Source organism: Caballeronia sp. LZ032 (assembly GCF_031451315.1).
Taxonomy (GTDB): domain Bacteria; phylum Pseudomonadota; class Gammaproteobacteria; order Burkholderiales; family Burkholderiaceae; genus Caballeronia.
This window is the reverse complement of record NZ_JARUXP010000002.1, coordinates 1-57,671: the sequence shown is the minus strand read 5'-3', so window position 1 is coordinate 57,671 and position 57,671 is coordinate 1. Positions and strand designations below refer to the sequence as shown.

At 64.6% G+C, this 57,671-nt stretch carries 43 protein-coding genes (1 of these 43 running past the window's edge); 15 read left to right on the top strand and 28 right to left on the bottom strand.

What is annotated here, in order from left to right; all coding sequences use genetic code 11:
- The 6 genes from xsc to QCE69_RS15835 form a co-directional block, all read left to right on the top strand.
- Nucleotides 1-527 carry the 3' portion of a sulfoacetaldehyde acetyltransferase gene (gene xsc, locus QCE69_RS15860; protein WP_309920112.1) on the top strand. Its footprint begins 1,315 nt before the window's first position, so the window shows 527 of its 1,842 coding nt (coding positions 1,316-1,842); its start codon lies beyond the left edge, outside the window; the stop codon is at nt 525-527.
- 67 nt (nt 528-594) lie between these two features.
- Nucleotides 595-1,608: a phosphate acetyltransferase gene (gene pta, locus QCE69_RS15855; RefSeq protein ID WP_309931762.1), complete on the top strand. Its 1,014-nt coding sequence runs from the start codon at nt 595-597 to the stop codon at nt 1,606-1,608.
- Between the two features lie 6 nt (nt 1,609-1,614).
- On the top strand, nt 1,615-2,445 hold the full coding sequence (locus QCE69_RS15850) for an IclR family transcriptional regulator (protein ID WP_309920107.1): 831 nt from the start codon (nt 1,615-1,617) through the stop codon (nt 2,443-2,445).
- Between the two features lie 219 nt (nt 2,446-2,664).
- On the top strand, nt 2,665-4,338 hold the full coding sequence (locus QCE69_RS15845) for a choline dehydrogenase (protein WP_309931760.1): 1,674 nt from the start codon (nt 2,665-2,667) through the stop codon (nt 4,336-4,338).
- 39 nt (nt 4,339-4,377) lie between these two features.
- Nucleotides 4,378-5,691 carry an MFS transporter gene (locus QCE69_RS15840; RefSeq protein WP_309931758.1) on the top strand — a complete coding sequence of 438 codons (1,314 nt, stop codon included), beginning with the start codon at nt 4,378-4,380 and terminating at the stop codon, nt 5,689-5,691.
- A gap of 130 nt (nt 5,692-5,821) precedes the next feature.
- On the top strand, nt 5,822-7,342 hold the full coding sequence (locus QCE69_RS15835; RefSeq protein ID WP_309920097.1) for a PLP-dependent aminotransferase family protein: 1,521 nt from the start codon (nt 5,822-5,824) through the stop codon (nt 7,340-7,342).
- Nucleotides 7,343-7,352: 10 nt separating this feature from the next.
- On the opposite strand, the gene QCE69_RS15830 is transcribed toward QCE69_RS15835, so the two are convergent.
- Together QCE69_RS15830 and QCE69_RS15825 are read right to left on the bottom strand one after the other, a co-directional pair.
- Nucleotides 7,353-7,886 carry a cytochrome b gene (locus QCE69_RS15830; RefSeq protein ID WP_309931756.1) on the bottom strand — a complete coding sequence of 178 codons (534 nt, stop codon included), beginning with the start codon at nt 7,884-7,886 and terminating at the stop codon, nt 7,353-7,355.
- Nucleotides 7,883-8,944 carry a catalase family peroxidase gene (locus QCE69_RS15825; protein WP_309931753.1) on the bottom strand — a complete coding sequence of 354 codons (1,062 nt, stop codon included), beginning with the start codon at nt 8,942-8,944 and terminating at the stop codon, nt 7,883-7,885. The genes QCE69_RS15830 and QCE69_RS15825 overlap by 4 nt, the downstream gene beginning before the upstream one ends.
- A gap of 615 nt (nt 8,945-9,559) precedes the next feature.
- Between QCE69_RS15825 and QCE69_RS15820 the strand changes: the two genes are divergently transcribed.
- The gene (locus QCE69_RS15820; RefSeq protein WP_309931751.1) at nt 9,560-10,747 is read left to right on the top strand and encodes a lipopolysaccharide biosynthesis protein; all 1,188 of its coding nucleotides are present in this window, start codon (nt 9,560-9,562) and stop codon (nt 10,745-10,747) included.
- A gap of 80 nt (nt 10,748-10,827) precedes the next feature.
- Nucleotides 10,828-12,081 (top strand): cation:proton antiporter, encoded by a 1,254-nt coding sequence (locus tag QCE69_RS15815; RefSeq protein WP_309931749.1) that lies wholly within the window; start codon nt 10,828-10,830, stop codon nt 12,079-12,081.
- Here QCE69_RS15815 and QCE69_RS15810 read toward each other — a convergent pair.
- From QCE69_RS15810 to QCE69_RS15775, 8 genes are all read right to left on the bottom strand, one after another.
- Nucleotides 12,078-12,995: a LysR family transcriptional regulator gene (locus QCE69_RS15810; RefSeq protein WP_309931747.1), complete on the bottom strand. Its 918-nt coding sequence runs from the start codon at nt 12,993-12,995 to the stop codon at nt 12,078-12,080. The two genes, QCE69_RS15815 and QCE69_RS15810, sit on opposite strands and share 4 nt — an antisense overlap.
- Before the next feature lie 36 nt (nt 12,996-13,031).
- Nucleotides 13,032-14,354, bottom strand: coding sequence for an MFS transporter (locus tag QCE69_RS15805; RefSeq protein ID WP_309931745.1), 1,323 nt, complete (start codon nt 14,352-14,354; stop codon nt 13,032-13,034).
- An 85-nt stretch (nt 14,355-14,439) separates the two neighbouring features.
- Complete coding sequence (locus QCE69_RS15800; protein ID WP_309903726.1) at nt 14,440-15,126, bottom strand: isochorismatase family protein; 687 nt, start codon at nt 15,124-15,126, stop codon at nt 14,440-14,442.
- 138 nt (nt 15,127-15,264) lie between these two features.
- A complete protein-coding gene (locus tag QCE69_RS15795; protein ID WP_309931742.1) occupies nt 15,265-16,545 on the bottom strand; it encodes a four-carbon acid sugar kinase family protein in 1,281 nt (426 codons plus the stop codon).
- Nucleotides 16,542-17,816, bottom strand: coding sequence for a ribulose-bisphosphate carboxylase large subunit family protein (locus QCE69_RS15790; protein WP_309931741.1), 1,275 nt, complete (start codon nt 17,814-17,816; stop codon nt 16,542-16,544). Before QCE69_RS15790 ends, QCE69_RS15795 begins: the two co-directional genes overlap by 4 nt.
- Nucleotides 17,813-18,352, bottom strand: coding sequence for a VOC family protein (locus QCE69_RS15785; RefSeq protein WP_309920074.1), 540 nt, complete (start codon nt 18,350-18,352; stop codon nt 17,813-17,815). Before QCE69_RS15785 ends, QCE69_RS15790 begins: the two co-directional genes overlap by 4 nt.
- A gap of 104 nt (nt 18,353-18,456) precedes the next feature.
- Nucleotides 18,457-20,334: a TRAP transporter large permease subunit gene (locus QCE69_RS15780; protein WP_309931739.1), complete on the bottom strand. Its 1,878-nt coding sequence runs from the start codon at nt 20,332-20,334 to the stop codon at nt 18,457-18,459.
- A gap of 40 nt (nt 20,335-20,374) precedes the next feature.
- Nucleotides 20,375-21,394 (bottom strand): TRAP transporter substrate-binding protein, encoded by a 1,020-nt coding sequence (locus tag QCE69_RS15775; protein ID WP_309931738.1) that lies wholly within the window; start codon nt 21,392-21,394, stop codon nt 20,375-20,377.
- Between the two features lie 203 nt (nt 21,395-21,597).
- Here QCE69_RS15775 and QCE69_RS15770 point away from each other — a divergent pair, with 203 nt between their 5' ends.
- Both QCE69_RS15770 and QCE69_RS15765 read left to right on the top strand, forming a co-directional pair.
- Complete coding sequence (locus tag QCE69_RS15770; RefSeq protein WP_309931736.1) at nt 21,598-22,647, top strand: LacI family DNA-binding transcriptional regulator; 1,050 nt, start codon at nt 21,598-21,600, stop codon at nt 22,645-22,647.
- Between the two features lie 31 nt (nt 22,648-22,678).
- Nucleotides 22,679-23,020 (top strand): YciI family protein, encoded by a 342-nt coding sequence (locus QCE69_RS15765; RefSeq protein WP_309931734.1) that lies wholly within the window; start codon nt 22,679-22,681, stop codon nt 23,018-23,020.
- Nucleotides 23,021-23,091: 71 nt separating this feature from the next.
- Here QCE69_RS15765 and QCE69_RS15760 read toward each other — a convergent pair whose 3' ends face one another.
- The 4 genes from QCE69_RS15760 to QCE69_RS15745 form a co-directional block, all read right to left on the bottom strand.
- Nucleotides 23,092-23,367, bottom strand: a complete 276-nt coding sequence (locus tag QCE69_RS15760) for a hypothetical protein (RefSeq protein ID WP_309920059.1) — start codon at nt 23,365-23,367, stop codon at nt 23,092-23,094.
- A gap of 333 nt (nt 23,368-23,700) precedes the next feature.
- On the bottom strand, nt 23,701-24,624 hold the full coding sequence (locus QCE69_RS15755; protein WP_309931733.1) for a hypothetical protein: 924 nt from the start codon (nt 24,622-24,624) through the stop codon (nt 23,701-23,703).
- Nucleotides 24,625-24,676: 52 nt separating this feature from the next.
- Complete coding sequence (locus QCE69_RS15750; protein WP_309931732.1) at nt 24,677-34,666, bottom strand: AIDA repeat-containing protein; 9,990 nt, start codon at nt 34,664-34,666, stop codon at nt 24,677-24,679.
- A 63-nt stretch (nt 34,667-34,729) separates the two neighbouring features.
- A complete protein-coding gene (locus QCE69_RS15745; RefSeq protein ID WP_309811868.1) occupies nt 34,730-36,052 on the bottom strand; it encodes an autotransporter strand-loop-strand O-heptosyltransferase in 1,323 nt (440 codons plus the stop codon).
- A 580-nt stretch (nt 36,053-36,632) separates the two neighbouring features.
- Here QCE69_RS15745 and QCE69_RS15740 point away from each other — a divergent pair.
- The 3 genes from QCE69_RS15740 to QCE69_RS15730 all read left to right on the top strand — a co-directional run bounded on the left by QCE69_RS15740 (nt 36,633) and on the right by QCE69_RS15730 (nt 40,212).
- Nucleotides 36,633-38,573, top strand: a complete 1,941-nt coding sequence (locus tag QCE69_RS15740) for a PAS domain-containing protein (RefSeq protein ID WP_309931731.1) — start codon at nt 36,633-36,635, stop codon at nt 38,571-38,573.
- A gap of 147 nt (nt 38,574-38,720) precedes the next feature.
- Nucleotides 38,721-39,137 carry a CopG family transcriptional regulator gene (locus QCE69_RS15735; protein WP_309931730.1) on the top strand — a complete coding sequence of 139 codons (417 nt, stop codon included), beginning with the start codon at nt 38,721-38,723 and terminating at the stop codon, nt 39,135-39,137.
- 31 nt (nt 39,138-39,168) lie between these two features.
- The gene (locus QCE69_RS15730) at nt 39,169-40,212 is read left to right on the top strand and encodes a PHB depolymerase family esterase (RefSeq protein WP_309932802.1); all 1,044 of its coding nucleotides are present in this window, start codon (nt 39,169-39,171) and stop codon (nt 40,210-40,212) included.
- A 45-nt stretch (nt 40,213-40,257) separates the two neighbouring features.
- Here the strand turns inward: QCE69_RS15730 and QCE69_RS15725 are convergent, their stop codons facing one another.
- From QCE69_RS15725 to dctP, 3 genes are all read right to left on the bottom strand, one after another.
- Complete coding sequence (locus tag QCE69_RS15725; protein ID WP_309931729.1) at nt 40,258-42,219, bottom strand: ATP-binding protein; 1,962 nt, start codon at nt 42,217-42,219, stop codon at nt 40,258-40,260.
- A 145-nt stretch (nt 42,220-42,364) separates the two neighbouring features.
- The gene (locus QCE69_RS15720; RefSeq protein ID WP_309931727.1) at nt 42,365-43,252 is read right to left on the bottom strand and encodes a TRAP transporter small permease subunit; all 888 of its coding nucleotides are present in this window, start codon (nt 43,250-43,252) and stop codon (nt 42,365-42,367) included.
- A 92-nt stretch (nt 43,253-43,344) separates the two neighbouring features.
- Complete coding sequence (dctP, locus tag QCE69_RS15715) at nt 43,345-43,770, bottom strand: TRAP transporter substrate-binding protein DctP (RefSeq protein WP_309922837.1); 426 nt, start codon at nt 43,768-43,770, stop codon at nt 43,345-43,347.
- Between the two features lie 247 nt (nt 43,771-44,017).
- On the opposite strand from dctP, the gene QCE69_RS15710 reads away from it, so the two are divergent.
- Nucleotides 44,018-44,512, top strand: coding sequence for a hypothetical protein (locus QCE69_RS15710; protein WP_309920029.1), 495 nt, complete (start codon nt 44,018-44,020; stop codon nt 44,510-44,512).
- Nucleotides 44,513-44,558: 46 nt separating this feature from the next.
- Here the strand turns inward: QCE69_RS15710 and QCE69_RS15705 are convergent, their stop codons facing one another.
- From QCE69_RS15705 to QCE69_RS15690, 4 genes are all read right to left on the bottom strand, one after another.
- Nucleotides 44,559-44,885, bottom strand: coding sequence for a ribbon-helix-helix domain-containing protein (locus QCE69_RS15705; RefSeq protein WP_309920026.1), 327 nt, complete (start codon nt 44,883-44,885; stop codon nt 44,559-44,561).
- Nucleotides 44,886-44,972: 87 nt separating this feature from the next.
- Nucleotides 44,973-46,556: a GMC family oxidoreductase gene (locus tag QCE69_RS15700; RefSeq protein ID WP_309920024.1), complete on the bottom strand. Its 1,584-nt coding sequence runs from the start codon at nt 46,554-46,556 to the stop codon at nt 44,973-44,975.
- A gap of 43 nt (nt 46,557-46,599) precedes the next feature.
- Entirely contained in the window at nt 46,600-47,244 is a 645-nt protein-coding gene (locus tag QCE69_RS15695) for a twin-arginine translocation signal domain-containing protein (protein WP_309811831.1), read from the bottom strand.
- Nucleotides 47,245-47,347: 103 nt separating this feature from the next.
- Nucleotides 47,348-47,746 (bottom strand): VOC family protein, encoded by a 399-nt coding sequence (locus QCE69_RS15690; protein ID WP_309931725.1) that lies wholly within the window; start codon nt 47,744-47,746, stop codon nt 47,348-47,350.
- A gap of 304 nt (nt 47,747-48,050) precedes the next feature.
- Here QCE69_RS15690 and QCE69_RS15685 point away from each other — a divergent pair, with 304 nt between their 5' ends.
- Nucleotides 48,051-49,841 carry an FUSC family protein gene (locus tag QCE69_RS15685; RefSeq protein WP_309931724.1) on the top strand — a complete coding sequence of 597 codons (1,791 nt, stop codon included), beginning with the start codon at nt 48,051-48,053 and terminating at the stop codon, nt 49,839-49,841.
- Between the two features lie 9 nt (nt 49,842-49,850).
- Here QCE69_RS15685 and QCE69_RS15680 read toward each other — a convergent pair whose 3' ends face one another.
- The 7 genes from QCE69_RS15680 to QCE69_RS15650 all read right to left on the bottom strand — a co-directional run bounded on the left by QCE69_RS15680 (nt 49,851) and on the right by QCE69_RS15650 (nt 57,540).
- Nucleotides 49,851-50,693, bottom strand: coding sequence for an IclR family transcriptional regulator (locus QCE69_RS15680; protein ID WP_309932801.1), 843 nt, complete (start codon nt 50,691-50,693; stop codon nt 49,851-49,853).
- Between the two features lie 81 nt (nt 50,694-50,774).
- Nucleotides 50,775-52,316: an AMP-binding protein gene (locus QCE69_RS15675; RefSeq protein ID WP_309931723.1), complete on the bottom strand. Its 1,542-nt coding sequence runs from the start codon at nt 52,314-52,316 to the stop codon at nt 50,775-50,777.
- Between the two features lie 28 nt (nt 52,317-52,344).
- Nucleotides 52,345-54,126, bottom strand: coding sequence for an ABC transporter permease subunit (locus QCE69_RS15670; RefSeq protein ID WP_309931722.1), 1,782 nt, complete (start codon nt 54,124-54,126; stop codon nt 52,345-52,347).
- 9 nt (nt 54,127-54,135) lie between these two features.
- Nucleotides 54,136-55,197, bottom strand: coding sequence for an ABC transporter ATP-binding protein (locus QCE69_RS15665; protein ID WP_309931721.1), 1,062 nt, complete (start codon nt 55,195-55,197; stop codon nt 54,136-54,138).
- 10 nt (nt 55,198-55,207) lie between these two features.
- The gene (locus QCE69_RS15660) at nt 55,208-56,269 is read right to left on the bottom strand and encodes an ABC transporter substrate-binding protein (protein WP_309931720.1); all 1,062 of its coding nucleotides are present in this window, start codon (nt 56,267-56,269) and stop codon (nt 55,208-55,210) included.
- 40 nt (nt 56,270-56,309) lie between these two features.
- A complete protein-coding gene (locus QCE69_RS15655) occupies nt 56,310-57,071 on the bottom strand; it encodes an enoyl-CoA hydratase/isomerase family protein (protein WP_309931719.1) in 762 nt (253 codons plus the stop codon).
- Nucleotides 57,072-57,276: 205 nt separating this feature from the next.
- Nucleotides 57,277-57,540: a hypothetical protein gene (locus tag QCE69_RS15650; protein ID WP_309931718.1), complete on the bottom strand. Its 264-nt coding sequence runs from the start codon at nt 57,538-57,540 to the stop codon at nt 57,277-57,279.
- Between the last annotated feature and the right edge of the window lie 131 nt (nt 57,541-57,671).

Here is a 57,671-nt window from a genome sequence, read left to right as displayed (position 1 = left end):
CGGTGGCCAACAGCTATCTGCGCTTCAATCAGCCGCGCAGCTTCTTCGCGGCGATGAGCTGGGGCAACTGCGGTTATGCGTTCCCCACGATCATCGGTGCGAAGGTTGCGGCGCCGCATCGTCCGGCCGTGTCGTATGCAGGCGATGGCGCATGGGGCATGAGCCTGATGGAAACCATGACCTGCGTGCGCCATAACATTCCGGTGACGGCCGTGGTGTTCCATAACCGCCAGTGGGGCGCGGAGAAGAAGAATCAGGTGGACTTCTACAACCGCCGCTTCGTCGCGGGCGAGCTCGACAACCAGAGCTTCGCCGAGATCGCGAAGGCGATGGGCGCGGAAGGCATCGTCGTCGACAAGCTGGAGGATGTGGGCCCGGCGCTCAAGAAGGCCATCGATCTGCAGATGAATCACGGCAAGACGACGATCATCGAGATCATGTGTACGCGCGAACTCGGCGACCCGTTCCGTCGCGACGCGCTCTCCAAGCCGGTGCGCATGCTCGACAAGTACAAGGACTACGTCTAAGTCCCGCGTCACGCCGCTCCGCGCCCACGGGGCGGCGTTTTTCCTTTGCATCTCACCGAGCGCCCCCATGAAAGCCATGCATCGCATCATCGATCAGGCTCGCGACCTGCCGATGCGCATCGTGCTCTCCGAAGCCGAGGACCCGCGCGTGTTGCAGGCCGCGCAGCGCGCGCATCGGGAAGGCATCGCGCGCATCGTGCTGGTCGGTGCGAGATCGCGTGCGCATCAGGTCGCCGATGAAGCGAACCTCGATCTCGACGGCATCGAGTTGATCGATCCGCGCGAATCGCCACTGACGCAGCGCTTTGCTGAAACGTTGTTCGCCTTGCGCGAAAAGAAAGGCATGACGGCCGATGCCGCGCGCGCCGCCGTGCTCGATCCGCTGTGCTTCGCCAACCTGATGGTACGGCTGGGCGAAGCGGACGGCTCCGTGGCGGGCGCGGTCAACACGACCGCCGACGTGGTGCGCAATGCCATCCAGATCATCGGCGTGCGGCCTTCCTTCAAGCTCGTGTCGAGCTTCTTCCTGATGATGCTGTGCGAGCCCTTCCATACGATGAAAGGCGGCCTGATCTTCTCGGACTGCGCGCTCGTCGTGCAGCCGGACGCCGGGCAGCTCGCCGAAATCGCCATGGCCGCCGCCGACAGCGCGCGCAGCCTGCTGATGGAAGACCCGCGCGTCGCGATGTTGTCGTTCTCCACCAGCGGCAGCGCGCATCATGCGGCCGTGGACAAGGTCATCGAGGCGACCCGGCGTGTGCAGGAAGCGCGCCCCGGCCTCGCCATCGACGGCGACGTGCAGCTCGATGCCGCGATCGTCGCCGAGATCGCCATGCGCAAGGTGCACCACTCGCGCGTCGAGGGACATGCGAACACGCTGATCTTCCCGAGCCTCGAAGCGGGCAACATCGGCTACAAGCTGGCTGAACGGATTGGCGGCGCGAAGGCCATCGGTCCGCTGCTGCAAGGGCTTGCGAAGCCCGCCAACGACCTCTCGCGCGGCTGCAGCGCCGACGACATCTATTACGTGATCGCGGTCACCTGCGTGCAGGCGCAGGCCGCGCGGCACGCGACGACGTGAGGCCGCATGGATATCCGAGTCGACACCGCCACGCCCGGCCTGACTGAAGCGGCGGAGAGCGCCGCGCTCAACGACACCCACCCCCACGCGCGCGCCGAGACGCCGACGCTGCGCGCCTTCAGCGTGCTCGAACATCTCGTCGCCGCACGCGGCGCGCTGTCGCTTGCGGACCTGGCGAATGCGCTCGACCAGCCCAAGGCTTCGCTGCACCGCATGTTGCAATCGCTGGAAGCGGGCGGCTTCGTTGCGCGCGAGCCGGGCCAGAAGAACGCGTATGTGGTCGGGCCGCGGCTCGAACAACTGGGCGTCGATGTGATGATGCACAGCGGCGCGCGCCGCCAGCGTCACGCCATCCTGCAACGTCTCGTCGCCGATCTCGGCGAGACCTGCAACCTGAGCATGCTGCACGACACCGAAGTGCTCTATCTCGACCGCTGCGAGTCCACCTGGGCGCTGCGGCTCGAACTCAAGCCCGGCTCACACGTGCCCGCGCATTGCAGCGCGAGCGGCAAGCTGCTGCTCGCCACGATGCCGCGTGAAGAACGCGCCGCGCTCATTCGCGCGATGCGGCTGGAACGCTTCACGCCCAACACCCTCGACGAACCCAATCTGCTCGAAGCCGAACTGGATCGCATCGCCCATAAAGGCATTGCCGTGGATAACGAGGAGTTCGTGCCGGGCATCGCCTGCGTGGCCGTGCCGGTGCTCGATTCGCGCGGCAAGAGCATCGCCGCGATCGCGGTGCATGGACCCGTGTCGCGCATGAGCCTGGCGCGCGCACTCACTTTCGTGCCGCGTCTGCGGGAAGCAGCAAGCGAGCTGTCCGCTACTTTCTGATGCGCCGCATCAGCGTTTTTTTTCGGAATTCCAGGCATTAAAAAGCGGCTCCGGGAGAACCCGAAGAACCTCATTTTTTTGAATCGGATTTGGCACTTTCCGTTTCACTTTCGCGTTCTCGCGCGCTTTTCTCTTGGCATCGCCCGCAGCTTCTTCCACATTGAACGTACAGGAAACGAAACGCTTCGTTCCAGAAGAAGACTCCAGGAGACAAGTCTCATGCAGCAGGAAGTCGATTACGTCATTGTCGGAGCGGGCTCGGCAGGCTGCGTCCTCGCCAATCGCCTGAGCGCCGATCCGTCCAACACCGTGCTGTTGCTCGAAGCCGGCGGACCCGATGCGAATCCGTGGATTCATATTCCCGTCGGCTACTTCAAGACGATGCACAACCCCGAACTGGACTGGTGCTACCGCACCGAGCCGGACCAGGCGGTTGCCGGGCGCAGCATCGACTGGCCGCGCGGCAAGGTGCTGGGCGGATGCAGTTCGCTGAACGGCCTGCTGTATGTGCGCGGCCAGCGCGAGGACTATGACCGCTGGGCGGAGCTCGGCAACGCAGGCTGGAGCTATCGCGACGTCCTGCCCTACTTCAGGAAATCGGAAGATCAGGAGCACGGCGCGAACGAATATCACGGCGTGGGCGGCCCGCTGAAGGTCTCGGACCTGCGCCTGCGCCGTCCTATCGCCGATCACTTCATCGCGGCGGCGCAAGAGACAGGCATCCCCTTCAACGACGACTACAACGGCGCCACTCAGGAAGGCGTCGGCTACTTCCAGCAGACGGCCTACAAGGGCTTGCGCTGGAGCACGGCGAAAGGCTTTCTCAAGCCCGTGCGCGACCGGCGGAACCTGATCGTCCAGACGCGGGCGCAAACCCGCAAGGTGCTCTTCAAAGGCCGCGAGGCGGTCGGCATCGAATATATGCATGAGGGCGCAGTGAAGACGGTACGCGCGCGCGTCGAGGTGATCCTCGCGGCCGGGGCCATCGGTACGCCGCAGATCCTGCAGAACTCGGGCGTCGGTCCCGCCGATGTCCTGGACCGCGCCGGCGTACAGGTACGTCATGCGCTGCCGGGCGTGGGCCGGAACCTGCAGGATCATCTGCAAGTGCGGCTCGTCTTCAAGACCCGCGAGCGCACCCTGAACGACGAAGTCAACAACCCGCTGAAGAAAGCGCTCATCGGTCTGCAATATGCGATCTCGCGCACCGGTCCGCTGACGCTCGCAGCCAGTCAGGTCGTGATCTTCACGCGCACGTCGCCCGATCTCACGCGTCCCGACATCCAGTTCCACATGCAGCCGCTTTCCGCCGACAAACCCGGCGAAGGCGCGCATCCGTTCTCGGCGTTCACGTCGTCGGTGTGTCAGTTGCGGCCTTTTAGCCGAGGCAGCGTCGAGATCCGTTCGAACGATCCGCTGCAATATCCGGCCATCCATGCCAACTACCTGTCCGACGAACGCGATCATCCGGTGGTCATCGGCGGCATCAAGGTGGCGCGCCGGATCGCCGCCGCGCCTGCGCTTGCCAAACATATCGTGTCGGAATTCATCCCCGGCGCGGCCTATCAGACCGATGCCGACCTGCTCGAAGTCGCGCGCAAGTTCAGCCAGTCCATCTATCACCCGGCGGGCACCTGCAAGATGGGCAGCGACGTGCAGGCGGTAGTGGACGAACGTCTGAAGGTGCGCGGCATGGGCCGGCTGCGCGTGGTGGATGCGTCGATCATGCCGGAGCTCGTATCAGGCAACACGAATGCGCCCGTCATCATGATCGCCGAGAAGGCAGCCGACATGATTCTCGAAGACCAGCGTTATCAGCGCGTCACGCACGTGGAGGAAGCACCCGGCGGCGTCATCGAGACGCCCATGGCCCATGCAGGACAGAGAGACTGAACACAAGTCTCGAACACACGCAGACATACGGAGACAACCATGAATGCACTGCCCCGAACCGATGGCAAGCAGATGAGGAAAGTCGTCGTCGCCAGTCTCATCGGCGCGACGATCGAGTGGTACGACTTCTTTCTATACGGTGTCGTTGCCGGCATCGTCTTCAACAAGCTGTACTTCCCGAGCGGCGATCCGCTCATCTCGACGATGCTCGCCTACGGCACCTTTGCGGTCGGCTTCCTGAGCCGTCCGCTGGGCGGCGTGATCTTCGGGCACTTCGGCGACCGCATCGGCAGAAAGAGCATGCTGGTGATGACGCTGACGATCATGGGCGTCGCGACCGTGCTGATCGGCATGGTGCCCACGTATGCGCAGATCGGCATCTGGGCGCCTACACTGCTTCTGCTTCTGCGCGTGCTGCAAGGCATCGGGCTCGGCGGCGAATGGGGCGGCGCGGTGCTGATGGCCTTCGAATATGCGCCCGAAAACAAGCGCGGCTTCTACGCGAGCATTCCGCAGATCGGTCTCGCGCTAGGCCTGTGCATTTCGTCCGGCGTGGTCGCGCTGCTCTCGCTCACGCTCACCGATGCGCAGTTCCTCGCATGGGGCTGGCGTCTTGCGTTCTTCCTGTCGTTCGCGCTCGTTCTGATCGGCATGTATATCCGCCTGAACGTCATGGAGACGCCGGAGTTCGCACGCATCCAGAAGACCGGTGGCGAAGCATGCATGCCGATTCTCGAAGTGCTCACGAAGTATCCGGGCAACACGCTTGCCGGCATGGGCGCACGTTTCATCGACGGTGTGTTCTTCAACGTGTTCGGTGTGTTCTCGATCTCCTATCTCACCGGCACGCTGCATCTTGCGCGGACGGATGCGCTGCTCGGCGTGATGGTCGCCGCCTTCGTGATGATCTTCACAATACCGCTTTTCGGACGGCTTTCGGATCGCGTGGGCCGAGCGCGCATCTACTTCTGGGGCTCGCTTGCCACCGGGTTGTCCGCCTTCCTCGGCTTCTGGCTGATGAAGAACAGCGGCGGCAATACGATGATCGCGTGGCTGGCCGTGGTGATCCCGCTCGGGGTCGTCTATGCCTCGATCTACGGGCCCGAGGCCGCGCTCTTCTCTGAACTGTTCGACGCCAACGTGCGCTACTCGGGCATCTCCTTCGTCTATCAGTTCTCGGGCATCTTCGCGAGCGGCATCAGCCCGATCATCGCGACGTGGCTCCTGCAACGCAACGGCGGCGACCCGTGGATGATCGCCGGCTACTGCCTCGCGGCGGGCATCGTGAGCGCGCTGTCGGCGGCATGGGTCGGTTTGCGGCAACGCCGTTCGCTCGCCTTCTCCGTGAGCTGAGCGCGCTTCTTCGAACGGTTCGCAGCCGCCGCGCCGATCCTCCGGCGCGGCGGCTTTTTTCACCCGCTGGCCAAGCGTGCAAGGCGCACGTAAGATCGCTGCATCACCATGACTTTGCAGGAGACAGGCAATGCCCACCCGCCCGACCGCCACGCTTTGGGCGCAGCTCTTCGAGCGTTCACGGGTCTCGGGAATGAGCCTGCAGAACCAGATCCGCCAGATGATCGTCAATGCGATCCTGAGCGGACACATTGCGCCCGACAGCGCCCTGCCATCGAGCCGCGAGCTTGCGGATCAACTGAACGTGTCGCGCAATACGGTCGTGCTCGCTTATCAGCAGCTGATCGAGGAAGGTTATCTCGTCTCGCGTGAACGCAGCGGCCACTTCGTCAATCCCGCAACCGAAGAACTGCAACGCGGCTTCACCGCCACGGGCATGCGCGCGACGACGCCCGCCGTGGAGACCCAGCACGGTCATCCGGACTGGAGCGCGCGCATCCGGCATGCGCCTTCCAATCAACGCAACATCGTCAAGCCGTCGAACTGGCAGAGCTACGAATATCCCTTCATTTACGGGCAATTCGATACCGAGCTCTTCCCCACCAGCGACTGGCGCGAGAGCTGCATGCACGGCCTCTCGGTGCTGGAGATACGCAACTGGGCGCCGGATCTCATCGAGCGCGACGATGAAACGCTCGTCGAGCAGATCCGCACACGCGTGCTGCCGAGACGTGGCGTGTTCGCGATGCCGGATGAGATCGTCGTGACCAACGGCTGTCAGCAGGCGTTGTATCTGATCGCCGACCTGATGTGCGGACCGCAGACCAAGGTGGGCATGGAGAACCCCGGTTATCCCGATGCGCGCAACATCTTCCAGCATCGCAACGCGCAGATCGTGCCGCTTGCGGTGGATGACGATGGCGCCGTCATCGACGACGAAGAGCTGATGGCGTCATGCGACTACGTGTGTGTCACGCCGAGCCACCAGTGCCCCACCACCGCGACCATGCCGATCGAAAGGCGGCGCGCGTTGCTGGATCTGTCGGTGCGGCATGATTTCATCATCATCGAAGACGATTACGAAAGCGAGAACACCTTCTCGGGCACACCGCATCCGGCACTGAAGAGCCTCGATACGGCGGAGCGCGTGGTGTATATCGGCTCGCTGTCGAAGACTTTTGCGCCGGGGTTGCGTCTGGGTTATATCGTCGCGCCGCGCGCCCTGATCCGCGAATTGCGCGCACTGCGCCGGCTGATGATCCGGCATCCCGCTGCGTATATTCAGCGCGCGTTCGCCACGTTCCTCGCCCTGGGTCATCACGACACCCTGCTGCGCAAGCTCGCGCCGGTCTACAAGGAACGCGCCGAGGTGCTGATGCGCGCGCTCGCCACGCATCTTCCCGAATTGCGCGCGTCGAAGATAACGGGCGGCGCGTCGTGCTGGGTCGAAGGTCCGCCCTGGCTCGATGCCACGCGCCTCGCAAAAGACGCGCTGGCGCTGGGCGTGCTGATCGAACCGGGCAACGTCTTCTTCGCCGATCTCGCCGATGGTCAGCGCTGCTTCCGCATGGGCTTCTCGGCGATCCGCGCGGAACTGATCGAGCCCGGCGTGCGCGCGCTGGCCGAAGTGGTCAAGCAGCAGAAGCCGTGATGCGCGCGGCTCACTTCCATGGCGCCATCGCGTGAAAGACGCCGTCGCGCCGCACGAGCGCATGGAAAAGCGCGGCCGCCAGATGCACGACGATCAACGCAAAGAAGCACAGGGCCAGGAAGCGATGCGCGTTCCACAGCAGCGTATGCAATGAATTGCTATGCGGCAGCAGCGACGGAATGCGCATGCCCGCCACGACGACCGGATAATCCGCCGCCGACAACATGCCATAACCCAGCAGCGGCAACACGATCATCAGCGCATAGAACACGTAGTGCGAGAGCTTGGCCGCGAGTTTCATCGGCATGGGCATGTCGGCGGGCAAAGGCGGCGCGCCGCGCGTGATGCGCACCACCAGGCGGATCAGCGCGAGGATCAGTATCGTGACGCCGAGCGGCTTGTGGATGGAAACGAGCGTCAGATACTCGGGCTTCACCGTCGACACCATGCCGACGCCGATGAACAGCATCGCGAGGATGCAGATCGCCATGACCCAGTGCAAGGCGCGTTGCAGCGGCGAGAACCGCTCGTTGATCGCGTTCATTGCCGGGCTCCTTCGGCGGGCGTGTGCGGATAGTCCTTGTCTTCGGCGGTGCGCCGGTTGAACGAGACCGAGTACGCAGCCGAGCGCGCGGCCGGGAAAGGATCGTCGGACACGTGCATGCCCGCGGGCAGCACGGTGGGATCGAAGTTGAGATCGCGGCATGGACCGTCGGGCTCGGGTTCGATCTGCTTCACGACGAGCGTGCCCACTTCCACCGTGTGGCGGTCTTCAGGCCAGGCCTTGCTCGGGTCCGCCGTGGGATCGCCGGGATTCGCGACGGTCACGACCAAGGCCCAGCGTTGCGGCGCGCTCTGCACGCGTTGGGTGATCTCGGCATCGAGGAAGTTGGCGCCCTTCTCCTTGAGCTGTGCCGCGCTGATGTTCTCGACCTTGGCCGCCGGAACGAAGGACCAGCGCACGACCTGATCCTGTCCGTCCGCATTCGAGAACACGAAGCTGTTGAGACTGTTGAAGCGCTCCTCCGCATAGGAGGACGTCCAGGGCGCGCTGCCCGCCCACGCGCCGAACGCCGCGATCTCGGGATGCGCGGCGGAAAACTTCTGCATCGATTGGGGATCGTCCTTGTTCGCGAGTGCGAGTTGCAGCGCGTAGAAGGCTTGCGGCGTGGCGACTGGAAAGATGGGCGCATCGATCATCGCAGAACGCCATTCGCTGCCGTCCGGCGTGACGATGCGCAAGCCGAGACCACGCACGCGCGCCATGGCATCCGAGGCCTTCGGGTCGGGCGTCGCGAGATTGAAGCGTCCTGTGACGGCGTAGGTGCCCGGCGCGAACATCTTGGCTTTGGAGAGCGTCGCGCCCGAGCCATTGGATTCGAAGTCGCCGGTGAAGCAGATGCCTTTCGCGTGATTGCGCCTGAAGCCAGGCACCGCGCCGCCGGGAGGCGCAAGGCTGCCGACTATCTTCGCGGGCGTCAGGCGCTTCGGCGACAGCCAGCCTGCCGTGTACGCGAAGGCCGCGACCAGCACGGCCACGACGGCCGCGATAAGAATCAGCGAAGGCACTGCGGAGCGTGGGGATGCGTTCTTGTCGGTCATCGAAGTCTCACGAGATCTACGATTCGGCAGCAGGGGTAATCTAGCAGCGTCAGGCAAATCGTGCCAGAGACGTCTGAAAATCGCAGTTATCCATCCTCTACGTGGACGGTATGCCGTTCGCTCGCGCTTTCTCGCTGATGTTCTCGACAGGCAGCCTCGCGCTTGGCCCCAATGCTTTGCTCATATAAATAGCCGGATCGAGTAATAACGCCTTAAAAATGTTTCAGCGGTTACTACTTTCCTACCGAAACCGCGTTTACATTCTTACGATGAGAAAGTAATCTTGGCTCCGTCGCAGGCAATCCGGAAAGTATTGCTTTCCCCGCCGAGCAATTCGGCAATTAAAACCTTATAGATCATCAGTTCCGAGCCAGCGTTGCTGGCTTCGTTTCGCCGTTCCTTCAAGTCGTGAACATGTGCGGGCAGTGTGCCCCGGGCTTCGCCATGCTCGCGTCCTTTCGTTCCATCGTGAAAAGACTGCACCGCGGAGTGCATTGGAAACGCTCGCCTGTACGCCGCATCCGCGCAACAGCGCACTCGTCGCGATGAACCGGATAACGTCAGTACGTCGCCGTCAATATGAATAATAAAAGTTCGAATCACCTTGCCGTCGCAATGAAAGCAGCTTCACTCGCGAGCACGCTGACCATGAGCTTGCTGCTCGCGGCCTGCGGCGGCGGTGGCGGCGGTGGCAGCACTGCCGGCGATACCGCACCCAGCATCGCCGCCACTTCCAGCGCTACGCCCGCTTCATCGGCCAGCATGACCAGCGCGGTCAGCACAAGCGCCACGGCTTCTGCGGACATCGCGGGCAGCACATCGAGCAACACGGCAGCCGCAACCGCGAACCCCGTCACGTCGTCCACGACCGCTGCATCGACCGCCAAGCCCATCTTCTACGGCGTCAACGGCCATAACAACGAAGGCGGCGCCTACGACATCTCCAGCCCCGCCTTGCAGCTCTCACAACTGCAGAGTCTCGGCGCGAGGCTCTTTCGCAACGAGGTCTATAACCAGGCGAGCGCAAACAAGCTGGCCGGCATTGCGAAGACCATGGCCGCCGGCGGAGTCACCGTCTTCCCGATTCTTCTGTCCGGCATCGACTACAACAGCGAAAGCGACGCCTACAACGCCGGCTATACGCTCGGCAAACAGACGGCAAGCGCCTATCGTTACGCGTACTACGAGGTCGGCAACGAGCTGGGCGCGGATGCGCTCACGGGTAATGTGGACGGCGTCTATCCGCAGCACTTCGACAACACGAAGTTCCAGAAGGCGCGCGGCGTGATTCGCGGGATGATCGACGGGATTCGCTCGGTGGATTCAAGCGGCAAGATCGTCATGGGCGGCGGCGCGTGGATGCATTACGGCTTCGACCAGATGCTCGCCAGCGGCACGCAGCCCGACGGCTCCGGCGGCCATCCCGTGCTGAGCTGGGACATCACGGCATGGCACTGGTATTCGGACCAGGGCGACATCACGCATGCCTGCGGCGGCACGGGCTGCCATGATGTGCTCGCCGCACTTCAGCAACTCGGCAAGCCCATCTGGCTGACGGAATTCGGCGTACGCCCGGAATACGGCAACGATGACCAGATCGCCGTGTATCTGGTCGGCGGCACGATGATGGCGCAGTTCGCCGCGGTGGCGTCGAAGTACAACCTGCAAGCCATTCAGGCTTATCAGCTCTATGACGATCCGGACGGCGGCGAAGGCGCATACGGTCTTCTGAAGAACGACGGCAAGACGCAGAAGGCCAGCTACTCGGCATACCAGCGCTTTGTGGCAAACAACCCGCGCTGACCGGCGATCCCGCGAAACATTGACAGACGGTCCGCCCCCCCTTCAGACTGCGGTCGTTCATTCACGCACCCCTGAAGTCAATGCCGATTTCCCAGCTATCCGTGTACTTCTTCGCGCAGGCCGCCGTGATCGTCGCCGCAAGCCAGCTGGTGGGACGACTCGCGGGGCGCGTGGGACAGCCGCAGGTCGTCGGCGAGATGATCGCGGGCGTGCTGCTCGGGCCTTCGCTGTTCGGGCTGCTGTTGCCGCACTGGCAGCAGGCGCTGTTTCCGAAGGCCACCATGGGCATGCTGTACGTGGCGGCACAGTTGGGCGTCGGTCTCTATATGTTTCTCATCGGCACCGGGTTTCGCGCGGAACATTTCCGCGCACGCGTCAGGAGTGCGCTGAGTGTATCGCTCGCCGGCATCGTGGTTCCCTTCGCGCTGGCATTCGCGCTCGCGCCCTGGCTGCTCACCATCCCCGGACTGTTCGCCATCAAGGCGCGGCTGTTCGAAGCTTCGTTGTTCCTGGGCGCCGCTATCGCCATCACTGCTTTTCCGATGCTCGCGCGCATCATTCATGAACGCGGCCTCGCCGGCACGTCGCTCGGCACGCTGGCGCTGACCGCCGGCGCATGCGACGACGCCGCCGCCTGGTGCATTCTCGCCATTGTGCTCGCGAGCTTCGGCGGCTCGTGGATGGGCGCGTATACCGCCATTGGCGGCGGCGTCTGCTTCGCGCTATTCATGATCTTCGCCGGCAACAAGCTGCTGCGCCGCCTGGCGGAAGGCCTCAATCCGGACGCGCCCTTGCCTTCCAGCGTGCTCGCCATCGTGCTCGTTCTGTTCTCGCTGTGTGCGTTCGCCATGGACGCCATCGGCATTCACGCGGTGTTCGGCGGCTTCCTGCTCGGTGTCGCGCTGCCGCGCGGCCCGTTGACGGAGAAACTGCGCGACATGCTCGAGCCCTTCGTCGTCGTGTTCCTGCTGCCGATGTTCTTCACCTATTCAGGCCTCAACACGCGGCTCGACATGCTGATGGACCCCGCCATCATGCTTGCCGCGGTAGCTATCCTGCTGGCCTCGTTCGGCGGCAAGGGCATAGCGTGCTGGGCGGCGGCGCGTCTGAACGGCGAGCCTCCCGGCGATGCCATGGCGATCGGCGCATTGATGAACGCACGCGGCCTGATGGAACTCATCATCATCAACATCGGGCTGGCAGCCGGCGTGATCCTGCCGGGCCTGTTCTCCATTCTCGTGTTGATGGCCGTGCTCAGCACGCTGATGGCCACGCCGCTGTTCAACTGGATCGTGCGGCGGCAAGAAGGCATGCGTTCGGCGGTGGCGCGCTAGCGGCGTACCCGGTTGCGCGCCGCGCGCTGCGGCGTGGCGGCCGGCAGTTCGCCGACGAAGGTCTCCACCGACGGGTTGCGCGTGTCGGCCCGCCAGCACACGACCATGTCGATCTCCGTGTCCTTGTCCGCGAGCGGCCGCACAAGCAGGCCGCTGCGCTGAACATTGCGGATGCATTCGGGATAGACGCTCACGCCGGTATTCGCCGCGACCAGGCCGATGATGCCGTCGCTCGTCGAGGCCTCCTGCGCGATGGCGGGCGCGAATCCCGCGCGATGGCAAATGGAAAAGAAGTGGTGACGAAAGGCTTCCCACGAATGCGGCGTGCCGAGCACGAACCGCTCGTGCGCGAGATCGGCGAGACGCAGTGTCTTCTTGCTGTTCAGCGGATGCGCCGCCGGCAGCAGCGCGACCATCGGCTCCCGGCCGAACACGCGAGTCGCCACGCCGGGCGCCGCGAACGGCCCGATCATGAAGCCCACGTCGATGGTCGAATCGAGCATCGCTTCCTTCTGCAAGGTGCTCGGCATGTGGACGAGATCGATGCTGATCGATGGAAACTTCTTGCCGAACGCCTCGATGATCGCGGGCAAGGTGCCGTTGATCGCGAAGTCCATGTACGCGATCCGCAGATGCCCGAGGTTGCCCGCCTCCGCGCGGCGCGCGAGCGTCACGGCCTGATCGATATGCGTGAGCGCGAGCTGGCAGTGCTCGGCGAAGACGCGGCCCGCGTTGGTGAGCTCGACGCGCCGCGTGGTGCGCGCGAGCAGCGCCGCGCCCACGGATTCCTCCAGCGCCTTGATGATGCGGCTCAGCGCCGGCTGGGTCATGTGCAGCCGCTGAGCGGCGACGCTGAACTGGAGCGCGTCCGCGACCGCGAGAAAGGCCCGGATGTGATGGACATCGATACGCATGCTGCGGCGGGCCTCCCTGTGCGCTGAACGAGCGCACTATCTTACCGAACGCAACGTGACCAGCGTGCCGATCACCAGCAAGGCCGATACGACGAACAAGCCGTTGTTGAGACTCCCCGTCATGCTCTTGACGAAGCCGAGCATGCTCGGGCTCGCAAAGCCGCCGAGCAGCCCAAGGCTGTTGATGAACGCGATGGTGCCCGCCGCCGCGCGCGTGCCTGCGAGGAAGTCGGTGGTAATGGCCCAGAAAAGCGGCTGCAGCGTGAAGATGCAGGCGGTCGCCACGCTGATGCAGGCGAGCGCCAGCGTCAGGTCCGTGCCCGTGCCGCTGATGGCCGACAACGCCGCCGCGCCGATCAACGCACAGCCGGCCGTGTGCCAGCGGCGCTCGCGGGTGCGGTCCGAGTGACGGCTCACCAGCACCATCGTGACGGCCGCGACGCCGTAGGGAATCGCCGAGAACAGGCCGATCGACCATGCATCGGTGACGCCCGCGCCGCGAATCAGCGCAGGCAGCCAGAAGCTGATCGCATAGACGCCGCAGATGAACGTGAACCACACGAAGGCCAGCGCATAGATGCGCGCGTTCTTCAGCGCGCCGCCGAAGCCGTGCCGCTCGAACATGGATGCGGTGTCGCGTTCACCATCGAGTTGATGCTGCACGAGCGCCTTTTCGGTGTCACTGAGCCAGCGTGCATCGCGCGGCTTGTCATCGAGATAGAAGAACGCGGCGATGCCGAGCAGGCACGACGGCAATCCTTCCACCAGGAACAGCCACTGCCAGCCTTGCAGACCGTGCAGGCCGTCGAGACTGTTCAATGCCCAGCCCGATACCGGACCGCCGAGCACGCCTGCCATCGCCACGGCGGTCAGGAACAGCGCCATCACGCGTCCGCGACGCTCCGCCGGATACCAGAAGGTCAGGTAATAGATCATGCCCGGGAAGAAGCCCGCTTCGAAAACGCCGAGCATGAAGCGCATCACATAGAACGCCGTGGGCGACTTCACGAACATCATGCCGGCCGATGTCAGGCCCCACAGCAGCATGATCCGGATCAGCGTCTTGCGTGCGCCGATGCGTTCAAGAATGAGATTGCTGGGCACTTCAAAGAGAAAGTACCCGGCGAAGAAGATGCCCGCGCCGAGCCCGTACACCGCGTCGCTGAAGCCGAGGTCGGTGCGCATCTGGATCTGCGCAAAGCCGATGTTGATGCGGTCCAGATAAGCCGCCACGTAGCAGATGAACAGAAACGGAATCAGCCGCCATGTGATGCGACGATACGTGGCGTTGACCATCGCGGAGGAATGCGGCGCGCTATCGTCCGTGAGGATTGCGCCCGGTAAAGCACTTTCGTTCATTGCCCGTTCTCCAGTAATGAGTCGCGTCAAACCGAGCACTTGCGCGCGGACACGGCCGGCGAACCGGTCCGCGTCCGCGCCATGCTTAGCCCTTCACCGAATGCAGATAGTCCACGCAGCGGTCCACCGATTCGACATCCGCGAACTTCGCGTCGATGTCGAACAGATTCCATTCGACCGCGCCCGGCACGCGATCCCCGATGCACTCGCGCACCGCAATCGTGCGGAAACCTTCGGCGAGGCCATCGCACAGCGTCGTGCGCACGCACGCCGATGCGGTGACGCCGGTGACGAGGATCGTGTCGACGCCCGCGGCGCGCAGAAAGCCGGCGAGATAGGTGCCGTGGAACGAGCTCGCGCGCTTCTTCACGAGCACTTGTTCGCCCTCGATCGGCGCGATGCGCGAGTCGATGGCCCACAGGTTTTCATCGGCCTGGGAGACGACGTCGACGGGGATCTTGTTGTGCCACAGCCCCATGTCGGTATGCGGGTTGTTGCGGTCGGTGACCTGATAGCACGTGGTGACGTGGATCACCGGATGACCGTTCGCACGGCATGCAGCGAGCAGGCGCTGCACGCCCGGAATGATCTGCTCATCGATGTTTTCGCACGTGAATGGATTGCCCGGGCGGGTCCATGCGTTCGCGAGATCGACGTTGACCAGCGCGGGCTTCTTGCCGAACCCCACGCGCCGCTGAAAGCCGCGCTGTTGATAGAGTTCGGTGGCTTCCGCGAAGGCTTGCGCCAGCATCTCGTTCAATCCTGCATTCATGTCTTCAATCTCCGAAAGTTTCTCTGTGACGCATGTGCCATGTGTGTCGGCAGAAAAACTATAGGAGCGACATTATTACTAGTCTATTTACTGTTTTGCTGGGTTTATTACCTCTTCTGGTATGAATTGCGCGGTGCCTCAGCGCACGATGCCTGCGACGAAATCCTCGAAGAGTTCCGCACCGCCCATCTGCCCGCCCTTCAGCATCAAGTCGATGCGGTGCGTCGCCGGGTCATCGGAGTGCACGCGGCACACCGTGACGCCAGAGGCCAATGTCGCCAGACACGACAAACCCCACGCTTTCAACGCATGCACGCCGAGGCTCGACGTATCGCCTCCCGCGATGCCGATGCGCCGGGGCGCGGCGCGTTCGATCACTGCGCGCAGCAGTGCCGCGCAGGATTCGGCGAGCGGTTCGCCCTCGGTGTGTTCGTGATGCGGCGTGCGGCACGTGAAGGCCAGTACGTGCATGCCCTTATGCAGCGCTTCGACAATACGTCCACAACGTTCACTTCGATACGACGGCGAAGCCATCTCGCGCGGGTCGAGTTCGATGCGATGAAACGAACGCGCGGCATCGATCTGCGCTGCGGTCATCGGCGAGAGACTGCCTGCGAGAACGAACACAGGCGATTGAGCCGGACCGAACGCAGCCACCGCTTCCCCGTCGTGATCTGAAGCCGAAGCAAGCGTCCAAGCCTGTGCGACGCTGCTCGCGCCCACTGCCAACACGGGTTCACTCGCCGCCCGTTCATGCATCTCCAACCCGATGCGGCGCAGATGCGTGTCGTCGAGCACGTCGAAGAGCAGCGGCGTGCCCGAGTGCATGTCAATCACCTCTTTCAACGCCGCATCCGGCAACGCGTAAGCACGCCAGTCGATCGCGCCGATACGCATGCCCAGCCGCTCGAAATGCAGACGAAGATCCGCTTCGTGCATCGGCGTGACCGGATGACGGCTCATGGCCGGGTGACGATCGATGCGATGCACCTCCGCGCCGCCTGCCGTCGCGAACAGCGTCCCGAACGCGCAATAGCGCCCAAGGTTCGGCTGCCCGCCGATGATCGGCACGAAAGGATTCGTGAAGCGTTCGCGCAGACACGTCATCGCGACCGCGATGTTGCCGGTTTCAGGCGCGCTGTCGAAGGTCGAACAGACCTTGTAGTGCATCACGCGTACGCGCAGCGCCGAGAAAATTTCAGCGGCTTGCCGTATCTGCGCGCGCAGGGGCGACGGCGCAAGCGTTCGAGCCGCGCCCGCGAGACCGATGGCATCGAGCGGTCCAAGCTTCGCGAGACGTTCGGACGTAGGCGGCTCGACGAACAGCATCGCGCGCAGCCCGGCGCGATGCAGCGTGGCAAGCGTATCCGTGGCGCCGGTGAAATCGTCGCCATAGAAGCCGTAGGGCGCGACGCTCATGCGCGGCTGCCGAAGAAAGCGAGCGCCGCCGAGAGTTCAGGCGCATGCCGCGCGTAGTCGTCCAGCGATATGCCCTGCCGCACCGCGTCCCATGCCTGCCGTACGCTCGCCACGCCGGCCGCGACACCGCCCGGATGCCCGAGCATGCCGCCGCCCGACATGAAGAGCAGATCGTCACTACGCATGGCATCGAACGTAACGGGCGCGGTGCCGGCCCATTGACCGGATGAGAATGCGGGCAGCACGGCATCGTCGAGACCTTCGGCCAAAGCTTGCGCGCACGCGCGCGCCGAGGCGATGACTTCCTCATCGGCTTGTGCGAACTTGCCAGCGAGTCCATGCACATGCATATGATCGACGCCCGCGAGACGCCACAACGTCTGATACGCGGCGAAGGACATGCCGAGCGCAGGATCGCGCGACATCATCCCGTAGCCGTTGCGGTGCGCGTGCAGCACGAGGGGCGTTGAGCGCCGCATGGTCTCGATTGCCGAGAAGCCGCACCAGTTGATGCTCGCCATCACGCACGACCCGCCTTCGCGTTCGACGAGATCCGCATGACGGCGCATTGCATCGACTTCGTCGGTGATGTTGAACGCGATCATCACGTTCCTGCCAGTCTTTTCGCGGTACGCACGCACTTCCGCCATGACCGCGCGCACGCGTGCTTCGATCGGCGCATGCAACGGATTGGCGCTGATCTCGTCGTCCTTGATGAAGTCGACGCCCGCTTCGCACAGACTGCGTACGAGCTGCGCCGTCTCGTCCGCCGTGAGACCGACGTTCGGCTTGATGATGGTGCCGATCATCGGTCCGCTTGCGACGCCGGTCAGCTTGCGCGTGCCCGCGACGCCATGCGGCGGCTGGGGGAATTGCGTGCGGTATCCAGCCGGCACGCGCACGTCGAGCAAGCGCAGCCCCGTGGTCTCGCCGAGATCGTAGAGATTGCCGGCGACGGTCGCCGCCAGCGTCGGCAGATTGACGCCGATGTTCGCGACCGGAAACCGCAACGTGATGCGCGCCCTTCGATACGGCCCGCCGATGTGCTGACGCTCCAGCCACGCGCTGCGCAGCGAAGGCTGCGCGAGTGGCTCCTCTTCACGGATGCTGAGCACCACGGCGCGACTGCGCGCCCGCAGCGCATCGCTCTCACCCGCCACGCGCACGAAGGTGCCGCTCGACTGCTCGCCCGCCATGATGTCCGCGACCTTCGCGGGATCGAGCGGCGTCTCGACGAGGTAATCGGCCTCGATGAATTCGTCCGCGTTCATAGGCTGCTCAGTGCAGGAAACGGCCGCACGGCCTGCTTGCCGTCCCAGTCGAGCGAGGCCTGGCGGATCAGGTCGAACAGCTTGCCCTTCGGCCCTGCAATCTCCGACAACTCGATCACCGTGCCCGGATGGGTTTCGGTATCGAAGTAGACGAAGCGGCCGTTCTCGCCTACCTTGCCGCTCATCGCCACTTCGAAACCTTGCTGCGTGAGGCGTTCGAGATCGGCGTCGAAATCGGTGGTCCAGTAGGCATTGTGTTGCAGGCCGGTGTGACCCGCCGCGAGGAAGTCGCGATACATCGAAGGCGCGTCGTTGCGCGTCTGGATCAACTCGACTTGCAGGCTGCCCGAGTTCGCGAGTGCAACCGAGTTGTGCACCTCGTACGATTGCCCGCGATAACGATAATCCTCGATAGGCACGCGTTCGTTATAGAACCACGGCCCGACGCCGAGCACGCGGCTCCAGTAGTCCATGGCGGCCTCGATGTCGCGCACGACGTATCCGGCCTGGCGGATCTCGCCAAAGAATCGGCTCATTGTGTTGTTTCCTTTTTGATGATGCGGCGGCGAGGGCGCGCGAACGCCCCGCCGGCGCGCAGTACGCGCCAGCGCCGCCGATAGTTGTCATTGCAACTGGTGCTTCAGAGAAAACCGGTGGAGATCCAGGGCACTGCAGCGATCACGATCAGACCGATGACCAGCGCGGCCATATAGCCTGCGATCGGGCGAATGCCCTTGTCGGGATCGACTTTCGCGACCGCGCACGCCGAGTAATAGCCGACGCCGAACGGCGGCGAGAACAGGCCGACGCCCATCGAGAGAATCACGACGATCGCATAGTGAATCTCGTTGACGCCCGCCATGCGCGCGATGGGGAACAGCAGCGGGCCGAACAGCACGATGGCCGGAATGCCTTCCAGCACGCTGCCGAGCAGGATGAACACGATGATCGAGATGCCGAGGAACGCATACGCGCCGCCGGGCAGCGCGGTCATCAGCTGCGCGAGGTCCTGCGAGAAGCCGGATTGCGTGAGCGCCCAGGCCATGGCCGTGGCGCAACCGATGATGAAGATGATCGCGCCGGAGAGCGTCGCTGCTTCCACCAGCATGCGGCCGAGTCGCGACCACTCGAACCGCCGGTACACGAGCAGGCCGACGATCATCGAGTAGACGATGCCGATGGTCGAGACTTCCGTCGCGGTCGCGATGCCTTCCACGACCGCCGCGCGAATCACGAACGGCAGTGCAAGCGCGGGCAGCGCGATCACGAAGAGCCGGCCGATCTGCTTGCGGCCAAGACGCGGAGCATGGCCCACGTTCTCCTTGCGATAGCGCAGCCACACGACGAAGCACAGCATCGCGGCGAGCACGGCGGCGGGCAGCAGGCCCGCCGTGAACAGCGCGGAGATGGAAAGCCCGGTCACCGAGCCGATGGTAATCAGCACGATGCTCGGCGGCACGGTCTCGGTTTGCGCGCCGGCTGTGGAGAGAAGCGCCACGAGATCGCCTTCCTGTGCACCACGCGCTTTCATTTCGGGGAACAGCACGGGCGCGATGGCGGCCATGTCGGCGACCTTTGAACCCGAGATGCCCGAGACCAGATACATCGTGCCGATCAGCACATACGACAACCCGCCGCGCACGTGCCCGACGAGGCTCGCGAGGAAGTGGATCATCGCGCGGGCCATGCCGGTCATCTCGATCATGAGGCCGAGGAACACGAACAAGGGCACGGCGAGCAGCACGAGATGCGACATGCCTTCGTCCATGCGGCCGACGATGACTTCCAGCGGCGTGAAGGTCGTGAGTCCGAGATAGCCGAAGGTGGCCAGCGCAAAGGAGAAACAGATGGGCACGCCGGAGAAGATGCCGACCGCCACCACGCCCACGAAGAACACGATCAGATTGGCCTTGCCGATGCTCTCGAACCAGGGCGCGAGCCACACGAAGGCACCGGCGACGACAGCCGTCATCAGGATCGCGACGAGCACATGGCGCAAGCGAGCCACACTGGCGAGCCGGATGAAGCCGACCAGCAACATTAGCGCCGCGCCGACCGGCAAGGCAAGCGCGCGCCACGCGCCGCTGATTTCGAGCGCGGGCGTGACGATCGCCATTTCGCCGGATGCGTAGCCGTATGCGGGCACGAGCACCAGACCGAGACAGCCGAGCGAAAGCACGATGGCGAGCGTATCGACGAACGCACGGCGCGCCGGCGAGAGCCGGCTGACGAGCGCCGTCATGCGCATGTGCTCGCCGCGCCGCAACGCGAGCACGGCGCCGAGCATGGACAGCCACAGGAACATCATGCCGGCGAGTTCATCGGACCAGACGAGGGGCGCGTGCATTACGTAGCGGCTGATCACGCCCGCCAGCAGCACGACGATTTCCGCCGTCAGCAACAGCGCGCATGCGCCTTCGACGAGTGCGATCAACGCGCGGTCGCAAGCACGCAGCAGACGGCGCGCGCCGACGGGTTCGAGATGTCCTTGCGTGGAACTCAAGGCCGGGTTCGCCATGAAGATGTCTCCGAAACGGACGGCATGATCGGGGGCAGTGTCAGGCCAGCTTGCCTGTATAGCCTTCGAGCAGGCTCCACGCCTCGTTGCCGAACTTGCCCTTCCACTGGCCGTAGAAGTTCGCCTGGCGCAAGGCGGCGCGGAACGTGTCCGGGGCGGGGCGGTTGATCGCGAGGCCTTTCGACTGAAGATCGGCCACGGCGGCGTCGTTGAGCTTGCGAACGTCTTCGCGTTGGCGGATGGCGGCCTGGTTGAACGCATCCGCGAGGATGCCTTGCAGATCCTTCGGCAAACGCGCCCATGCGCGCTGGTTCAGCACGAACCAGTAACCGTCCCACATGTGATTGGTGAGCGAGCAGTACTTCTGCACTTCATAGAGCTTCGCGACCTGAACGATGGGCAGCGGGTTTTCCTGTGCATCGACGATGCGCGTCTGCAATGACGAATACACCTCGCTGAATTGCAGGCTCGTGGGCGCGGCGCCGAGCCCCTTGAACATGTCGACGGACAGCGGACTCACCGGCACGCGGATCTTGAGACCGCGCATGTCGGCGGCGCTGGCGATCGGGCGCGCGCTGGAAGTCGTCTCACGAAAGCCGTTGTCCCACATCTTCTCGAACGATTCGAGTCCGGCCTTTTGCATCGACGCACGCACGAATGCGCCGAGCTTGCCGTCCATCGCGCCCCAGACCTGGTTGTAGTCGGCGAAGGCGAAGCCCGTGGCGTTGATGGCGGCCACGGGCACGAGCGTCGAGACCACCAGCGCCGATGGCGTGAACATCTCGATGCCGCCGCTGCGCACTTGCGCGAGCATGTCGGTATCGCCGCCGAGCTGATTGTTCGGAAAGATGCGGATTTCCATGCGGCCCTTCGACGCTTCCTTCACCTGGTCCGCCGCTTCTTTTGCGCGGATGTTCAGCGGATGGGTCATCGGCAGGTTGTTGCCGTACTTGAAGACGTATTCGGCGGCAGCGGCGCGGGTGATGGCGGGAAAAGCCAATGTGCTTGCTGCACCTGCGGCTGCTGCGCGCAGCAGCGTACGTCGGCGTGAATCGATCATACTCGTCTCCTTGCTTTTATTTGATGCGATTTCCAAGTCCATCAGAAACCGTCATAACGCGGGTTTGTACTGATCGCCGGGTTTTGCTGTCTGGCGTTAGCTTCGCTACGTTGGTGAACGAAGACTACGGGTGAGGGGTGGTGGCGTCAAACTCATAACTTGATGGTTTCTGATGGCTTTGCGGTTTTCTTGAGGAGTTTGGAGTGAGTGCGGTAACGCCGTTGTTTCCACCACGCGCCCGCGTGGCCGACATTGCGCAGGCTGCGGGCGTATCCAGTGCAACCGTCGATCGCGTGTTGAACGGGCGGCCCGGCGTGCGGGCGAATACGGCCGCCAGAGTGATGCAGGCCGCTGCGCGCTTGGGGTATTCGATCGAGGCGCCGGAGAAGATCGCGACGGGCAAGCCGATGCGGATCGCGTTCCTGTTGCCTTCCGGGACAAACCGGTATTTGCGCATGCTCGGAGATTACATCGAGTTCGCGCAGAATCAGTGGACCGCGCAAGGCATGAAGTGCCGCGTCCACTACGTCGAGAGCTTCAATCCGGATGAACTGGCGGCGCGGTTGCTGCAGTACGGGCGCAAGGCGGATGGCATCGTGTTCATGGCGCTGGAGCATCCGGTGGTGCGCGATGCGGTCAATGCACTCGCTGACGAAGGCGTGCCGGCTATCACGTTGATTTCAGATCTGTCGAACTCGCGAAGACTCGCTTATGTCGGGATCGATAACCGGTCAGCGGGACGCACTGCGGGCTTGCTGCTCGGGCGCTTCATGGGTCCGCGGCCGGCGGGGAAGATTGCGATGCTGGCAGGGAGTCTCAACTATCGCGGGCATGAAGAGAGGGAGATCGGTTTCCTGCATTTGATCGAATCGACGTTTCCTTTGCTGCGTGTGATCGGCTTGCGCGAAGGTCATGACGACAGCGAACGCAATTACTTGCAGACACGGAACCTGCTGCAGCAGCATCCGGATCTGGCAGGGGTTTATAACAGCGGCGGCGGGTCAGATGGGGTCGCGCGGGCGATCGTCGAGGCGAAGACGGAGCAGAAGATTCTGTTCGTCGGGCATGGGCTGACGCCGGATACCCGGGCGCTTCTGATCGACGGGACCATGGACGCGCTGATTACGCAGACGCCGCAAGCCATGGTGGGGAATTGCCTCAGGATCTTCGACAATGTGAGGCAAGCGCAGGATGCGATGGATGGGGTCAAGCCGGTGATGTTCAGTATCGTGTTGCGGGAGAATTTGCCTTGAGGGGTGGTGCTCACGTTCGGAGGATTTGAAGATGACGAAGTATCTGATCTCCTTTCCCGCATCGGCGATGATCGTTGCCGATGAATACATGGCGGCGGTCGGCGAAGCGGCGCGCTCGGTCATCAGGGAAGCGAAGAGCGCCGGCGTGTATGTGTTCGGCGGCGGGATCAATGCGGACGTCGCTCCGCTGATGGTGGCTGCTGACGGTGCGGTCACGAACGAGACCTACCCGCAGACCAGAAAGTTCGACGGCGGCTTCTGTGTGCTGGAACTGCCGTCGCGCGAAGCCGCCGTGCAATGGGCCGCGAAGATCGCCAAGGCTTGCCGATGTTCGCAAGAGCTTCGCGAGTTCGGGTATGACAGGGAGAGTTGAGGCGTTGACGCCCAAGCCGTCGAGCCGTTGGAGTGCAGAGCGAGCGGAATCAGAATTCCGCCCTCCCGAACTCAATAACGCGGCCGTACGTGACCTGTCTGCCCGGTATAGGGATTCAGATTACCTTGTGACGAGTAGTTGTTGTACATCGTATTGTCAGGCGCGGTTCGGTGATAGGGCTCCACGTAGGTCCCGTTGCTACGTGTATAACCGCTGACTTGTTGATCGCTACCATACAAGCCACCGTTGTTGCCATAAGCGGAATGCGACGGTTGATTGCCGTAGTATTGCGCGAACGAAGGTACGCTGATGCACAGCGACGCTGCGAGCAAGGCGAGTTTTTTCATTTTGGTCTCCAGGTTGGGGGTCAATGCGCTTCCACCGCGCCAGTATGGTATCGGCACGCTGCTGCCAAGGGCTGAGCACATTCCGCTTGATCTGCAAAGCTCCCGCAAGGTTGTCGTGAAGATTGACTTCAGTACGGCGCAGCAACCGCGGCTCATAGTGCTTGCCTCAAGCGTTTTCGAGCCGTTTGAATAACGCCTCATGCTCGAAATAGATTTTGGCGATACGCGTCCGATAATGCTCTTCCGTAGGTCCCTGCGTTTCCGCGGGCGCTCTGCGAGCCGCACGCCGCAGCGCTTGCCGCTTTGCTGCGAGCTTGATCCGTGTGCGCTGTCTCATGAGCTGGACGAGACGGCGGCCAAGCTTCCCGTACCTTCCACCCCGAAAACCGTCGGGTTGTGATGCGTCGTTTGAGACATAACCTCGAGCAACTGCTTGCGGGCTGCTTTCGCGGCCCGCGATCTTGCTGACGGATGTTGAATCCGGTAGCACAAGAACCTTCCGTGAAGTTCGAATTCCCATAGTTGAGTCCGCGGAATGCCCGCTTCTTCCCAGTGTCGGCGGCCCACGCAAACCTTCCCATCACCCGCGATCGGGAAGAACTCACGCCTGATGCCAACCGTATCCATCCCGTTCGCGAAGATGACGACATCGGGTCTGAAATGATCGAGTTGTACGTCCAGCAACTGTTTGGAGAGGCGCTTGACGAGTGAGAAGTGCTCCGAGTTGCGAGGAGACTTTCCGCCGGAGTCGAAGCAGAGCAGGTTCGAGTAAATGAGCCCTCCCTCACTGCCGACACTTCGCGCCAAGGCGCGCATGAAGTTGAAGAAGGTATCGCCCCTATCCTGACCTTTCTTCGCCATGGCTCTGCCGAAGAAATCCCGATGCTTCGAGAGTGCCTTTGTTACATATACGCTGGCCCCTCCACCGTCGTGCATGACATTCCAGCCGTTGCCACCATACTCTCTGCCGATGACCATGATGCGCCGCGCGTCGGGATCGCTCGGGCCGTTCACGAGAAAAGGCGTCGAGAGCCTGCGCTCTTTTGCCTCAACGTGATTCAGGAACGCCGGGTCCAGCGTCTCCAGAATCTCGGAATCGCGCTTTTCAAGTATTGCGTCCATCGTTTCGCTATCGGCTCCAATGTGTGCTCTTTGATTTTCGATGATTCTTGCGCTCACGTTCAACGACGGAAATTGTACTGACCCGTTAATGGATGATGCGCCATCCATCTCCTTGCCAGAAAAAAAGCCCGCCAAAAATGGCAGGCTCCTTCCTACCCAGCGCACACTCCCGCGCGCGCCTTCCCCCTTACCACTTCCAGTTCACCCCCGCGACGCCGCTATAGTCCTGCTCATGCTTGCCAAAATCCACGGCAGCACGCGCAAACACCGAAGCATGCTTCCCGATCTCCCACGACCCACCCGTCGCCACATGCCCGACGGTGCGCGCCAGCGGCGTACCCGACACCTGGTACACCGACCCCGGCGCCGTCGCGAACGCGGCATTGAGCTGCTGGTCGAGACTGCCGAAACGCTGCTGCACGTTGACATCCACTTCCCACGTGTTGCTCGCGCCGCTCGCCCGCTTCTGCTTCAGCAAGTAACGCACGCCCGCGATGCCCGTCGTCGCGGCCTGGCTGCTGCCCTGATAGACGAGATCGAAGTCGTTGCCCTTGCCTTCGCCAAAACCATCCTGGCTGTAACGGCCCACACGCATGCCGAGATACGGCTGCACCATCATGTCGTCACGCAGATGCAGGTTGAGACCGCCTTCCGCATAAGCCGTCGTCGAACGCGTCTCGACGCTGCCTTGCGGCGTGCCCGACATGCCATCGATCGCCACCACGCGGTTCACCGAATTGCTCCAGCGTCCGATGCCCGCCATGCCGCGCGCAAAGAAGGGCTGCGCCGCCGGTTGCCATGCGCCATAAACCAGCGCCTGCCAGCCGTTAGCATGACCGCTCGAACCCGGCGTGTTGAAGCCCAGGTCGCTGTAGTCCGCATCGACGGCCACGCCCGCGCGCACATCACGCAGCACTTCGCGGTCGAAGCCGATCGCAAGCGAGCTCGTACGCGCATCCAGCGCATGGCTGCCGAGCGCTGCATCGCCCGAGGCGTGCGACTGGCCGTAACGCACCGTCGCCCACACATCGTTCGACGGACGCTCCAGCCCCGCCTGCGTCAGACGCTCGCCCACCGTGTTGCCAAACGCCTCCGTGCTCTGCCGCGTGATGCGCAACAGGCCGGTAGCTTCGTCGCCGGTCATCTGCGACAGCGCCGACTGCGCACCCGCCTTCGTCGCGTAGAGCAGCTTGTCGGTCACGGCATTGCCGCCGGCCGCGAGAATGCGGTTCAACGCGCTCGCCACCTGCAACTGGTTGCGATTCTGGCCAACCATGCCGAAGCCCGCGAACTCGCCCGTCTGATAGAAGATCGACGCGATCTTCAAGGTCAGATCCACTTCCTGCGGCGCGTAGCTGAGCGTCGGCACGAGGTACGCGTAGTCCATCGACACCCCCGCAAACGAGCCGGTAAGCGCGCCCGTGTAGCTCAGGATCGTGTACTTCGTGTTGACCTTCCACGCATCCGGCACGGCGTTCACGACGACCGTCGCGCCGCCGTTCGCCCCGCTCTGCGCGATGCTGACATCGCCCGTCACCGCGACGCTGCCCGTCTGGCCCGCCGCATTCGCGCCGACCGCGAACACCGAGCCGTCGTTGAACGCGAGGTTGCCGTTCACATGCAGCGTCTGGCCCGGCGTCGTCGCGGCGAGCGTGCCGCCCGCGTTGATCGACGCATTGCCGGTCAGCGTGCCGCTCCCCTTCAGCAAGCCGCCGCTGTTCACCGCGACGTTCGCCGCCGTGACCGTATCGACCTGCACCGTACCGCCGTCATCGACGATGCCGAGGCTCGCGCTCGCGAGGTTCTGCACCAGACCGCCGGCCGTCACGTGCACGCCGGCCACGTCGCCGTCGCCGGTCAGCGTGGCGCCGCTGTTCACCAGCGTATTGCTGACGAGCGCGCCCGCGTTCACACGCTGCACGCCGCCCGCATTCAGCGTCGTGTCCTGCGCCGTGCCGCCCGAGCTGACCACCTGCGTGCCGCCGTTCACCGTCGTGCCGCTCGCGATGCCGTCCGCCTGCACTTCCTGCAACGCACCGCTGTTGATCGTCGCGCCGCCGGCGTAGCCGCCGAACGCCACTTGCTGAACACCGCCGCTGTTGACCACGGTGTTGTACGCATAGCCTTCGATCGCGCCATCGACGTATTGCAGGCCGCCCGCGTTGACGGTCGTGTCGTTCGCCACGCCGCCCGCGAGGATGTTCTGCGTGCCGCCCTCGACGGTCGTCCAGCGCGCGGAGCCGCCCGCGCTCAAGGTCTGCGTGCCGCCGGAAGTCAGCGTCGTGACCATCGCGACGCCGCCCGAACTCACGTTCTGCGCGCCGCCGTTCGACACCGTCGTGCCCTGCGCCACACCGCCCGAGGTCAGCGTCTGCGTGCCGCCCGAGATCGTCGTGTTGCTGGCGACGCCCGCGACCGTCTGGCTGCCGCCCGCGGCAATCGTCGTGTCGAGCGCGTTGGCGCCCGATGCAACCTGCTGCACGCCGGCCGCACCGATGCTCGCACCGGTCGCCGAGCCGCCCGCCGACACGCGCTGCACGCCGCCGACGATGACCGAGCGCATCGACGCGCCACCCGACGACACACGCTCCGTGCCGCCCGAGCCGACTTGCGTGCCGCTCGCGACACCGCCCGCCAGCACGTCGAACACGCCGCCGTTCTCGACCAGCACGTTCGATCCGACATTGCCCGCGACCTGGAACGCGCCGTTTGCATTGCTGCCGCTCACGGTCGCCGAGGTATTGGTGACGATGGCCGCGCCGGATGCCTGGCTGAGCGTCGCGCTGCCCGCGCTGCCGACGGTGGCCTTGCCGCCGCCCTCGACCACGATGCTGCCCGCCGCGCCGCCGCTCGATACCGTCAACGCGCCGCCGCTGTGCACCACGGTGCCGCTGGCCGTGCCGCCCGAGGCGACCGTCTGCTGGCCGCCGTTCGACACCACGGCTTGCGTCGAGCTGCCGCCCGACGAAACGGCTTGCGTACCGCCGCTCGAAATGTTCGTGCCGCTGACGTTGCCGCCCGCGAGCACGGTCTGCGTGCCGCCGTCCGTCACCGAGACGCCGTTGGCCGCGCCGCCCGAGCTCACGTACTGATTGCCGCCGCTGCCGAGCGTCACCGAGCCGGCATTGCCGCCCGACGACACGCGCTGCACGCCGCCCGCGCTGACGACCGTGCCGGTGGCCGTGCCGCCCGACGCCACGTCCTGCACGCCGCCGCTAGCCACCGTCGTGGTCAACGCGGTCGCGCCGGTCTGCACGGTTTGCAGGCCGCCGCCTTGCACCAGCGTCGATACCGCGCTGCCGCCGGCCGCAAGGTTCTGCACGCCGCCCGAAAGAATCGACGTCGCCGAGGCCACGCCGCCCGATTGCACCAGCTGCACGCCGCCGCCCGATACCGCCGTGCCGCTCGCCTTGCCGCCCGATGCGACGCTTTGCGTGCCGCCGCTCGTGACGCTCGCTTGCGTCGACAGTCCGCCCGACGCCACGGTTTCGACACCGCCCGCGCCAATCGTCGTGCCGCTTGCCTGGCCGCCCTTGCTCACGACCTGCGATCCGCCCGCGCTGATCACGCTGCCGCTGGCCACGCCCGCCGATGCCACCGTCACCGCGCCGCCCGAGCCGATCTGCGTATCGAGCGCCTGTCCGCCGGAGCCGACCGACACCTTGCCCGCCGAGCTGACTTGCGTGGCGTTCGCGGTGCCGTTCACGACCTGCTTGCCGCCGGCGACCACGGCGTCGTCAGAAACGCCGCCTGCCGCAACGGTCTGCGTGCCGCTTGCGAGGACCGTCGTGCCGCTGGCCGTGCCGCGCACGGTCTGCGTGCCGCCGGACACCATCGTGCCCGACGCGACGCCGCCCGATGCCACGGTTTCAAGACCCGCGCTGCCGACATGCGTATCGAGCGACTGACCGCCCGACAGCACCGTAAAGCTGCCGCCGTTCTCGACGAGCAGGCCCGAGGCAACGCCGCTCATCACGCCAAAGGTGCCAAGCGTGTTGGAGCCGTTGAGGATGGTCGCGGACGTGTCCGCGACGAGCGCGCCGCCTGCCTGCTGCATCACTGCGCTGGCATAGGCGCCGCCGGATACCGTCAGCTTGCCGCCGCCATCGATGACGGAAATCAAAGCGCTGCCGCCCGACTGAACGGTCTGCGCGCCGCCCTCGCCGATGAAGGTAAAGCCCGCGGCGCCCGACGACGCGACAGTCTGCGTGCCGCCGCTGCTGATCGTCGTGAAGCCCGCGATGCCGCCGGACTGCACGTTCTGCGCACCGCCGCTTTCGATGGTCGCGCTCGTCGCCGAGCCGCCCGCCGCGATTTCCTGCGTGCCGCCCGAGATCACCGACCCGAGCGCCCAGCCCGACACGCTCTGCGTGCCCGAAGTCCCCACCGTGACGCCTCGGGCAAGACCGCCCGACTCGACGGTCTGGACCGCACCGCTCGCCACGCTGCCGGCCGATGCCAGGCCGCCGCTCGAGATCATCTGCGTGGCATTTGCGCCGGTAAGCGTCGTGTCTTCCGCCGTGCCGCCCGAAGCGACCGTCTGCGCACCGGACACCACGGTGCCTCTCACGTTGCCGCTGACGATCTGCGTACCGCCCGCGTCGATCGTGCCGCCCGATGCGTAGCCGCCCGCATCGACCGTCTGCTGGCCGCCGCTCGCGACGTGCGTGCCCGAGACCGTGCCGTCAGTGGAGACTTCCTGCACGCCGCCCGCCTGTACTTCGGTATCGTTCGACGTGCCGCCGAAGGCCACGATCTGCTGTCCGCCTTCGCCGATCTGCGTCCCGCTCGCCACGCCCGCCACCTGAACGACCTGCAGGCCGCCCGAGAGCACCGTGCCCAGCGCAGTGCCGATTTGCACGTCCTGCACGCCGCTGGTCGTGACCGTCGTGCCGCTCGCGACGCCGCCCAGCACGTGCTGCACGCCACCCGAGCCGACGTTCGTGGCGGTCGCGGTCGCGCCATTCAGAACGTTTTGTTCGCCGCCCGCCGTAACCACCGTGCCCGTCGCGCTGCCCGCGACCGATTGCGCGCCGCCCGAGAGCACCGCGCCGCTCGCAAGGCCGCCTGCGCTGATTGTCTGCGAGCCGCCCGCGAACACCGTCGTGCCGCTGGCGCTGCCGCCCGAAGCCACGTTCTGCGCGCCGCCGCTGGACACCGACGTAGCGCTTGCCACGCCGCCTTCCGTCACCTGCTCGACACCGCCCGAGCCGACCTGCGTGCCGCTCGCCGTACCGTTCGACGCCACCGTGAGCTGGCCGCCGTTCTCGACGAGCACGTTGGACGCGAGGTTATCGATGATCGAGAAATCGCCGTTGGCGTTGTGACCGCTGACGGTCGCGCCGGTGTCCGCGATGAACGCGGCGCCCGACTTCTGGTCGAGGCCCATCGCGGTTGCGCCCGCGGACACGGCGATCGTGCCGCCGCTCGATACCGTGGTCATGCTCGCCACGCCGCCCGACAGCACGGATTGCAGCCCGCCCGACAGCACCGAAGCCGCATTCGACACACCGCCCGCGTCAAGCACCACCGCACCGCCGGAGGAAATCATCGCGTCATTGAGCGTGCCGCCCATCGATGCGCTGACCAGACCGCCCGCGCTCACTTGCGTGCCGTCGGCCTGGCCGCCGTCGCTGACGCTCTGCACGCCGCCCGCATACACCGCGGTCCCGGTCGCCACGCCGCCCGATACGTTCTGCACGCCGTTCGCCGTGACCTGCGTGCCGCTGGTGTTGCCGCCCGATCCGACGTTCTGCGCGCCGCCGCTGACGACCGTATTGGTCGCCGAGCCGGAGACGTTCTGCGCGCCGGAGAAGATCGTCGTGCCGTCCGCATTGCCGCCTGCCAGCACCGTCTGCGTGCCGCCCGAAATCACGGCGCTCGTGGCCGTCGCGCCATCGGCGACCGTCATCGAACCCAGCGCCTTGATGATCGTGCCCGACGCCGTGCCGCCGAGATTCACCGTCTGCACACCGCCCGCCGCGACGACCGTGCCGCTCGCGACGCCATCGACGTCCTGCTCGCCGGTGACCGTCGCGTTGATCGACGCTGCGCCAACCGCGACCGTCTGAACACCGGATGTCTTGACCTGCGCGCCGGTCGTCACGCCGCCGGTCTGCACCGCTTCCTGCCCGCCGCTGCCGACAATCGTGCCCGTCGACGAACCGCCCGCCAGCACGGTGAGACTGCCGCCGTTCATGACCGTCACGCCCGACGCCATATTGCCGCTGATGCGGAACGACGAGCCGTTCGGACCCGTGCCCGAAAGCAGGCCGGCGGTATCGGCGGTGAGGATCGCGCCGTCCTGCTGATTGACGTTGAGCGCCGAACCGCCCGCGCTCAGCGTGAGCGCGCCGCCCGAATTCATCGTCAGGCCGCCGACGACGCCGCCCGCATCCACGGCGACCGTGCCGCCGCTGCGGACCGTGCCGGCGCTCGCGCTTCCGCCCGACATCACTTCCTGCTGACCGCCCGCGACGGTCGTGAAGTTCGCCACGCCGCCCACGCCGACTTGCTGCGTGCCGGCTGTGATCGTCGTGCTGGTGGCGGTGCCGCCGCTCGACAGCACCTGCGTGCCGCCCGCGACCGACGTGCCTTGCGCCACGCCGCCGCTCACGTTCTGCGTACCGCCCGACGACACGATGGTGCCGCTGGCGAGCGCAGCCGTCGCGACGGTCTGCGTGCCGCCCGCGAGCACGGTCGCGCCGTTCGCCGTGCCACCGCCCGAGATCGTCTGGGTGCCGCCGGAAATCGTGTCCTGCGAGGTCACGCCGCCGTTCGCGACGGTTTCCGTGCCATCCGCGCCGATCGTGCTGTAGCTCGCGGAGCCCCCGCCCAGGACGGCGAGCGTGCCGCCCGCCGAGACTTCGGTGCGCGTCGCCGAGGTGCCCGCCGACACCTTCAGCGTGCCGCCGTCCACCTGCGTGCCGTTCGCCGTTGCGCTGTTGGTCAGCGTGATCGTGCCGCCCGTCAGCACCGTCGCCGAGGTCGTGCGGGCGCCGCTGCCATGAACCGCCTGGCTGCCGCCCGCCGACACCGTCGCGGCCACGCTCGAGCCGCTCACGTCTTCGACGCCGCCCTGGATCTGCGTGCCCGAGGCATAACCCGAGACGGCAATCGTCTGGGTCGCGCCCGCCGAGATGACCGTGCCGTTCGCATGGCCGCTCGTGACCACCTGACTCGCGCCCGCCTGCAGTTGCGTGCCGGTCGTCGTGCCGCCCACCACGTTGACGACCGTGCCGTTCGCCGCCACCGTGCCGCTGGCCGTGCCGCCCGACACCGTCAGCGTGCCGTTGTTGAACTGCGTCGCGAAGGTCGTGCCGCCGTAGATCGTCTGCGCGCCGCCCTGCACCACGGTGCCGCTCGTCTGGCCGGTCCAGACCTCCTGCGTCGCGCCCGCGCCGACGGTCGTACCCACCGACAGCCCGCCGTTCACGCTCTCGTAACCGCCGCTTTGCAACTGCGTGTTGCTGGTGACGCCGCCGCGCACGTAGACGTCGCCGCCCGCGGTGACGATCGTGTCGTTGGTCACGCCGCCCGAGGTCGTGAGCACGCCCGAGTTGGTGACGGTCGCATCGTTGAGCACACCGCCGCTCACGACAGCGTTACCGCCGCTGTTGATCGTCGCGCCCTGCGCCACGCCGTCCGCGACGATCAGGCTGCCGCGGCTGTTGACGGTCGTCGCGCTGGCGAAGCCGCCGGAGAGCACGGTGAACTGGCCGCCGTTCTCGGCGATCACGTTCGATGCGTAGTTGCCGCTGACGATGAAGTCGCCGATCGAGTTGTGCGCGTCGGTGATCGTCGCCGAGGTGTTGGTGATGAGCGCACCGCCCGCGTCCATCGTCACGGTTTGCGCGTTGCCGCCCGCATCCACCGCGAAGGTGCCGCTGTTGGCGACCGTCGTGGAGGTGGCGATGCCGCCGCTGTTGACCGTCACGCGGCCGCCCGAGCCGACCGTCGTCGAAACGGCGGAACCGTCGCCGAGCACCGTGAGATTGCCGGTGTATTCGATCACCAGGTTGGTTGCGACGTTGTTCGCCACGCTGAAGTCGCCGTGCGTGTTCGAACCGTTCGAGATCGTCGCCGACGTGTTGGTGATGAGGCCCGCGCCCGCGCTCTGGTTCACGAGGTTCGCCGAACCGCCCGCGTCCACCTGCAACGTGCCGGCCGAGAGCAGCGTGTCGTTCGCGAAGCCGCCTTCGTTGACCGTCAGCTTGGCCGCGCGGCCGTCGAGCATCACGCCCGAGGCAACGTTGCTCTGCACCCAGAACATGCGGCCGTCCGCCGTCTGCGCGTCGGTGATGTTTGCCGAGGTATTCGTGACGATCTGGCCGCCTGCGCCCTGCACGATCGTATCGGCCGTGCCGTTCGCATCGACCTGGAAGATGCCGCCCGCCGAGTACACGGTGTCGTGCGCCGAGCCGCCCGCCAGCACGGTGAGATGACCCGTGTCGGTGAGCTGCATATGCGTGGCGAGGTTGTCGGCGATCGTGAAGTCCGTGCCGTCCGTACGCGTGTTGGTGCCTGCGAGCACGGTCGAGGAGGTCGTCGCGACCAGGCCGCCGCCCGAGTTCTGCACGATGCCCATCGCCGTGCCGCCCGATTCCACTTCGAACGTGCCGCCCGAGTTGATGGTGCCCGACGTCGCGCTGGCGCCCGCGGCCACGTCGATCCGGCCGCCAGCCGCGACCGTCGCGTTGTTGGTCGCGCCGCCCGAATTGACGGTCTGCGTGGCATACGTGCCGCTGACCAGCGTGTTATCGGCGATGCCGCCCGACAACACCGTGTCCTGCGCCGCGTAGCCGACCGTCGTGCCGCTCTCGACGCCGGCCACCGTCTGTCTTGCAAAGTAGGAGGCGGTGCCGCTCAGCACCGAGTCGTTGGCCGTGCCGCCCGCGAGCACGCTTGCGTTTGCGTTGTTATTGATGTGCGCGTTCGACAGCGTGCCGCCCGCCGACACGGTCACGCCGCCGCCGGAGTTGACGATGGTGCCGTCCGCCGCGCCGCCCGCGACGATCTGGTTGCCGCCAGAGTTGATGGTTGCCGCAGTCGCGCTGCCGCCGGCCGAGACGACCTGACTGCCGCCCGAGGTGACGGTCGCGATGTCCGAGTAACCGCCATTGGAAATGGTTTGCGTGCCGCCGCTCGTGATCGTCGTGTTGGTGGCGAGGCCGCCATCGACGTTCTGCGTACCGCCGCTCGTGATGAGCGACGAAGTCGCCCGGCCGCCGTTCACATTCTGGGTACCGCCGAGGACTTGCGTGGCCGTGCTCTGGCCGCTGGTCAACACGTTTTCCACGCCGCCCGCGCTGACCACGGTGCCCGACGAGCGCTGTCCGGAGAGCACGTCGAGCTGGCTGCCGGCGCTCAGTACGAAGCCGGTGGCGGTGCCGCCTGCCACGTTGAAGGTGCGGTTGCCGGCATCGGTGCCGGTGAGCGAACCGGAAGTCGTCGCCGAGATCACCGAACCCGAGGACAGCACGATGCCGCTCGCCGTCGCGCCTGCTTCGAACAGGGCGGTGCCGCCCGCGGAGACCGTCACGCTCCTGGCCGTGCCGCCCGCCTTGACGTCCTGCAGGCCGCCGTTCAGCACCGAGGTGCTCGACGCAACACCGCCGCTCAGCACGTTCTGCGTGCCGCCGCTCTGGATCGTCGATCCGCTGGCGACGCCCCCGCTCACGTTTTGCGTGCCATACACGGTCGCTGCGTTCGCCGCGCCGCCCGTCACGTTCTGCGTGCCGTCCGTGTTGATGCGGGTCGACGCCGCCGTGCCGCCCGTCTGGACGGTCTGGATGCCGCCGGAGTTGATGGTCGTCGACGTGGCCGTGCCCGCGACGCTCTGCAAGCCGGCTGCGTTGACCGTCGTCAGCATCGACGTGCCGCCCGAGGCGAGATGCTGCTCACCGCCATCGCTGACCGTCACGCCCGACGTGCGGCCGCCCGCGGCGACCGTCTGCACACCGGATGTCACCGACTCGTTGGAGACCGTCGAGCCGCTGGACACGGTTGCGGTGTAATCGGTGGGTTGCGGCGTGGCGGGCACGGCGAGGGCCGGCGCGGCGATGAGCGCCTGCAAGCCCAGCATCGAGAACAGACCGGCGAGCAGGCGCGAGGCGCGCTGTCTGCGGCTGCCGAAAATGTGCAGGCAGAATTTACGGCGATAAGTAAGCGGCTTCATTTTTTTGTATTCGTATGTGCGTGACGCGCGCCCACAAGAGACGGCGCGCGACCAGAAATTCGATCAGGCTTGCAGCGCGACAGGCTCGAGGCCCACGCCGAAGCCCGGGATGCGGCGCAGCGTGCGTCGGACCTGTTCGGGTGTGATGAGGCGCGTGCATTCGAACTGACGCGGCGTGTCCTTGTGGCGCGGACACCAGAAGAAATCCTGGTGATCGAAGCGGTGGCGCACGTCGTTCCAGCAGCCGTTGCAGGCGTGGTAATTGATCACGCGGAAAGGCGTGGCGAATTCGTTGTTCTCGTGGGTGAAGCCGCTGATCATCGCGACTGGAATGCCGCACGCCCACGCGAGCCAGGCCAGTCCGCTCGACAAGCCGACGAAGAAGTCCGCATGCTTCAGCCAGCGCGCGCGCTCTTCCAGCGAACGGTCGCCGGTCTGGTCTTCCGCGCCGTGCGGGATGTGGTTCCAGACGAGTCCCGAGCCGTGCGTCGCCTTCTGGTCGATGCAGATCACGCGGTAACCCGCTTCCTTCAGGAACGTGACGATCTCGCGCCAGCCGGTCGGGTGGTTCCAGTACTTGCACTGGGTCGAGCTCTGCACCGCGATGCAGACATAGCGCTCTTCGATCGGACGCGATTCGTCGGCGAGGACCATCTCGGGGCGCATCTCTTCCGGATCGACGCCCAGGATGTGACCCGCCGTGCGATGCAAGCCGACATGCCGGAAGTCGACCGGCTGATGGGTGTGCGCTTCGTCGTCGAAGAACAGGCCGATGTTGTAGGTCGCGTAGTAGCGCGCCGGATCCACTTCCTCCGGCGTGATGAATTCGATTTCAGGGTAGGCGCGGCGAAACAGCGGCGCGATCAGCGCGGACATCGAGCACGTCAGGCGGCAGCCATGCTTGCGCTGGAACTTGACGGCGTAGGGAAACCAGCCCATCAGGTCGCCGAGCGTGCCGACCGGAAACTGGATCAGCACTTCACGGTCCTTCGCGTCGTAGCGATGCAGGATGGCCGCGTCCGCATCCTTGCCGCGCTTCTGCACTTCGAGTTCGAAGGGCACGAAATATTTCTTGCCGCTCGTCACCGCGCCCGCGCCGATGTCCGTCTCGAACAGCACGTTGCCGGTTTCCGTGTCGCGCAGGACCACATGCCATTCGCCTTCGGGCAGCGTCACGCGACAGCCGTCGTTGAAATCGAAGCGCACGCCCTGACCCGCGTCCTGGGTCGGTGTGGGAGCAGGCAGCGGAAATGGCGGCTTGGGCGTGCCGTTGGTGGAGACGAGGCGCACGGGCACGGCCGCGACGGGCGGCGTGTCGCCGGCTGCGGGGACGGCGAGGATGTCGTGGGGGATCGAGGCGGTCATCGAAGGCAAGGAGTCGGACATGAACCGCAGGCCTTCTTAAAGACCTTCGGGACGATGGCTCCTGACCGGTACAACACGTTGAATCACTACGCGGCGGTACAGCACGAGATGCGAGATGTCTGGGCCTGGCTTGCAACGGCGTCGCAAAGGAAGAACTCGGGAATTCGTGACCGCCTCGCGACGCCGTGCACCGGCTTGGAACGCTAGGCCAGTTTCTTAACGGCAGGTAATTTGGGTCCTGAAGAATGTTTTCTGGTTTTATTTAAAATTACTTTCAGTGACGGTAAATCTTGCTCAGGTAGGAGGGCGGGGGGTTCGGGGCGCGAAGCCGTCTTTGTTTGTTACCAGAGCGATTACCCGACGCTGCGATCAGCGGCGCACGAACACGAGGCGATGCCGGCGACCTTCTACGCTGACGTGGTAAATTGTTCTCCCATTGCCTCGCCCGTCACTGCTTGTATCAACGCGGACGCGTCTGCTGAGGCTGCCTGGCAAACGACGTTGCTTGCACAGGACAAGCCATGTCTCTCCACACAGTCGTACAGAGCGGAGCCGGTAGTCCATCATCGGGCGCCTGCCGCGCCGGTTGCCATGAATTCACATGATTAATGATTCAAAGAAGCGCCATGCCGCTTCGGGACTCGCCAATGAGGACCGCCTCGGCCGAGAAGTCGCGTGGGATGTCAGCCATGACTTGCACGTCATCGTCGATTTGCGGGGTTGGGTAAAAGACGTCAATCCCGCGTGGCAAGACAAGCTCGGAATCGCTGCAGCCTCCGCCATCGGAAAACACTTGCCGATGCTCGCTCACCCTGAGGATGCCGGCGCCGTTGAAACCGCAATCACAGGGCTCGATGCGGATGGCTCCACGGCCGAGTTCGAATGCCGGATCGCGGCATCCGACAACAGCTACCGCCTGATCAGCTGGTCTGCCACGCGTGTGCGCAATCACATTGCGTGCGCCGGACGCGACATCACGGCCGAGCGGCAGCGCCAGATCGCGCTCGATGATTCCCGCGACTTTGCGCGGCTGGCGCTGTCGGCGGTCAGTGGCGTCGGCGTGTGGACTTACGAGGTGTCGAGCGACTGCTTCTTCTGCGATGCAGCTGTCTCCGAGCTCTACGGGATCAATGCGGAGCAGGCGGCCAAGGGCATCCGGCGCGAGTATTTCCTGGCCAATGTCCATCCCGACGACCGGGCCGCCCTGCGCAATACGATGTCGGGCGGGCTGCTGCATAGCGGCGACCTGGAACTCGAATATCGAATCTGTCACCCCGATGGATCCGTGCGGCACGTCCTGTCGCGGGGTCACACCTATTTCAACGAGCAAGGGCTGCCGGTGCGGCGTACGGGTGTCGGCGTCGACATGACCTCGCAACGTGAACTCGAACAGCAGCTCAGGCAAAGTCAAAAGATGGAGGCGGTGGGTCACCTGACCGGCGGCCTCGCGCATGACTTCAACAACATGCTGCAGGGCGTGATCGGGCCTCTGGAACTGGTTCGGCATCTCGTCGCGCGTGGCAAGACCGAACAGCTCGACCGGTTTCTCGGCATGGCGATCTCGTCGGCTCATCGGGCGGCTTCCCTGACGCATCGACTGCTCGCGTTCTCGCGCAAACAGCCGCTTGCACCGAGGTCCGCCGACGTGAGGGAACTGATACCGTCCATCGAAGACCTCATCCGGCAGACCGCGAACAAGGACATCGAGATCGCGTTCGACATGGCCGCGCAGCCGTGCCATATCCGCTGCGACACCAACCAGCTCGAAAGCGCATTGCTCAATCTTTCGATCAACGCCTGCGATGCCATGCCTCGTGGCGGGGTGCTCAGGATTGCGGCTTCGGTCATCGAGGTCAGCGAAGTGGAAGCGGCCGCGAACGAAGGCGCAAGTCCTGGCGCTTACGTGCGCATCGCGGTATCGGACACGGGATCGGGCATGCCGCAGGAGGTGCTGAGACAGGCCCTCGAACCCTTCTTCACCACGAAGCCGCTGGGACGCGGCACCGGGCTCGGCCTGTCGATGGTCTATGGCTTCGTGAGACAGTCCGGCGGCTTCGTGACCATCGAGAGCGCGCTCGGCCAGGGCACGACCGTCGCGCTGTTCATGCCCGAGGCCGTGGTGGCGGATGAGGCGCCACGACAATCGAAAGCACTGGCTGCCGGACCGGCTGGCGGTGCGGGCGAGACCGTGCTCATCGTCGACGATGACGAGACCATTCGCCAATTGCTTGTCGAGTTGTTCGGACTCTCGGGCTATACGTCGATCCAGGCTCATGACGGACCGTCGGGGCTTGCGGTGCTCAAGTCGGAGGTGAAGATCGATTTGCTGGTGTCGGACGTGCGCCTGCCGGGGCTGAACGGGAAGCAGATGGCCGACGCCGCGAGAGTCGGCCGGCCCATGCTGCCCGTGTTGTTCATTACAGGCTATGCCGAGGAAGCGGTGTCCGACGGCTTCCTCGACGACAACATGGCCATGTTGACGAAACCCTTTTCCATCGAAGCGGTGCTCGCGCAGGCGAGTGAGCTTTTGCGCAGGGCATGAAGCTCATCGTGCGGTAACAATTGCCTGCCGCACACTGCGGCGAGTGTCGGGCATTACCGAGCGTTCCTCCTCAACAAATCTTCGTGCCTCCCTCTTGAAACCAGCCTGATACCATCCACATGGATGGTAATCGGAGAACTTTTCAAGATGACCAAAGAAACACTGGAACGCTCGCGCGGCAGCGAGACCGAGAAAATCACGATCAATCTCGGCCCTGTCGACCTGGGACAGATCGACCTGCTGGTCGAAGAAGGCTTTTATTCGAACCGTACCGATCTGATTCGCACGGCCATCCGCAACCAGCTCGCAGTCCACGCTCCGGCCGTGAAGGAAACGGTGACTCGCCGTGAACTGGTCCTGGGCCTCCAGCATTTTTCGAAGCTGGACCTCGAAGCAGCGTGCGCTGCCAATCAACGGCTGAGGATCCAGGTTCTGGGCCTCGCGAGCATCGCATCGGATGTTTCGCCTGAACTCGCGCTCGCCGCGATCGACTCCATCCTGGTCCGCGGCGCGCTTCATGCGTCCCCTGCGGTCAAGGCCGCATTGGCGGATCGCATCCGCTGATGCTCTCCAATTTCCTGCTAACGGAAGAACAATGAAACTCAACGACGGATTTCTGGATTCGATGAAAGAGGCCTTCGCACTCTTTCGCAGCAATGATCCCGCGGCGGCCGCCGAGGTCGTCAAGCGCGCCATGCATGGTGAAAAGACGGACGTGGCAGACGCGCGTGACAAGACCGGCACGACAGCTTTCGCCGACCTCTTGCAACCCCGGTGCCGCGCCGGCAACGAGCAAGCCGGACAGCAAGGGCAGTTCAGCACGCGGCGCTTTGTCGGCGCCGCCGGTCAGCGTGATTACAAACTCTACGTCCCCGCATTACCTCGCGGCGAACCCTTACCCCTGGTAATCATGCTGCACGGCTGCACCCAGGACGCCGACGATTTCGCGGCCGGCACCCGGATGAACGCGCTTGCGGACACGCACGGCTTCATCGTCGCTTATCCGGTTCAGCCGCAGAGCGCGAACGCATCGAAATGCTGGAACTGGTTCAAGCCCTCGGATCAGCAGCGCGATCAGGGTGAACCGTCGCTGATTGCGGGCATCACGCGCGAGGTCATGGCGAACCACAGCGTCGATCCGAAACGGGTCTACGTGGCGGGCCTGTCCGCCGGTGGCGCGATGGCAGCGGTCCTGGCGCACGCCTATCCTGACCTGTACGCGGCAGCGGGCGTTCACTCGGGCCTGCCGGTGGGTTGCGCGCACGACTTGCCGTCGGCGTTGGCGGCGATGCGCGGTGGCAAGCCGCGCGCCAATGCCCGAAGAACCGGCCCTTCATGCCCGCTGATCGTCTTTCACGGCGATGCCGACGCAACCGTGCATCTCGCCAACGCGAACGAACTGGTCCGCGAGTTCTCGGCAAGCGAAGTGATGATCGATGGTGCATCGAGCGCAAGAAAGAACACGGTCCGGATCATGACTTCACCCACGGGCGTCGATGCCGAACTATGGGTGATTCACGGAGCGCCGCATGCGTGGGCCGGGGGCTCGTCGAGCGGCAGCTACACCGATCCGTCCGGCCCCGACGCCAGCGCCGAGATGATTCGCTTCTTCCTCAATCATCCGCGAAAGCCTGAGTAATGCTCGTGCTCTTCGCATCATGAGCAACGCGACAGGCAGCACGCGCTAGGTCACCGCCTCATCCGCGAGCACCCGTTCGATGTCGGGAATCGCGGCCGGCTTGACGAGATGATGTTTGAAGCCCGCCTCGGCCGACAGCTTCTTATCCTCCTGCTGGCCATAACCGGTATGCGCGATGAACACGGCGTTCCGCGTGCCGGGAAGGGTGCGCAGTTCGCGAGCGAGATGATAGCCGTCCATATCGGGCAGTCCGATGTCGAGCACGCAGCGGTCAAACGACTCCCGTCTGGCCCGCTCGATCGCACTGCGTGCGTTGTGCTCGATGGCGACATCGTGTCCAAGAATCTCCAGCACCATGCCCACCGAGTCCGCGACGTCGACATTGTCCTCAACCAGGAGAATGCGATGTCGATGAGCCTCGTGCATCGGCTCAGGCGTCGCGGGCGGTGTTATGGGGTCCGCCCGGGTAGCGACGAGCGGAAACCGCACGGTGATTTCGCTGCCCTTGCCTTGTCCTTCGCTTGCCGCCGTCACGGTCCCATGCTGGCGCTCGACGAGCCCTTTCACAAGCGCGAGTCCCAGTCCCAGACCGCCTTCAGTTCGCGCGGCGCTTCGCGTGCCCTGCTCGAAGAGCTCGAATGCCCGTGTCAGCAGTTCCGGCTCCATGCCGTTGCCATTGTCCTTCACCTTGAGGACGGCCTCACCGTTCTCTCGCGATACCAGCACCGAGATGCTTCCGCCGTCCGGCGTGTACTTCGCCGCGTTCGTGAGCAGATTGCTGAAGACCTGGACGAGGCGATTGTGGTCGCCGCACACGCAGACGGGCTCGACCGGCAGATGGATGGCCAAGCGGTGCTTGTGCGCTTCGACAAGCGGACGCACCTGCTCGGATGACTCATGCACGACACGCTTCAGATCGACGGTATAAGTCTCGAGCGAGACGCGATTCTGGTTGACGCGCGAGGCTTCCAGCAAGTCGTCGATGAGTGTCGAAACGTGCGCCACCTGGCGACGGATCATGTCGCCGACGTGGGACATGCGCTCGTCGTCCTTGCCGAGTCTTGCCATCATCTCCGCGCCCGCCCTGATCGGCACGAGCGGATTGCGCAGTTCGTGTGCGAGCATCGCGAGGAATTCATCCTTGCGCCGGTTCGACACGTGGGCTTCCACCTCGGCCAGCATGCGCGCGTCGATGTCGGTGTTGCTGCCGACCCATTCGATGATGTCGGCGCCTTCCCGAACCGGCATCGCGCGCACGAGCGTCCATTGGTAGTCGCCAGTGTGGTAGCGCACGCGGAAGGTCGACTCGTGCGGCGTTCCTCTTTGTATGCTTGCCTGCCATTCCTGCTTGGCGCGCTTCACATCGTCGGGATGAACGAAGTTGATCCAGAGCCCGTCTTTCGCCGCTTCCGGTTCAGCGCCCATGAACTCGCGGAATCGCGCGTTGTAGAAGTCCACGTATCCGTCCGGACGTGCCGTCCACACGCAGTGCGGAAGCGAGTCGACGATGCGTTTGTAGTCCGGCTCGCGAGCCGCGTCGAGAGAGATGTGCTGCGCACTGGACAGCTTCTGGAGCCAATGCACGATACACAGAAGCTCACCTTCATCGGTCAGGACCGGTCTTTGTACGGCCCGCCATGTCGAGGCGCCTTCGTCCTTGTGCGCGGCGATCCTGAAGCGTTGATCGGCGCGATCGCTGGCCGACTTCCAGGCCGCTATCGAAGTCAGCGCCGCATGGAGATCCGCCGTCTCCGTCGAGTTGAAGGGAAACGCGCTGTGAGGGTAGACATCGAGAATCGATTGCCCGACGACTTCGGCGCGCCTGCTACGCGTCTCGCTGAGATAGCCCTCGCTCGCCGCGGCTACCGTGAAGTCCTTATCCGGGAGCAGGATCAACAGCGGCACCGGCAGCGACTCGAAAATACCTTTGGCACTATCGTTGTCGCGCAGCCTGATCTCTTCAGGATCCGCATCCGGCTCTGCGTCCCTATCGAAGCCGTCGACCATGTCAGCCAGTCCTCAACGTATTGGGTGTACGCACCGGGGCCGACGGCGTGGTTCGAAACAGCCACGCCTACAGGCGCCTTGATTCCTTTTCCGTCCATCCAGCTTAGCAGTTCACTCATGCCAGAACTGGACTTTGCGGCAGTCATCAAGCGGTGCTTTCCGGACGTTCGACAAGAGCTAGACGTGCGAGATCGAACGGCGCCACCGCGCTGTAGTCGTTCCTCACGGCCGTCACATAGTTGACGATCATGAACGACGCGACCACGAGCAGCATCGGGATGATGCCCGCGATGAACATCGTGCCCACCGAGACGTTCGCGGTACAGGCGTAGACGAGCATGCTCATCGACACGGGCGACAACAGCCCGAGCGATCCCGCCGCCGATTGCAACGCCACCGCGATGGTCGCTGCGATGCCGATGCAGATGGCCACCGGCACGCCCAGCCCGAGCAGCCCTGCTCCAAAAGCGATTGCCCACATGATGTTTATCCTGGAAATCTGGAGATGATCGGACACGCCTTCGACCAGCGTCGCATCGGACTGCGCCTGCGGCGCCAGATGCGACACCACGATGCGCACCAGCGAATGAAACGCGAGCAACGCACCGCATAGCGGTATCGAGAGATACGGATAGATCATCGAAATCGGCACGGACGTAGCTGTTTCAGTGCCCATCAGTTCGAGCATGTCGGTGCCGTACAGCACGAACACCGCGCCGAGCGCGAGGATCGCGCAGTCCGTGAAGTCCTTGAGCAAGGGCGCGACCACGGCCGGAACGCGGTCGGCCAGCACGCGCACTTCCGGATGCGCGCGCAGCTTCACACCGGCCGCCGCGCCCAGACACGTGAGCCACACGAACAGGTAGGCCGATACTTCGTCGGACCATGACAAGGAATCGTGCAGCACGAAGCGGAAGATCACGCCGAGACCGGCCACGATCACCGCCCCGAGCAGCAGACAGCTACAGACGAACAGATTGAGCTTCAGCACGATGTCGTCGATCCACATCAGGCCGCGCGCGAGCTTCTCCATGGGTGTCGCCTCCGATGCCGGGTTGGAGCCACTGCCGCCGTTCGCATCCTTCATTTCGATGCAACCGCCGAAGCCTGCTTGGCCGCGTTGATTTACTGATAGAGCGCGGGACCGTCGGGAATCTTCGCGACCAGTTCGTCGCGCGCGGCCTTGGTGGCCTGCTGCCACGGCGCCGTATCGACCACCGTCACCTGGATGCCCTTCGCCTTCATCGTGGCAATGGCGGCATCGTATTCACGCTTGTATTCCTTCAGGTCGAAGTCGGCGGCCACTTTCGCCGACTCCTGGAACGCCTTCTGATCGGCGGGCGAAAGCTTGTCCCACGATGCCTTGCTCATCGTCAGCACCACCGGCAGATAGTTCACGTGCGTCACGTAAAAGTGCTTGGCGACATCGGAGAACTTGTCCTGCACGAACTGCTCCGGCGAGGTATCCGCGCCATCCACCAGCCCTTGCGACAGCGCGAGGAACAGCTGGTTATAGGCGAGCGGCGTCGGATTGACGCAAGTATTCGTGATCGCTGCAAGGGTGCGTCAGGACCAGTCTTCGGATTTCCTGGACTTTTTAACGGCCCCCCCGGGCGTTCGCGCGGCGTGCTGCAAAAAAGTCCAAAAGATCGCGTGAACCGTCCTACCCGTCGAATGAGGCGCCTCTTTAAAGTGACTTCCACGCTGACGGCGCCGTAGCGCAACGCATGACGCCGCGTTCAGCCAACCATTCAAGAAGACCCATCGACATGGCCAAACGCCCCCATATGGCGCGCGCGTGCGCGGCTATACCTTCCAGGGCGCGTTCGATGAATCCGCATGGAGCCGCGGCCAGGCATGGGCGATCTATGATTACGTGAACTCGGCGCGCGAGACCGGCAAGTGCGCGTATCTCGATCTCGCGGAACGGCTCGCGGAATACTATCTGCGCCGCCTCGAAGGACGTCAGGTGCCGCGCTGGGACTTCGACGCCACCGGTCGCGACGCCGAGATCAAGGACACGGCGGCGGCCGCGATCGTGGCGTCGGCGCTGCTGGAACTGGCGCGTCTGCATCCCGATGCGCAGGCCGCCGCGAAGTGGCAGCGTCATGGCATCGCGATGCTGGAAGCGCTGTGCCGCGACGAGTTCACGAAGGGGAGCACGGGCTGTTGCATAACTCGTGCTATTCGAAGCCGCATGACATCGGCGTCGATGGCGCGACCATGTTCGGTGATTTCTTCTTTGTGGAGGCGCTGTGCCGCGTCGTGCATCCGGGCAAGCTGCGGCCGCTGAATGAGCCGCGTATCACGCTGGAGTGAAGCCCGTGAAGGCCGGTTCCTCAGCCGGTCTTCAACACCCTCAGCGCCGCCCCTGCCGCCTCGCTTTCCACGGGCTGCTTCGCCTCGCGCATCGACAGATAGCGCAGACAGCACACCCGCAAAAACGATGCAAAGTTGGTCGGCACCTCGCCGCGCAGCGCGATCAGTTCATCGTAGAGCTTGACCGCGAACTGGCTGGTCGTCAGGTTCTCGCGCCCGGCGATTTCCTGAAGCACGTCCCAGAACAGGTTTTCGAGCCTCACCGTGGTAATCACGCCATGAATGCGCAGCGAACGCGTGCGCGATTCATAGAGGATCGGATCGGCGTTGATATACACCCTACACATGGCGTCATCCCCCAGGAAAGGGCCGCCGCGCGTTCGCACGACGGCCATGGCTCAAGCTACCCCTCCACGCTCACGCCGGCAATGGCGTCAAACCCTGCGCTGCTTCATCTGGCCCGCAATGTAGTCGGCCTGACGGATCGCCAGCGTGACGATGGTGAGCGTCGGGTTTTCCGCCGCGCCCGTCGTGAACTGGCTGCCATCGGAGATGAACAGGTTCGACACTTCATGCGCCTGACCGTAGCCGTTGCAGACGCCGTCGTCGGCCTTCGCACTCATGCGCGCGGTGCCGAGGTTATGCGTCGAAGGATACGGCGGCACGATGTACGTCGCCTTCGCACCCGCCGCCTCGTACACGGCGCTGCCCTGCTTGTACGCATGCTCGCGCATGGCTTCGTCGTTCGGGTGATCGTCGAAGTGGACGTTCGGCACCGGCATGCCGTACTGGTCCTTCACGTCGTTGTTGAGCGTGATGCGGTTCGACTCGCGCGGCATGTCCTCGCCGACGATCCACATGCCCGCCGTGTACGGATAGCGGTCCATGGCCTCGGTGAAGTTCGGGCCCCATGCGCCCGGATCGAGAAACGCAGCATAGAACGGCAGGCCGAGCGAGATCGTCTCCATGTGATAGCCGCCCGCGAAGCCGCGCTTCGGGTCGAACTTCGCCTCGTCCTCGATGATGCCCGCCATCGTCGTGCCCTTGAACATCTCGACCTTGTCGTCGAACACGCCGTACACCGAGCCCGTGGTATGCCGCATGTAGTTCCGGCCCACCTGACCGGAGCCGTTCGCGAGGCCATCCGGGAACTTGCTCGACTGCGAGTTCAGCAACAGGCGCGGCGTTTCGATTGCGTTGCCCGCTACCGCGACGGCACGCGCCTTCTGCCGCTGGATCTTGCCGTCCTTGTCGTAATAGACGACGCCCGACACTTTGCCGCGTGCATCGTGCTCGATCTTCACCACGTGCGCCTGCGGCCGCAACTCCATGTGCCCGGTCAACTGTGCATGCGGGATCTCGGTATAGAGCGTCGACCACTTCGCGCCCATGCGGCAGCCCTGGAAACAGAAGCCGCGCTGGAAGCAGTGCGTGCGGTCGTCGCGCACAGTGCTGTTGATCGCCATGTGACCCGTGTTGCATTCCTTGTAGCCGACCTTCATGGCCCCGGCCGACATCACCTTGAAGTTGTTGTTGCCGGGCAGGCCGGGCAAGCCATTGGTGCGCGTCACGCCCATCTTCTTTTCGGCGCGGCTGTAGTACGGATCGAGGTCCGCGCGCGTCACCGGCCAGTCGAGCAGGTTGGCGTCCTTCATGTCGCCATACGTGGTCTTCGCCTTGAACTCGTACGGCTGGATACGCAGGCTCGCGCCCGCCCAGTGAACGGTTGTGCCGCCGACCGTCTTGCAGATCCACGCGGGCAGGTTCGGGAAGTCCTTTGCGACGCGCCACGAGCCGGAGGTCGTGCGGTTGTCGAGCCATGAGAGCTGCTTGAAGGCGTTCCATTCTTCAGTGGAGAAGTCGCCCTGCGTATGCATGGCGCCTGCCTCCAGCACCACTACGTCGATACCCTTCTGCGCGAGCTCGTTCGCCAGCGTCCCGCCGCCCGCGCCCGAGCCGATGACCACCACGACGTGGTCGTCGCTATGCTTGAACTGCACCTTGTTCTCTGTGTACATGTCTGTCTCCGTTGTCCCATCGACCGAAATCAAACCGACTGGATCAGCCGTCTTTCGGAATCGGGCCGCTGTCGGCCGCGGGTGGATCGGGCAGCCATGAAAGGTTGTTGAAGCCCTGATAGAGATAACCGCCGTCGCCCTGTGCCGCGCCATAGCCGAAATGCTGGTAGGCCAGCGCGTTGCTGTACAGGGACACCACAGCCGTGCTGCGTACCGTGTTGAAGAACGGCGTGCCGGCCAGCGCGGCGATGTCGTGCGCCTTGTCGGCGGGGCCGCGCCGGGTCCAGTCGGAGCCGGCTTGCGCGTCGAGCTTCGCCACGCCGTCGGCGAGTTGCTGGCGCACGGCGGGATCGGCTTTCGCCTTCGCATCGAGGTCCTTCACGACGAGCGCGTACACGGCGTCATCGAGCGTGGCATGCGGATAGATCTCGCGAGTGACCTGCAGCAGCACTTCGCCCTGATGCGTACTGAGCCCCTGCATTTCGAGCGCCCAGACACGGCTCGGCGCAAGGCTTGCGAAGATGGACGAGGCGGCGATCGTGCCCACCAGCACGCCGGTGCCGCGCAGAAACTCGCGCCGCGTCAGCGCGATCCGGGGTGGAGCGGCGTCAAGCCCGGCGTGTCCGTGTGGATGTCCGTCGTCGTGCGCGCGCCGTGGCGCGACGATCGGGATGATCGTGTCTCGCATGTCTGTCTCCTTGTGGGGTGCTGCAACAACTTATGGTCGTGCGGGTCCTGCTTTCGGATTGCCGGTGCGTCATCTGCGTGACGATCGGGTGCTGCGAGACGCGCTAGCGGTAATGTCCATGCTTCTCCAGCACTTCGATCTTGTACCCATCCGGGTCTTCGATGAAGAAGAAGCGCGCAATCAGTTCGCCCTTGCCGTCCTTGAATTCCTTCACGTCCTTGGGCGTCAGGCCGAGGCCGACAAGGCGTTCACGCTCGGCATGAACGTCATCGACGACGACGGCGAAGTGTCCATAGCCGTCTCCATGGCTATAGGGAATATCGCGTCCCTTGTTCCAGGTCAATTCGATCTCGGCTTCGGTTTCGTCGTTGCGCAGATAGACGAGCGAGAAGTCATCGAAATCGAGCCGGTGACCCGGTGTCAGGCCGAGCGCGGACGCATAGAAGCCGAGCGACCGGTCCAGGTCCTTCACGCGAATCATGGTATGAATCAGTTTGGCCATCGATCCTCCTGTGCTGAACATCGCTGCGAACCTGCATGCCGCAGCGTTCGTAGTGAATTTAGCGACCGGTGCGCAGGCCGAGGTAATAGCTCGTTAAATCCGGGCGTTAACCCTGTCCGGGCATCGAAGGCCAATTGAAGGGCCCGCATGGACTTCATCGCCATGGGTTTTTTGACACGCTAAGATCCGGGAAAACCCGTACCTTCCATCCGCCGGCGATCCCGCGTGAATGGCATGGCACGGCAACTTTCCTCGATGGACTCCGGCCACAAGCCGCGTCCGTCATCGCCCGGATGTCGCCCTGATGATTGCAATGCTCTTCACGCGAGCGGCCGATCGCCTGCTCGTCGCGGACCCTGGACTCGCGCGCTTCGTCACGGCCCTGCGCGCGACGCTCGCCACGTTTCTCACCGCGGCAATCTGCCTGCCACTGGCCGCGCGGCTCGATGCGCCGCCGACCGTCGCCGGGCCCGGCATCCTGTTCGTGATGGTCGCGCCTCTGTTCCTGCGCGACGGCACGCTGCGAGGCTGGCTCGCATTCCTGCTATCGCTCTATGTCGTTGCGCTGGTTTCCTTCGCGTTGGCGAGCGCACTGGCTCCGTGGCCCGCGCTCGCCGATGCCACGTTTGTCGCGCTGCTGTGCGGCGGCATGCTGATCCAGGCGTGCGGTCCGCGAGCGCTCGGCGGTGCGTTGCTGGCGCTCGTGGCCTTCTATCTCGGCTTGTATCTTCATCCCACCATGCCGATGACGCAGCTCGCGATGGCAATGTCCTTGATTGCGCCATGCGTGACCGTGTGCATCGCGCGCTGGATCATTCCGCCTCGTCACGACGCCGCGCTCGGGCTCGCAGTCCGGACCGTGACTGCCCGCGCGAGAAGGCTGCCCGCCACTGCGCCCCGCGCGGCCTCCTTGCACACGGCGCTCACCGCGCTGAACGAAGCCGCGATCTCGCTCGAAGACCGGCTCGCGCTGCTCGAACCCGGCGATACGGACGAGGTCCGCGACGCGCTCATCGCGCTGGAAGTAGCCGCGAATCAATATGTGTTCGATGCATCCGCACGCGCGGATCGCGAAGCGCGCTTACGCAGCGCCATTGCGGCGCTGGAACGGATGGTCGAGTCGAGGCAATGGGAAACAAAGCGTGTTGACGCCGCGCGCGCTTCGGGGCAAAGCGCACTCGCCAGCCTGTCATGGTGGCCGGCCGCGCGCATGGCGGCAGCGGCGTCGATGGCGCTGTTCGCCGGACATTGGCTCTCCTCCGAGCGATGGTTCTGGGCCGTCATCACCACCTTCGTCGTGTTGCTCGGCACACGTTCGCGCGGCGATGCCGTGCATCGCGCGCTGCAACGGATTGCCGGGACACTGGCGGGCGCGCTGGTCGGCGCGCTGCTCGTGACCTCGCTGCACAGCGAGCCGGTCGCGATGGCCTGCGCGATGCTGCTGTGCGTCTTCGGCTGGGCGTATTTCATCCTGAGCGCGTACGGGCCGGGCGTGTTCTGCATCACCGTGCTGGTGAGCCTCGTGTACGGCATGCTCGGTCATGCGGTGCAACCGCTCGTCGAACTGCGGATCGGCGAAGTGGCGATCGGTTGTCTCGCGTCGCTGGTGGCCGCGTTCACGATCAAGCCGCTCGAAACGAGCCGGCATATCGAGGCGCGCTTCGTGGAAGTCATCGACGCGATGATCGCCGGCGTGCGCAGCGCGGATAGCGTACAAGCCGGAGCGGCGGTGCGCTCGTTGGACAGCCATTGGCAAGCATTCCGGCTGGCACTGCGGCCGCGGCGCGTGTTCGTGTGGGCAACCCACGATGATCTCGTTGCCGGCGCTTTGTCGTGCTGCGTTCACAACGTGCGCACCTTGTTGCGGCTACCTCACGCCATGCAGGATCAAGGCGGCATCGAAGGCATTCTGGAACGTCTGGAAGCGATTCGCGCGGGCTGCACTCGCGCAAGCATGAAGGGCACGAAGCGCATGAAGGGCATGCCGGCGGCCACAGGGATGGCCGCCTCGCTCGACGGCGCGGTCGCGTTGCTCGCGCAGCGCATTGGCGGATTCAGCGATGCAGCCCCTTCGTTGCGCGAACGTGCTGCTTGACCCGACCCGCTATTCGATGCGCCGCCGCGTCGAGATGGCCGACGCAGTGGAGATCACGAGATCGGCGAAGCGCTTTTCGTCGCGGTCCGCGTGCCAGCGCGAACGCGCCACCGCGATGTTCACCGCGCCGATGCCGCGTCCATGCGCATTCGTAATGGCCGCCGCCGTGGAGATGTCGCTGACGAAGTACTCGTCTTCCGTATGCGCATAGCCCTGCTTGCGGATCTGCGCAATGCGCTCCTTGATCTTGCGCGGCTGATACACGGTCGATCCCGTGTAGGGCACGAGGTTCGTGCGCGCGAGGATGTCGTCGAGCTCGCCGTCGTCCAGCGTGGCGAGAATCGCGAGTCCAGGCGCCGTACAGTAGGCCGGCAGACGCGAGCCGACGATCACATGCGCGTTGAACACATTGCGGCTCACGATACGCAGGACGAAGACGATGTCGGTATCGTCGAGCACGGTGAGATTGGTCGCCTCCTCGGTCTCCGAGCCGAGTTGCTGGAGATAGGGCGTGGCGCGGCTGACCAGGTCGTTCGACGTCAGATAGTGATACGTGAAGTCCAGCAGCCGCGGCGACAGTTCGTACTTGCGGCTGTCGGGGTCCTTGAAAAGATAGCCGAGCGCCGCGAGCGTATAGGCAAAACGCTGCGTCGCGCTCATGTCGAAGCCGGTCAGCGCGGCGATTTCGGACAGCGAGAGCTGGCGCTTGCTGCCGTCGAAGGCGGTGAGCACTTTCATCGCCTTCTCGACCGACTGCACATACAGCGAAGACGCGCTCGGGTCCGCCGCCTCGCCGCGCGCCTTCGCTGCGGGGCTCTTGCGCTTGCGCGGCACTTTGGGCTCTTCGATCATCACGTGGTTCATCGTTTTCGATTGTCGACGAATTATCGCATAGCCCTAACACGCTATCTTTAGGCGATATTCATGGCGTCATCATGCCTGCGCCTTCTCGAGCCGGTCCCATGCATCGTCGGTGCTGCGCGGCAGAAGATGCTTCTTGATGCGCTCGCTCGCGGTCAGTTCGAAGCCTTCCACCGCGCGGTAATAGCGCGGCAACTGGAAGCTCGCCAGGCGCTCGCGCGCCCACGCGTGCATGCTTTCCCACTCCACCGGCGCGTCCTTGAACTGCACGTTGAGCAGGATGTCCTGCTCGCCGATCGGCGATGCCACGCCAATCGCCGCACTCAGGCGCACGGCCGGATGCGCGGCGAAGATCCGTTCGATCTCCCATGCCGACACATTCTCGCCACGCACCCGCATGCTGTCCGTCTGCCGGCCGATGAAGTAGAGATCGCCATCGGCGTCGCGGCGCGCGCGGTCGCCGGTATGCAGCTTGCCGTTGCGCAGCGCGGAAGCCGTCGCTTCGGGATTCTTGAGATAGCTCGGCAGAAAGGTGCCCTCCACCTTGCTCGACAACACGATCTCCCCCGCTTCGCCCTCTTTCACCGGCTGCGCTTGTTCATCCAGCAGTTCGATCTCGATCCACGGCAACGCGCGGCCAATCGAACCCGGCTTGCCCGTGGCATTGGCGGTGGCGAAGCTCGAACACTCCGTCATGCCGTAGCACTCGCGCAGCCGCACCTTGAGGCGGTCCTGAATCGGTTCCCATGCAGCGGCGCTCACGCCCGCGCCCCAGGCGACGCGCAATGTGTGCGCGCTGGGCTGGGCATCGAGCGGCAGTTGCATCAGGATGTCGAGCACGCCGCCGAGATAATGCAGTTGCGTCGCGCCCGCGCGTTCCACCTGCGACCAGAACTGCGAAGCCGAGAAGCGCGGCACCGCGTGCAGCGTGATCGTTTCGAGGAACGGCAGCAGCAGCATCTGCGCGCCGCCGATATGGCACAGCGGCTCCCACAGGAACAGCCGGTCGCCCTCGCGCACGTCCGCGACGCGCAACGCCGCCTCGCTGGCAATGCGCATCATCCGCTGCGTGAAGACGACGCCCTTCGGCGCGCCCGTCGTGCCCGACGTGTAGATGACGCACAGCGGATCGTGAATGCCGATGACCGGCGTCGTGAAAGCGGTGGTGTCATCGCGCGGATCGAAGGCGGGCAGACGCACACGCTGCGACTCGCCGCAATCGAGGTTGGCCGTCACCGCATCGAAATCGTCTTCGATGATGAAGCGCTTCGGCTCGGCGTGGCGCAACAGGTATTCGAGGCCCGCCGCGCGCAGCTTCGTGTTCACCGGCACCCATACCAGGCCGCTCAGCACCAGCGCATAGATGAGGTGAACGTGTTCCGCGCTGTTGCCCAGCATGACGGCGACGCGGTCGCCGGGCACGAGGCCTTCCTGTGCGAACCAGCGCTGCAATTGCACGACGCGCCGCATGACGTCGCCGCAGGTGATGGCGTGACCGTCGAAGTCGGCGACGATGCGCGCGGGATCGCGGCGCAGTCCTGCCGCGAGCAGGGGAACGCAGTCGAGTTCGTCGTCCGCGTGGCGATGGGCAAAATATTCCGGGTAGCGATGCATGGGTTCAACCGATTTGAGAGCCCGGGGTTCAGCGCGCACGGCGCTTGAGCCAGGAGGAAACCGCGACGACGAGCGCGATCAGGATGATGAGCGTGGTGGATACGGCAGCGAGCGTTGGCGTGATCGCCAGCTGGATGTCGTCCCACATTTGTTTCGGCAAGGTCGAGTTGATGCCGCCGCTCACGAAGATGGCGATGGTCAGATCGTCGAAGGAGACGAGGAAGGCGAACAGGAACGCTGCCGTCACGCTGGCCATCAGCAGGGGCAGGACAACCGACGTGATGCGCCGCAGCGGCGAAGCGCCCATGACGCGCGCGGCATCGTCGAGACGCCAGTCGAAACGCTGGAAGCCCGCAGCGAGCGTGACGACCACATAGGGAATCGCCAGCACCGTGTGCCCGATGACGAGGCCCAGGTTCGTGCCCGTCAGGCCGAAGCGCCCGAACAGATACAGCAGCCCGACCGCCACCACGATGCGCGGCACGATCAGCGGTGCGACGAGCAGCGCGAACAAGGGCTTGCTGGCGCGGCGCGGCATGCGCGTCATCGCAAGCGTGGCGCCGAAGCCGAGCAGCAGCGAAAGCACCGCCGTGCCAAAGCCCACTTCGAAGGACCGGATCACCGCGCTGCGCCACACCGGCGAGTCCATGAAGGTGCCGAACCACTTCATGCTGAAGAGCTTCGGCGGAAAGCCGATGTAGTCGCTCTTCGTGAACGCGTACGGAATGACCGAGAGCACCGGCAGGACCAGCAGCGCCATGATGATGCACGTGTACAGCCCGAGCGGACTGGCGGCGCGCGCCACCGGCTCGGCATGCGCGCGGCGCCGCATCATGAACGGCGCGCACACGCGGCCCGCCGTCATCAGAAACGCCAGCCTGAGTCCCGCCGCACGCGAACCGCGCGTCTTCTCGCTGGTCTCGCCGGTCAGCGAGGTCAGGCCCACCATGCGGTCATAGACGAAGAAGATGAAGATCGAGCAGATGAGCAGCACCGTGGACAGCGCGCCCGCGAAGCGCATGTCGAACAGTTCGAGCACCGACGAGATCACGAGTTGCGCGATCATCGTTTCCTTCGGCGAGCCGAGCAGCGCGGGCACGATGAAGAAGCCGAGACTGGAGATGAACACCAGCAGGCCCGCTGCCGCCACGCCCGGCGACGACAGCGGCAGGAACACCGTAAAGAAGCTGGTGCTGCGTTCCGCGCCGAGCGTTTCCGCCGCTTGCGCAAGACGGTCGTCGATGCCGCGCATCACGGGCAGCATGGTCATCACGGCGAGCGGGAGCATCGAATGCACCATGCCGATCAGCACGCCCGTCAGCGAAGGAATCGTGCCCGTGGTTTCACGCACGAGGCCGAGCGAAAGCGCGATGGTCGACAGCACGCCGGTCTTCGAGAGCAGCAGCATCCATGCATAGGTCTTGACGAGATAGCTCGTCCAGAACGGCAGCATGATCCACAGCAGCCAGCGTTCGCGCACGCGCTCGGACAGGCGGCTCAGCATGTATGCAACGGGATAGCCGAGCAGGATGGAAAGCGCGGCAGTCAGGAACGAGATGGCGAAGGTGATCCACAACACCTTCGCATAGACCGGCGTGCGCGCGATGCGCTCGAACTGCGCGAAGCCGAACTGGCCGTCGGCGCTGACGAGACCGCCTTGCAGGATCTCGCCCACCGGCACGATGAAGAACACCAGCAGGAACAGCAGCGTAGGCACGACCGGCAGGAAGCGGACGCAGCGCGCCAGCGCGACGGACCAGCCGCGGCGCGCGCCTTCATGCTCGCGCTGGGCGTGTAGTGCAAGAGTCATGACGATTCCTCAGGCGTGCAGCAAGGTGGTGCGATACGGGTCCCACGTCAGCCCCACCTTGTCGCCGATACGCGGCGACAGGCTGCGCTCGCAACGCACGGTGAGTTCGCTGCCGTCGTTCATCGCGAGCTGCACGCGCGTGTCGCTGCCGAAGAACACGACATCGGAAATCGTGCCGTCGACATAGCCGCCCTGCGGTTCGACGAGACGCGGCGCCTCGGGCCGCACCAGCAACGTATGACGCGCGGCAGGCGCGATGGATGCGCCCAGCGGCAGCGGAATACGGCCGCCCGCCGCCAGCAGGATAGGTTCGCCGCGGGTGCCGCGGGTGGCGTCGAGTTCGCCTTCGAGCAGGTTTGAATGGCCGATGAAGCCGGCCGCGAAACGCGTCGCGGGCCGGTCATAGAGATCCGCCGGCGTGCCTACCTGTTCGATGCGCGCCTGGTTCATCAGGCAGATGCGGTCGGACAGGGTCAATGCTTCGTCCTGGTCGTGCGTGACATACACAAAGGTCGCGCCGAGTTCCTTGTGCAGGCGACGAATCTCGGACTGCATGTGCTCGCGCAGTTTCTTGTCGAGCGCGCCGAGCGGCTCGTCGAGCAGAATCACCGAAGGCCGATACGCGAAGCAGCGCGCCAGCGCGATGCGCTGTTGCTGGCCGCCCGAGAGTTCCTTCGGAAAGCGCTTCGCGTATTCGCTCATGCGAACCATGGCGAGGGCATCGTCCACGGCCGCGCGCACTTCATCGCGCGACTTGCGGCGCATGCGCAGGCCATAGGCCACGTTGTCCCACACGCTCATGTGCGGAAACAGCGCATAACTCTGGAACACCATGCCGATGCCGCGCTTGCCCGGCTCCACATGCGTGACGTCGCGGCCATCGATCTCGATGCGCCCCGCGCTCGGCGCAACGAGCCCGGAGATCATCTGCAGCAACGTGGTCTTGCCCGAACCCGAGGGACCGAGCAGCGTCAGGAATTCGCCCGCCTGCACGGCGAGATCCGTCGGTTCCAGCGCAACCGCATCGCCATAGCGCTTGGCGATGCCGATCGCCTCGAGTTTCGAGCTCATGATGTCGTCCTCAGGAGATGATCCACGAATTGAAGCGCTCAGTGACCTTCTGGCGATTCTCTTCCCACCATTGCGGGCTCGGCAGCTTCATGTCCTTGATGTTGTCCGGGGCCGTCGGCAGCAGCGTCGCGCGCTCCTTCGTGATGCTCTCGAACGACTTCTTGTTGGTCGGACCGTAGGCCAGCGTGCGCGTGAGCAGCGCCTGACGTTTCGCGTCCGCGCAAAACTTGACGAACTGCTTCGCGGCATCCGCACGCGGCGTGCCCTTCGGAATGCCCCAGCCTTCGATCGAATACAAACCCTGATTCCACACGATCTGCACCGGCGCGCCACCGTCCTTCGCTGCCTGCGCGCGGCCGTTCCAGGTCGAGATCATGTCGACGTCGCCGCTCTGGATGGCCTGCATCGCCTGTGCGCCCGAGGTCCACCAGATGTTGATGTGCGGCTTGATCTTGTCGAGGCTCTTGAACGCGCGGTCCACGTCGAGCGGATAGAGCTTGTCGAGCGGCACGCCGTCGGCGAGCAGCGCCTGTTCGAGCGTGTCGAGCGGACTGCGGCGCAGGCAGCGGCGGCCCGGAAACTTCTTCACGTCCCAGAAGTCGGCCCACGACTTCGGCCCGTTGTCCTTGAACTTGTCCGTGCGATAGGCGAGCACCGTCGAGTACACGTCCACGCCGAGCCAGTTCGGCGTGATCGCCTCCGGCATGATGTCGGGATAGTCGCTCGCCTTCAGGCCGATGGGTTCGAGCAAGCCTTTCGATTCGAGGTAGGGAATGTCGGCGGACAGCGTCAGCGTGGTCACGTCCCACACGTAGTTCTTCGTCTGCACCATCGCCGCGAACTGCGCGACCGGCTGCGATTCGCGCGCGACGCTCACCACCTTGATGCCCGTCGCTTTCTCGAAGGGATCGTAGAAGGCCTCGCGATACGCCGTCGTGTAAGGACCGCCCGGGTCCGAGACGACGATCTGCTTGCTCTGCGCACGCGCCGCCAACGGCATGGCGCCGGCGACGGCCAGCGCGCCCGCGCCGTGAAGCATCCGGCGTCGCGCCGGGTTGAATTCTTGGGTCATGATTCAGGTCTCCCGCACTGGGTAGGTGGATGAAGAGTGCTTACTTCGCGCGCTTTTTGAAAAACTCTTCCATCATGCGTGCGGGTTCACCGGAGTCGTACGCTTCGCGCTGAATGCGCATGCCCGCCTCGATGCAATCCACGAAACCCGGCTCGGTCATCTCGCGGAAACGCTGCTTGTCCAGACGCATGGCGACAGAAGGCTTCGCGGCGAGCTCGGTCGCGATCTCCAGCGCCTTTTCGAAGACCTTGCTTTCATCGACGAGGTGATGAATCAGCCCGATGCGATGGCACTCGTCCGCGTCCATCAACCGTCCGGTGAGCGTCAGCTCGATGGTGCGCGACATGCCAAGCATCGAGTTCATGATCCACGGGCCGGTCGTGCTGGCGATGCCCGCGTTGATTTCCGGCTGCCCCATGCGCACGCCCGGATGACCCACGCGGATGTCGCCGAGCAGCGCGACCTGGAACGCGGAGCCGGCCGCCGTGCCGTTGAGCGCCATCACGAGCGGCTTGGAGAGGTTGCGCAGCGCCGCGTAGTAGATCTGCCATTCCTTGACCCATGCGACCGCGCGCTCGCCGTCGAAGTCATGGGCTTCCGACAGATCCTGTCCCGCCGAGAACGCGCGATTGCCCGCCCCCGTCATGATGATCGCCGCGACTTCGTCGTCGGCATTGAAGCGGTCCAGCGCCTCGATGATCTTGTTGCGCATCGGCGTGGTCCACGCATTGAGGCGTTCAGGACGATTCAGCGTAATGACCGCCACGCGGCCGTGGTTCGAGAACAGGACGTCTTCGCTCATGTCTTATCGCATAGAGATAGTTAATGGTGAAATTTAATATAAGACTGTCAAAAATGTGTTGCAAGCGGGTTTACGCGAATTCGTTGCGAGTCGGCAGGAAAACTGCGGCGAAATGAAAAAAGACCTCGTGCCGAAAGAGGCAACGAGGTCTTGAGAATGCAGGTTTTACTCGACCCGACGCGTTCGCTTTAGTTGAACATCGGGTTCAGCGAAGACGCCGCTTCAGGGCGCCTCGCTGTTCGACGCGTTCTTTGGCGCGTCGGATGGCTTCGTCGAAGGACGGTTCGGTCGCCACGTGGCGGTTGTCGACGCTGACGAACCATCGGTCATCGGCCTGGCACCAGCGCACGCGCCGGTCCTGCATGAGCAGCGAGAACCAGCGCCAGACCTCCGCGTCCTCGGCGTTCGCGCCGGCGGCAGCCGTGGCGCGGTCTCTTGCGTTCAGGTGCATGGCCGTGAGTCTATGCAAGGCTCCTGCGCCGCAGACGGTCCGCCAGCGAGATCAGAATGGAGATGAACACGAACAGCAGCGTCGAGACAGCGGCGATCACCGGCGAGATCTGCATCGTGGTCTCGTCCCAGAACTGCTTGGGCAGCGTC

What these genes read in the sequence shown, in the direction of transcription:
- pta (WP_309931762.1), top strand. Translation starts at nt 595, where the DNA reads ATGAAAGCCATGCATCGCATCATCGATCAGGCTCGCGACCTGCCGATG.
- QCE69_RS15850 (WP_309920107.1), top strand. Translation starts at nt 1,615, where the DNA reads ATGGATATCCGAGTCGACACCGCCACGCCCGGCCTGACTGAAGCGGCG.
- QCE69_RS15845 (WP_309931760.1), top strand. Translation starts at nt 2,665, where the DNA reads ATGCAGCAGGAAGTCGATTACGTCATTGTCGGAGCGGGCTCGGCAGGC.
- QCE69_RS15840 (WP_309931758.1), top strand. Translation starts at nt 4,378, where the DNA reads ATGAATGCACTGCCCCGAACCGATGGCAAGCAGATGAGGAAAGTCGTC.
- QCE69_RS15835 (WP_309920097.1), top strand. Translation starts at nt 5,822, where the DNA reads ATGCCCACCCGCCCGACCGCCACGCTTTGGGCGCAGCTCTTCGAGCGT.
- QCE69_RS15830 (WP_309931756.1), bottom strand. Translation starts at nt 7,886, where the DNA reads ATGAACGCGATCAACGAGCGGTTCTCGCCGCTGCAACGCGCCTTGCAC.
- QCE69_RS15825 (WP_309931753.1), bottom strand. Translation starts at nt 8,944, where the DNA reads ATGACCGACAAGAACGCATCCCCACGCTCCGCAGTGCCTTCGCTGATT.
- QCE69_RS15820 (WP_309931751.1), top strand. Translation starts at nt 9,560, where the DNA reads ATGAAAGCAGCTTCACTCGCGAGCACGCTGACCATGAGCTTGCTGCTC.
- QCE69_RS15815 (WP_309931749.1), top strand. Translation starts at nt 10,828, where the DNA reads ATGCCGATTTCCCAGCTATCCGTGTACTTCTTCGCGCAGGCCGCCGTG.
- QCE69_RS15810 (WP_309931747.1), bottom strand. Translation starts at nt 12,995, where the DNA reads ATGCGTATCGATGTCCATCACATCCGGGCCTTTCTCGCGGTCGCGGAC.
- QCE69_RS15805 (WP_309931745.1), bottom strand. Translation starts at nt 14,354, where the DNA reads ATGAACGAAAGTGCTTTACCGGGCGCAATCCTCACGGACGATAGCGCG.
- QCE69_RS15800 (WP_309903726.1), bottom strand. Translation starts at nt 15,126, where the DNA reads ATGAATGCAGGATTGAACGAGATGCTGGCGCAAGCCTTCGCGGAAGCC.
- QCE69_RS15795 (WP_309931742.1), bottom strand. Translation starts at nt 16,545, where the DNA reads ATGAGCGTCGCGCCCTACGGCTTCTATGGCGACGATTTCACCGGCGCC.
- QCE69_RS15790 (WP_309931741.1), bottom strand. Translation starts at nt 17,816, where the DNA reads ATGAACGCGGACGAATTCATCGAGGCCGATTACCTCGTCGAGACGCCG.
- QCE69_RS15785 (WP_309920074.1), bottom strand. Translation starts at nt 18,352, where the DNA reads ATGAGCCGATTCTTTGGCGAGATCCGCCAGGCCGGATACGTCGTGCGC.
- QCE69_RS15780 (WP_309931739.1), bottom strand. Translation starts at nt 20,334, where the DNA reads ATGGCGAACCCGGCCTTGAGTTCCACGCAAGGACATCTCGAACCCGTC.
- QCE69_RS15775 (WP_309931738.1), bottom strand. Translation starts at nt 21,394, where the DNA reads ATGATCGATTCACGCCGACGTACGCTGCTGCGCGCAGCAGCCGCAGGT.
- QCE69_RS15765 (WP_309931734.1), top strand. Translation starts at nt 22,679, where the DNA reads ATGACGAAGTATCTGATCTCCTTTCCCGCATCGGCGATGATCGTTGCC.
- QCE69_RS15760 (WP_309920059.1), bottom strand. Translation starts at nt 23,367, where the DNA reads ATGAAAAAACTCGCCTTGCTCGCAGCGTCGCTGTGCATCAGCGTACCT.
- QCE69_RS15750 (WP_309931732.1), bottom strand. Translation starts at nt 34,666, where the DNA reads ATGAAGCCGCTTACTTATCGCCGTAAATTCTGCCTGCACATTTTCGGC.
- QCE69_RS15745 (WP_309811868.1), bottom strand. Translation starts at nt 36,052, where the DNA reads ATGTCCGACTCCTTGCCTTCGATGACCGCCTCGATCCCCCACGACATC.
- QCE69_RS15740 (WP_309931731.1), top strand. Translation starts at nt 36,633, where the DNA reads ATGATTAATGATTCAAAGAAGCGCCATGCCGCTTCGGGACTCGCCAAT.
- QCE69_RS15735 (WP_309931730.1), top strand. Translation starts at nt 38,721, where the DNA reads ATGACCAAAGAAACACTGGAACGCTCGCGCGGCAGCGAGACCGAGAAA.
- QCE69_RS15730 (WP_309932802.1), top strand. Translation starts at nt 39,169, where the DNA reads ATGAAACTCAACGACGGATTTCTGGATTCGATGAAAGAGGCCTTCGCA.
- QCE69_RS15725 (WP_309931729.1), bottom strand. Translation starts at nt 42,219, where the DNA reads ATGGTCGACGGCTTCGATAGGGACGCAGAGCCGGATGCGGATCCTGAA.
- QCE69_RS15720 (WP_309931727.1), bottom strand. Translation starts at nt 43,252, where the DNA reads ATGGAGAAGCTCGCGCGCGGCCTGATGTGGATCGACGACATCGTGCTG.
- QCE69_RS15705 (WP_309920026.1), bottom strand. Translation starts at nt 44,885, where the DNA reads ATGTGTAGGGTGTATATCAACGCCGATCCGATCCTCTATGAATCGCGC.
- QCE69_RS15700 (WP_309920024.1), bottom strand. Translation starts at nt 46,556, where the DNA reads ATGTACACAGAGAACAAGGTGCAGTTCAAGCATAGCGACGACCACGTC.
- QCE69_RS15695 (WP_309811831.1), bottom strand. Translation starts at nt 47,244, where the DNA reads ATGCGAGACACGATCATCCCGATCGTCGCGCCACGGCGCGCGCACGAC.
- QCE69_RS15690 (WP_309931725.1), bottom strand. Translation starts at nt 47,746, where the DNA reads ATGGCCAAACTGATTCATACCATGATTCGCGTGAAGGACCTGGACCGG.
- QCE69_RS15685 (WP_309931724.1), top strand. Translation starts at nt 48,051, where the DNA reads ATGATTGCAATGCTCTTCACGCGAGCGGCCGATCGCCTGCTCGTCGCG.
- QCE69_RS15680 (WP_309932801.1), bottom strand. Translation starts at nt 50,693, where the DNA reads ATGATCGAAGAGCCCAAAGTGCCGCGCAAGCGCAAGAGCCCCGCAGCG.
- QCE69_RS15675 (WP_309931723.1), bottom strand. Translation starts at nt 52,316, where the DNA reads ATGCATCGCTACCCGGAATATTTTGCCCATCGCCACGCGGACGACGAA.
- QCE69_RS15670 (WP_309931722.1), bottom strand. Translation starts at nt 54,126, where the DNA reads ATGACTCTTGCACTACACGCCCAGCGCGAGCATGAAGGCGCGCGCCGC.
- QCE69_RS15665 (WP_309931721.1), bottom strand. Translation starts at nt 55,197, where the DNA reads ATGAGCTCGAAACTCGAGGCGATCGGCATCGCCAAGCGCTATGGCGAT.
- QCE69_RS15660 (WP_309931720.1), bottom strand. Translation starts at nt 56,269, where the DNA reads ATGACCCAAGAATTCAACCCGGCGCGACGCCGGATGCTTCACGGCGCG.
- QCE69_RS15655 (WP_309931719.1), bottom strand. Translation starts at nt 57,071, where the DNA reads ATGAGCGAAGACGTCCTGTTCTCGAACCACGGCCGCGTGGCGGTCATT.